Annotated in this window: 54 protein-coding genes (2 of these 54 cut by a window edge); 34 read left to right on the forward strand and 20 right to left on the reverse strand. The window is 63.9% G+C overall.

Features of this window, described 5'->3' with window-relative positions; translation table 11 throughout:
- The 5 genes from ACOZBP_RS14380 to ACOZBP_RS14400 form a co-directional block, all read left to right on the forward strand.
- A protein-coding gene (locus ACOZBP_RS14380; protein WP_422677001.1) for a capsid assembly protein crosses the window boundary here: on the forward strand, window positions 1-186 show its final stretch. It extends 666 nt beyond the left edge of the window; 186 of the gene's 852 nt are visible here — the last part of the coding sequence; the start codon falls outside the window, past its left edge; its stop codon occupies window positions 184-186.
- Window positions 187-437: 251 nt separating this feature from the next.
- Window positions 438-1,394 carry a hypothetical protein gene (locus ACOZBP_RS14385; protein WP_422677002.1) on the forward strand — a complete coding sequence of 319 codons (957 nt, stop codon included), beginning with the start codon at window positions 438-440 and terminating at the stop codon, window positions 1,392-1,394.
- A 177-nt stretch (window positions 1,395-1,571) separates the two neighbouring features.
- Entirely contained in the window at window positions 1,572-1,916 is a 345-nt protein-coding gene (locus ACOZBP_RS14390) for an HNH endonuclease (RefSeq protein ID WP_422677003.1), read from the forward strand.
- Window positions 1,888-2,499, forward strand: a complete 612-nt coding sequence (locus tag ACOZBP_RS14395; RefSeq protein WP_422677004.1) for a hypothetical protein — start codon at window positions 1,888-1,890, stop codon at window positions 2,497-2,499. The genes ACOZBP_RS14390 and ACOZBP_RS14395 overlap by 29 nt, the downstream gene beginning before the upstream one ends.
- On the forward strand, window positions 2,496-4,703 hold the full coding sequence (locus ACOZBP_RS14400) for a hypothetical protein (RefSeq protein ID WP_422677005.1): 2,208 nt from the start codon (window positions 2,496-2,498) through the stop codon (window positions 4,701-4,703). The genes ACOZBP_RS14395 and ACOZBP_RS14400 overlap by 4 nt, the downstream gene beginning before the upstream one ends.
- A gap of 13 nt (window positions 4,704-4,716) precedes the next feature.
- On the opposite strand, the gene ACOZBP_RS14405 is transcribed toward ACOZBP_RS14400, so the two are convergent.
- Window positions 4,717-5,148: a surface-adhesin E family protein gene (locus ACOZBP_RS14405; RefSeq protein ID WP_422677006.1), complete on the reverse strand. Its 432-nt coding sequence runs from the start codon at window positions 5,146-5,148 to the stop codon at window positions 4,717-4,719.
- Between the two features lie 53 nt (window positions 5,149-5,201).
- Between ACOZBP_RS14405 and ACOZBP_RS14410 the strand changes: the two genes are divergently transcribed.
- The 11 genes from ACOZBP_RS14410 (at window position 5,202) to terL (ending at window position 21,058) form a co-directional block, all read left to right on the forward strand.
- Window positions 5,202-5,720, forward strand: coding sequence for a hypothetical protein (locus ACOZBP_RS14410; protein ID WP_422677007.1), 519 nt, complete (start codon window positions 5,202-5,204; stop codon window positions 5,718-5,720).
- A 13-nt stretch (window positions 5,721-5,733) separates the two neighbouring features.
- On the forward strand, window positions 5,734-6,195 hold the full coding sequence (locus ACOZBP_RS14415; RefSeq protein ID WP_422677008.1) for a virion core protein, T7 gp14 family: 462 nt from the start codon (window positions 5,734-5,736) through the stop codon (window positions 6,193-6,195).
- Window positions 6,196-8,382 carry a M23 family metallopeptidase gene (locus tag ACOZBP_RS14420; protein WP_422677009.1) on the forward strand — a complete coding sequence of 729 codons (2,187 nt, stop codon included), beginning with the start codon at window positions 6,196-6,198 and terminating at the stop codon, window positions 8,380-8,382.
- Complete coding sequence (locus tag ACOZBP_RS14425) at window positions 8,382-12,293, forward strand: hypothetical protein (RefSeq protein ID WP_422677010.1); 3,912 nt, start codon at window positions 8,382-8,384, stop codon at window positions 12,291-12,293. Before ACOZBP_RS14420 ends, ACOZBP_RS14425 begins: the two co-directional genes overlap by 1 nt.
- Before the next feature lie 81 nt (window positions 12,294-12,374).
- Window positions 12,375-14,927, forward strand: a complete 2,553-nt coding sequence (locus ACOZBP_RS14430; RefSeq protein WP_422677011.1) for a phage tail fiber protein — start codon at window positions 12,375-12,377, stop codon at window positions 14,925-14,927.
- Window positions 14,928-14,996: 69 nt separating this feature from the next.
- Complete coding sequence (locus ACOZBP_RS14435; protein WP_422677012.1) at window positions 14,997-15,218, forward strand: hypothetical protein; 222 nt, start codon at window positions 14,997-14,999, stop codon at window positions 15,216-15,218.
- A gap of 6 nt (window positions 15,219-15,224) precedes the next feature.
- Window positions 15,225-18,239 carry a tail fiber domain-containing protein gene (locus ACOZBP_RS14440; protein WP_422677013.1) on the forward strand — a complete coding sequence of 1,005 codons (3,015 nt, stop codon included), beginning with the start codon at window positions 15,225-15,227 and terminating at the stop codon, window positions 18,237-18,239.
- Window positions 18,239-18,703: a hypothetical protein gene (locus tag ACOZBP_RS14445; protein ID WP_422677014.1), complete on the forward strand. Its 465-nt coding sequence runs from the start codon at window positions 18,239-18,241 to the stop codon at window positions 18,701-18,703. Before ACOZBP_RS14440 ends, ACOZBP_RS14445 begins: the two co-directional genes overlap by 1 nt.
- Window positions 18,704-18,728: 25 nt before the next feature.
- The gene (locus ACOZBP_RS14450) at window positions 18,729-18,956 is read left to right on the forward strand and encodes a hypothetical protein (protein WP_422677015.1); all 228 of its coding nucleotides are present in this window, start codon (window positions 18,729-18,731) and stop codon (window positions 18,954-18,956) included.
- Entirely contained in the window at window positions 18,953-19,231 is a 279-nt protein-coding gene (locus ACOZBP_RS14455; RefSeq protein ID WP_422677016.1) for a hypothetical protein, read from the forward strand. Before ACOZBP_RS14450 ends, ACOZBP_RS14455 begins: the two co-directional genes overlap by 4 nt.
- A 102-nt stretch (window positions 19,232-19,333) precedes the next feature.
- Window positions 19,334-21,058, forward strand: a complete 1,725-nt coding sequence (terL, locus tag ACOZBP_RS14460) for a phage terminase large subunit (RefSeq protein WP_422677017.1) — start codon at window positions 19,334-19,336, stop codon at window positions 21,056-21,058.
- Here the strand turns inward: terL and ACOZBP_RS14465 are convergent.
- Both ACOZBP_RS14465 and ACOZBP_RS14470 read right to left on the reverse strand, forming a co-directional pair.
- Window positions 21,055-22,923 carry a DNA cytosine methyltransferase gene (locus tag ACOZBP_RS14465; RefSeq protein WP_422677018.1) on the reverse strand — a complete coding sequence of 623 codons (1,869 nt, stop codon included), beginning with the start codon at window positions 22,921-22,923 and terminating at the stop codon, window positions 21,055-21,057. The two genes, terL and ACOZBP_RS14465, sit on opposite strands and share 4 nt — an antisense overlap.
- Window positions 22,924-23,139: 216 nt before the next feature.
- Window positions 23,140-23,550 carry a hypothetical protein gene (locus ACOZBP_RS14470; RefSeq protein ID WP_422677019.1) on the reverse strand — a complete coding sequence of 137 codons (411 nt, stop codon included), beginning with the start codon at window positions 23,548-23,550 and terminating at the stop codon, window positions 23,140-23,142.
- 94 nt (window positions 23,551-23,644) lie between these two features.
- Here ACOZBP_RS14470 and ACOZBP_RS14475 point away from each other — a divergent pair, with 94 nt between their 5' ends.
- The gene (locus ACOZBP_RS14475; protein WP_422677020.1) at window positions 23,645-24,199 is read left to right on the forward strand and encodes a hypothetical protein; all 555 of its coding nucleotides are present in this window, start codon (window positions 23,645-23,647) and stop codon (window positions 24,197-24,199) included.
- Window positions 24,196-25,038 carry a DUF5677 domain-containing protein gene (locus ACOZBP_RS14480; RefSeq protein WP_422677021.1) on the forward strand — a complete coding sequence of 281 codons (843 nt, stop codon included), beginning with the start codon at window positions 24,196-24,198 and terminating at the stop codon, window positions 25,036-25,038. The genes ACOZBP_RS14475 and ACOZBP_RS14480 overlap by 4 nt, the downstream gene beginning before the upstream one ends.
- 27 nt (window positions 25,039-25,065) lie before the next feature.
- On the opposite strand, the gene ACOZBP_RS14485 is transcribed toward ACOZBP_RS14480, so the two are convergent.
- Entirely contained in the window at window positions 25,066-25,446 is a 381-nt protein-coding gene (locus tag ACOZBP_RS14485; protein ID WP_422677022.1) for a hypothetical protein, read from the reverse strand.
- A gap of 464 nt (window positions 25,447-25,910) precedes the next feature.
- On the opposite strand from ACOZBP_RS14485, the gene ACOZBP_RS14490 reads away from it, so the two are divergent.
- The 14 genes from ACOZBP_RS14490 to ACOZBP_RS14555 all read left to right on the forward strand — a co-directional run bounded on the left by ACOZBP_RS14490 (window position 25,911) and on the right by ACOZBP_RS14555 (window position 34,475).
- Entirely contained in the window at window positions 25,911-26,096 is a 186-nt protein-coding gene (locus ACOZBP_RS14490) for a hypothetical protein (RefSeq protein ID WP_422677023.1), read from the forward strand.
- 36 nt (window positions 26,097-26,132) lie between these two features.
- Window positions 26,133-27,731, forward strand: a complete 1,599-nt coding sequence (locus tag ACOZBP_RS14495; protein WP_422677024.1) for an ArdC family protein — start codon at window positions 26,133-26,135, stop codon at window positions 27,729-27,731.
- 872 nt (window positions 27,732-28,603) lie between these two features.
- Window positions 28,604-29,935, forward strand: a complete 1,332-nt coding sequence (locus ACOZBP_RS14500; protein ID WP_422677025.1) for a hypothetical protein — start codon at window positions 28,604-28,606, stop codon at window positions 29,933-29,935.
- A gap of 382 nt (window positions 29,936-30,317) precedes the next feature.
- Complete coding sequence (locus ACOZBP_RS14505) at window positions 30,318-30,821, forward strand: NUMOD4 motif-containing HNH endonuclease (RefSeq protein WP_422677026.1); 504 nt, start codon at window positions 30,318-30,320, stop codon at window positions 30,819-30,821.
- Complete coding sequence (locus ACOZBP_RS14510) at window positions 30,821-31,102, forward strand: hypothetical protein (protein ID WP_422677027.1); 282 nt, start codon at window positions 30,821-30,823, stop codon at window positions 31,100-31,102. Before ACOZBP_RS14505 ends, ACOZBP_RS14510 begins: the two co-directional genes overlap by 1 nt.
- Window positions 31,099-31,311 (forward strand): hypothetical protein, encoded by a 213-nt coding sequence (locus ACOZBP_RS14515; protein WP_422677028.1) that lies wholly within the window; start codon window positions 31,099-31,101, stop codon window positions 31,309-31,311. The genes ACOZBP_RS14510 and ACOZBP_RS14515 overlap by 4 nt, the downstream gene beginning before the upstream one ends.
- Window positions 31,275-31,865, forward strand: a complete 591-nt coding sequence (locus ACOZBP_RS14520; protein ID WP_422677029.1) for a hypothetical protein — start codon at window positions 31,275-31,277, stop codon at window positions 31,863-31,865. Before ACOZBP_RS14515 ends, ACOZBP_RS14520 begins: the two co-directional genes overlap by 37 nt.
- On the forward strand, window positions 31,862-32,176 hold the full coding sequence (locus ACOZBP_RS14525; RefSeq protein ID WP_422677030.1) for a hypothetical protein: 315 nt from the start codon (window positions 31,862-31,864) through the stop codon (window positions 32,174-32,176). The genes ACOZBP_RS14520 and ACOZBP_RS14525 overlap by 4 nt, the downstream gene beginning before the upstream one ends.
- The gene (locus ACOZBP_RS14530; RefSeq protein WP_422677031.1) at window positions 32,173-32,385 is read left to right on the forward strand and encodes a hypothetical protein; all 213 of its coding nucleotides are present in this window, start codon (window positions 32,173-32,175) and stop codon (window positions 32,383-32,385) included. The genes ACOZBP_RS14525 and ACOZBP_RS14530 overlap by 4 nt, the downstream gene beginning before the upstream one ends.
- Window positions 32,385-32,657 carry a hypothetical protein gene (locus ACOZBP_RS14535; RefSeq protein ID WP_422677032.1) on the forward strand — a complete coding sequence of 91 codons (273 nt, stop codon included), beginning with the start codon at window positions 32,385-32,387 and terminating at the stop codon, window positions 32,655-32,657. The genes ACOZBP_RS14530 and ACOZBP_RS14535 overlap by 1 nt, the downstream gene beginning before the upstream one ends.
- Window positions 32,654-32,881, forward strand: coding sequence for a hypothetical protein (locus ACOZBP_RS14540; protein ID WP_422677033.1), 228 nt, complete (start codon window positions 32,654-32,656; stop codon window positions 32,879-32,881). The genes ACOZBP_RS14535 and ACOZBP_RS14540 overlap by 4 nt, the downstream gene beginning before the upstream one ends.
- A 54-nt stretch (window positions 32,882-32,935) precedes the next feature.
- Window positions 32,936-33,109, forward strand: a complete 174-nt coding sequence (locus tag ACOZBP_RS14545) for a hypothetical protein (protein ID WP_422677034.1) — start codon at window positions 32,936-32,938, stop codon at window positions 33,107-33,109.
- The gene (locus ACOZBP_RS14550) at window positions 33,106-33,579 is read left to right on the forward strand and encodes a hypothetical protein (RefSeq protein WP_422677035.1); all 474 of its coding nucleotides are present in this window, start codon (window positions 33,106-33,108) and stop codon (window positions 33,577-33,579) included. The genes ACOZBP_RS14545 and ACOZBP_RS14550 overlap by 4 nt, the downstream gene beginning before the upstream one ends.
- Window positions 33,576-34,475: a tyrosine-type recombinase/integrase gene (locus tag ACOZBP_RS14555; protein ID WP_422677036.1), complete on the forward strand. Its 900-nt coding sequence runs from the start codon at window positions 33,576-33,578 to the stop codon at window positions 34,473-34,475. Before ACOZBP_RS14550 ends, ACOZBP_RS14555 begins: the two co-directional genes overlap by 4 nt.
- Here ACOZBP_RS14555 and ACOZBP_RS14560 read toward each other — a convergent pair.
- The 12 genes from ACOZBP_RS14560 to ACOZBP_RS14615 all read right to left on the reverse strand — a co-directional run bounded on the left by ACOZBP_RS14560 (window position 34,472) and on the right by ACOZBP_RS14615 (window position 46,768).
- Window positions 34,472-36,088, reverse strand: coding sequence for a recombinase family protein (locus ACOZBP_RS14560; RefSeq protein WP_422677037.1), 1,617 nt, complete (start codon window positions 36,086-36,088; stop codon window positions 34,472-34,474). The two genes, ACOZBP_RS14555 and ACOZBP_RS14560, sit on opposite strands and share 4 nt — an antisense overlap.
- A complete protein-coding gene (locus ACOZBP_RS14565) occupies window positions 36,085-36,471 on the reverse strand; it encodes a DUF72 domain-containing protein (protein WP_422677038.1) in 387 nt (128 codons plus the stop codon). The genes ACOZBP_RS14560 and ACOZBP_RS14565 overlap by 4 nt, the downstream gene beginning before the upstream one ends.
- Window positions 36,472-36,561: 90 nt before the next feature.
- Entirely contained in the window at window positions 36,562-38,136 is a 1,575-nt protein-coding gene (locus tag ACOZBP_RS14570; RefSeq protein ID WP_422677039.1) for an ATP-binding protein, read from the reverse strand.
- Between the two features lie 81 nt (window positions 38,137-38,217).
- The gene (locus ACOZBP_RS14575) at window positions 38,218-39,579 is read right to left on the reverse strand and encodes a glutamate--cysteine ligase (RefSeq protein ID WP_422677040.1); all 1,362 of its coding nucleotides are present in this window, start codon (window positions 39,577-39,579) and stop codon (window positions 38,218-38,220) included.
- Between the two features lie 68 nt (window positions 39,580-39,647).
- The gene (locus ACOZBP_RS14580) at window positions 39,648-40,367 is read right to left on the reverse strand and encodes a 16S rRNA (uracil(1498)-N(3))-methyltransferase (protein ID WP_422677041.1); all 720 of its coding nucleotides are present in this window, start codon (window positions 40,365-40,367) and stop codon (window positions 39,648-39,650) included.
- The gene (locus ACOZBP_RS14585) at window positions 40,364-40,624 is read right to left on the reverse strand and encodes a Txe/YoeB family addiction module toxin (RefSeq protein ID WP_422677042.1); all 261 of its coding nucleotides are present in this window, start codon (window positions 40,622-40,624) and stop codon (window positions 40,364-40,366) included. The genes ACOZBP_RS14580 and ACOZBP_RS14585 overlap by 4 nt, the downstream gene beginning before the upstream one ends.
- Window positions 40,621-40,875 carry a type II toxin-antitoxin system Phd/YefM family antitoxin gene (locus ACOZBP_RS14590; protein ID WP_422677043.1) on the reverse strand — a complete coding sequence of 85 codons (255 nt, stop codon included), beginning with the start codon at window positions 40,873-40,875 and terminating at the stop codon, window positions 40,621-40,623. The genes ACOZBP_RS14585 and ACOZBP_RS14590 overlap by 4 nt, the downstream gene beginning before the upstream one ends.
- Window positions 40,876-40,917: 42 nt before the next feature.
- Entirely contained in the window at window positions 40,918-42,081 is a 1,164-nt protein-coding gene (locus ACOZBP_RS14595; RefSeq protein ID WP_422677044.1) for an acyl-CoA dehydrogenase family protein, read from the reverse strand.
- A gap of 132 nt (window positions 42,082-42,213) precedes the next feature.
- Complete coding sequence (locus ACOZBP_RS14600) at window positions 42,214-43,995, reverse strand: acyl-CoA dehydrogenase C-terminal domain-containing protein (protein WP_422677045.1); 1,782 nt, start codon at window positions 43,993-43,995, stop codon at window positions 42,214-42,216.
- Window positions 43,996-43,997: 2 nt separating this feature from the next.
- Window positions 43,998-44,483, reverse strand: coding sequence for a MerR family transcriptional regulator (locus tag ACOZBP_RS14605; protein ID WP_422677046.1), 486 nt, complete (start codon window positions 44,481-44,483; stop codon window positions 43,998-44,000).
- A 149-nt stretch (window positions 44,484-44,632) separates the two neighbouring features.
- A complete protein-coding gene (locus ACOZBP_RS14610) occupies window positions 44,633-45,043 on the reverse strand; it encodes a DoxX family protein (RefSeq protein WP_422677047.1) in 411 nt (136 codons plus the stop codon).
- Window positions 45,044-45,310: 267 nt separating this feature from the next.
- Entirely contained in the window at window positions 45,311-46,768 is a 1,458-nt protein-coding gene (locus ACOZBP_RS14615) for a protein adenylyltransferase SelO (RefSeq protein WP_422677048.1), read from the reverse strand.
- A gap of 209 nt (window positions 46,769-46,977) precedes the next feature.
- Between ACOZBP_RS14615 and nhaA the strand changes: the two genes are divergently transcribed.
- Complete coding sequence (gene nhaA / locus ACOZBP_RS14620) at window positions 46,978-48,189, forward strand: Na+/H+ antiporter NhaA (protein ID WP_422677049.1); 1,212 nt, start codon at window positions 46,978-46,980, stop codon at window positions 48,187-48,189.
- A gap of 231 nt (window positions 48,190-48,420) precedes the next feature.
- Window positions 48,421-51,021 carry a TonB-dependent receptor gene (locus ACOZBP_RS14625; protein WP_422677050.1) on the forward strand — a complete coding sequence of 867 codons (2,601 nt, stop codon included), beginning with the start codon at window positions 48,421-48,423 and terminating at the stop codon, window positions 51,019-51,021.
- 181 nt (window positions 51,022-51,202) lie between these two features.
- Here the strand turns inward: ACOZBP_RS14625 and ACOZBP_RS14630 are convergent, their stop codons facing one another.
- The 4 genes from ACOZBP_RS14630 to mnmD form a co-directional block, all read right to left on the reverse strand.
- A complete protein-coding gene (locus ACOZBP_RS14630) occupies window positions 51,203-54,310 on the reverse strand; it encodes an efflux RND transporter permease subunit (protein WP_422677051.1) in 3,108 nt (1,035 codons plus the stop codon).
- A 9-nt stretch (window positions 54,311-54,319) separates the two neighbouring features.
- Window positions 54,320-55,477 carry an efflux RND transporter periplasmic adaptor subunit gene (locus tag ACOZBP_RS14635; protein ID WP_422677052.1) on the reverse strand — a complete coding sequence of 386 codons (1,158 nt, stop codon included), beginning with the start codon at window positions 55,475-55,477 and terminating at the stop codon, window positions 54,320-54,322.
- A 169-nt stretch (window positions 55,478-55,646) separates the two neighbouring features.
- Entirely contained in the window at window positions 55,647-56,054 is a 408-nt protein-coding gene (locus tag ACOZBP_RS14640; RefSeq protein WP_422677053.1) for a hypothetical protein, read from the reverse strand.
- Between the two features lie 60 nt (window positions 56,055-56,114).
- Window positions 56,115-56,908: the end of a tRNA (5-methylaminomethyl-2-thiouridine)(34)-methyltransferase MnmD gene (gene mnmD / locus ACOZBP_RS14645; RefSeq protein ID WP_422677054.1), read on the reverse strand. It continues 1,033 nt past the right edge of the window; only the last 794 of its 1,827 coding nucleotides appear in the window; its start codon lies off the right edge, out of view; the stop codon is at window positions 56,115-56,117.

The following is a 56,908-nucleotide window of genomic DNA, read 5'->3' on the forward strand; positions in this document are numbered from 1 at the left end:
GCGGCGCACCCGTCCGAAGGCTCGTTCGTCGAGTCGATGCCGGGCGCCGCAACCGGCGACATCTTCCGCTCAAAGGCGGAAATGGTCGCCGCGATGAAGACCGACCGATACCAGACCGACCGTGCCTATGTGGCCGAGGTCGCGGAGAAGGCGGCACGTTCGAAAGCAGCGGGAACGCTGCTCTAAAGCACCCCTAAGACCACGCCCGCCTACCTCCGCAGAGGTTCGCTTGGCGAGGCCGCACAGTTCCCAGCGCCAACAGGGAACTGACCGCCCACGGGCGGGCGGCCGGTGAAAGCCCGGCCTGACTCTTTCTCCCAAATTCAAAGCGGATTGATCCGGCTGCGATGAGGCCGGTTCCGACCGCACAACCTCGCCGCCAGCGGACTCCGATTGATCGACGGGAGCCAAAAACTCTCTCTCAATCAAGGAGCCTAATGGCTAACTCCACCCCCTCGAACCCGATGTTCAAAGCTGGCGGCACCGCTGGCACGATGGAACTCGCACTCGACCTCTTCGGCGGCGAAATCCAAGCTGCATACGAACGCGCCACCGTCATGCGTGACAAGCAGCGCATGTTCGCGCTGACCAACGGCAAGTCGCTGCGCTTCCCGCGCGTCGGCCGCGCCACCGCGACCTACCACACGCCCGGCACTGAAATCGTCGGCAAGCAGATCGACCACGATGAGATCGTCCTGTCGTCCGACGACAAGCTGATCTCGGACGTGTTCGTCGCCGACATCCACGAAGTGCTGAATCACTACGACGTGCGCGGCGAATACGTCCGCCAACTGGCTGAAGCTCTGGCCGTCCAGTTCGACCAGAACTCGCAGCGCGCCGTCATCAAGGCTGCTCGCACCAACGACCTGCTCGGCGGCCCGGTCGCCACGCCGGTCACTGACGCGGCTCTGCTCACCGATGTCGCCAAGCTGTTCGCCGCCTTCTCCAAGGCCAAGCAGACGCTCGACGAAGCCAACGTGCGCGTTGATACGGTCGATATCTACGGTCTGCTCAAGACCGCCCAATGGTATCTGCTGGCGCAGTCGGACAAGAACCTGAACCGCGACTTCAACGGCGGCGACGCTTCGATCCGCAAGCACACGCTCGAAACCATCGACGGCATCAAGATCATCAAGTCGAACATCTCGCCGTTCGGCACCAACGACGCGGCCAACAACGCGATCCCGGCTCGCTATCGCCTGAACATGGCGACGACTGTGGGCGCCGTTTGGACCAAGGACGCTATCGCGACCGCCGAAGTCCAAGGTCTGGCCGTCCAGACCGAAGATCAGGTCCGCAAGCAAGGCACCCTCATCCTCGCCCGTCAGATGACCGGCACCGATGTGTTCCGTGCCTCGGATGCGGTCGAACTCCGCACCGGCGCACCGGCCTAACCACGACAGTAAGGGTCGTCCTCGCTATGAGGGCGGCCCTTATTTTTTAGGACCATGAACTGTCGAGACTGCTCGACCAAGCTCGTCGTTCCCGACACTTGGTCGCCAAGTCTCGCCGCTCGACCTAACCGCATCTGTCGGTCCTGCCACTCGGCAAAGGCCCGGAAGCGATACGCCTTGAACAAGGAACGTGTCGCAACCATGCAGCGTGAATGGGCGAAGCGGAATCCTGATCGCGTCAACTCATACAAGGGTTTTCGACGCCAACGGATGCGAGACCTCCCGCCCGGTGCGGATCGCGATGCGATCCGTGCCTTTTATCGGCTGGCGAAGCTGCTGGAGAAACACAATCCCGGCACTCGATATCACGTCGATCACATCATTCCGCTGAGCAAAGGCGGGCTTCATCACCAAGACAACCTTCAGGTGATGCGGGCCGACTTTAATCTGAGGAAAGCAAACAAAATCCTGAGTTCCGAAGGAGGCAGCGCCCATGCTGGCAGCGCCCATGACGGAACTTGAGGCCGTCAACGACATGCTGATCGGCATCGGCCAGCTTCCCGTCAACGCCATCATTCCCGAGATCGTCGATCAATCCATCGCGCTCGGCGAACTGAACAAGGTCGTCCGCGAAGTTTGCCTCTACGGCTTCAAGTTCAACACCGATGAGGATCACGTCCTCACCCCCGACGTGGATGGCTTCATCGCCGTCCCCACCGGCGCCCTCGACATCGACCCGATGGACAAGGCGCAGGACATCGTTGTCCGCAAACACCCGAACAAAGGCTTCGGCCTGTGGGACGCGGCCAACCTGACGTGGACGATTACGGCGCCGATCAAGGTCCGCATCAAATGGTCCTTTACCTTCGACGCCCTGCCGGAAGCCGCGCGCGGCTATGCCGTCATCGCCGCTGGCCGGAAGTTCCAAGCCCGCGTCGTCGGCGATCCGACCGCTGACCGCTTCGGCGAAGAGGATCAGCGCCGCGCATGGCTGACGCTCCAGCGCCAGCAGTCCGCGTCGGCCGACACCAACCTGTTTCGCGCCAACAAGACGCTGGCCGCGCAGGTCCACCGGCGAGGCCGGGTCTGGAGGCGCGCTAAGTGAGCCTCGTGACCCGTTCGCTGCCGTCCCTTCACGGGGGCGTCTCGCAGCAATCGCCGCTGGTCCGCTCGCCCGATCAACTCGAAAGCCAAACCAACGGCTGGCCGTCCATCGCCTTCGGCCTGTCCAAGCGCGCGCCGACCGAAGTCGTCGCCCGCCTCATGGAGACCGCGCCGACCAACGCGCACGTCCACACCATCAACCGCGACACGACCGAACAGTATGTAGCCATCGTTGCAGACGGTCAGATCAAGGTGTTCGACAGCCAGACCGGCCAGCAGATTCCCGTCGCCGCGCCCGGCGGCTGGGACTATCTGACCGGCATCGCCGACTACAGCGAAGACATCAGCGCCTTCACGGTCGCGGACTACACCTTCATCAGCAATCGCAAGAAGGTCTGCGCCATGGCCCCGCTGGGCGCCGACACGCAGCCTGACGAAGCCTACCAAATCTGGCTGAACCGCCGCATCGGCACAGACGCCAATGGCGATCCCTATGGACCCGGCGCCCGATACCAATATCCGCCGAACCCGGCTGGCGGCGTCATCACCGGCACGGTCCAGCGCTTCGACAAGCTCCCGCCGGTCAAGGAAGGCGACACGCCACCTGCCGAGGGCGCGATCTACCGCGTTCAAGGCGATGAGACGGGCGGCTTCATGTCCTACTACGTCGTCCGTCGCGGCGGCGTCTGGGAGGAATGCGTCAAGCCCGGCCTCGTCAACGCCATCGACTACCGGACCATGCCCCACGCCCTCGTGCGCGAGGCTGACGGCACCTTCACCTTCGCGCCCTTCTCGTGGGCGCCGCGCCGTGTCGGCGATACCGACATCAACCCGAACCCCGGCTTCATCGGTCGCCCGATCCGTAAGGTGTTCTTCTACCAGAACCGATTGGCGTTCCTCTACGATGAGAACTGCGTCCTTTCGGGCGTCGGCGACTTCGGCAACTTCTGGCGCATGAGCCAGACCGACTATCTCGATAGCGACGTGATCGACGTAGGCGCCACCTCGACCCGCGTGTCTCCCTTGCTGGACGCCACCGCGCACAACGAAGGCATCCTGCTCACCAGCGATCAGACCCAATTCAGCCTGACCAACGGCGAACTCGGCCTGACCGCCGCATCCATCGCGATCCGCCCCACCACGAACTACACCGTGAACATCAAGGCTGGCCTCGCGCCGCTCGGCTCCGAAATCTACTTCGCCGTCGAGAACAGCGGCTGGGCCAAGATCATGGAATACACCCGGCTCGCCGGAGCGGACGCCACGACCGCCGCCGATGTCACCGCGCATTGCGCCCAATACATCCCGGCTGGCGTCCACGCCCTGATCCCGGCCGACGACCTGTCGGCGATCTTTGCGCTGACGCATGGGGCGCCCCACCGCATCTATTGCTACAACTTCTATTGGGCCTCGTCCGACGAGAAGGTTCAGTCGGCATGGCATGAGTGGGACTTGGGAGAAGGCGCGACCGTCGTTTCCGGCGCCTATCTCGGGGGCAGTCTGTTCCTGACGGTGAAGCGCAACGACGGTCTGTGGCTGGAGAAGATCAACCTTCAGCAAGCGGCATCGCCCGCCGAAACGGTGAATCAAATCCATCTGGATCGACGCGCGACCGTGACCGGCCAGTTCGTCAGCACGTCCAACCAGACGCGCTTCGTCCTGCCGTATCGCCCCAACAAGGATCGCTTCCAAATGGTGCGCGGCTCCGGCTTCACGGCTCGACCCGAGACGCTGATCGACCCGTCCACCTACGTCTGGGAAACGGACAACATCGTCCTCGTCCCCGGTCTGGAGACGGCCGGTCCCGTGGTGATCGGCGAGGGCTACGTTTTCTCGTTCGAGTTCTCGACGCAGTTCATGCGGACGCAGAGGGGCGAGGCCATTACGACGGGCCGAACCACCCTGCGAACCTTCTCGCTGTCGTTCAGCAACACGGCCTACTTCAAGACATCGGTCGCGCCCTACGGCGTGAACCCGAATGTGCAAGAAGTGCTGCCCGCCAAGACGGCGCAGTTCACGAGCAAGACCCTCGGAGCGCAGCATTTCCGGCTGAACACCCCGAGCTACAGCACGGGGACGCATCGCTTTCAGGTCTATGGCCAGAACGTCACGACCCGCATCAGGGTCATCAACGACACCTACGCCGCCTCGACCTTCATCGGCGCGGAGTGGGAAGCGAACTACTACAACAGAGCGAGGGCCTAATCAGCCCTCGTGCTCACCGCGTCCGATAGTCTGTGAGCAACACGGATGGCGACGACCAACCTTGCATGTCATCCATATTCGTCCCGAAGCAAACCGCATCAAACGCCTCCCACCCAAGCGTGTCTGGAACGACGGCTTGGGTTGGGCGCCTACTGTGGCTGGAATGGATAGACTCGCCGTTCGCGCGGTAGGCCACAAACGACAGTGGGGTGACGGTCGAAGCCGAACAGTCAAACTCTCTCCGCGAGAGGCTGTAATCGACGCCCTCTTCAGGTTCGGCCCTGAGCAGGGCCACCCACGCGACCTTCTTCCCGACCACGCTGCGAATACTATCTGCCTCGATAGCAATAGCATCATGGTCGTCCGCATAAACAAGACGCCAATCCCCAGCCGCGACAGGCGTCGCAAGCGCCGCGATTGCGCTTCCAACCAACATCATTCGCATGTGCCGTCCCCCTTTTGCCGCTCACTGGCATCAGCAGCGGCCCCACGCAACCTATGATCCATTTTCACGACCTCGCCGACGCATCGGGCGAGCAGATTCACGACTGGCTTGAGGCCATCGCGAACAACATGCGCCCCGCCGATCTCGACGAGCTACGGGCGACCAACCCGCTCCTGACCATCGGCGACCCTGACCCGCTTCTCGTCCTCACGATGTCGGTCATGAACAGCGCCGATGCGTGGGTCATCACCGACGATGACGAGGCGATCTGTGTCTATGGCGTGGGGCCGTCAGATGATCCGTCATCGGGGATCGTGTGGATGCTCGGAACGCCGGGCATGGAAAGGCCGAGAGCGAGGATCGCAATCGGCAAGGCGACTTATGGCGTCGTCGCCCGCTGGCACGAGCGCTGGCCCCGCCTCTTCAATTACGTCGATGCGCGCAACGGCATGAGCCTTCTGTGGCTCTTTCGGGCCGGGTTTGAGATCGAGGAAGTCGAACTCCACCACGGCCGAGAACGCCGCCCATTCTACCTACTCAGCAGCATTCAGGAGGGACCAATCCATCTGTGATCCCGTGACAATCATGACGACCATCGCAGTCGTCGGCGCGGCTACCGAAACCATCGGCCAAATGCAGTCCGCCAAGGCGCAGCAGAAAGCCATCGACGCCCAGCTTGCCACTCAGCAGCAGGAAATCCGCGTCGCGGAAGTCGCCGAACTCAACGAACGCCAGCGCGTCGCGCGCAAAGAGCAGGCCCGCATCAAGGTCGCCGCTGGCGAAGCCGGTCTAAATATCGGTGGAAGCGTCGAAGCCCTGCTCAAGGACAGCCTCTTCCAAAATCAACTGGCCAGCGAGCGCACCCGCCTGAACGCGGAGTCCCAGCAGCGCGCAGCCGTAGCCGAGGCCAACAGCATGTCTTCCCGCATCCAGTCCCCGACGATCCTCGGAGCCGGTCTCCGCATCGCGAGCGCAGGCGCCCAAGGCTACTACGGCGGCAAGAGCCTCCAGATTCAGCAAGCCAATGCCGCGAAGGGGCCTCAGTAAATGGTCGATCTTTCCAGACAATCCATCCGGCGCCAGTCGCAGGAGCGCATCACCAACAACCGTGACGCCATCCTGCCGACCCGGCGCGAAGACCGCGTTGACCCGGTTCGCATCGCCTCGTCGATGCGCGACGCCCAGCGCGGCGACAACCTCGACGAACTGCGTCGCTTCTTCGGCATGGCCGAGGACACGGCCAACGCCTACTTTCGCCACGACATCGCCGAGACGGCCGAACGAGCGAAGACGGAATACGCCGAAGGCACGACCGACGCTCTGGCCGGTGTCGATCTCGATCCCGAGAAGGCCAAGGCGACCGCCTATCAGCGCGCCTATTTCAGCGTCACCGCGTCAGCCCGCCAGACCAAGTTCGAGACCGAAACGGCGCAAGGGCTGGACGATCTGATCAACGACGGCGCGACCGTCGAAGACATCGAGACCTACATGAGCGAGCGAGCCAGCGGCTTCATCGGAGAGGTCAGCGACCTGTTCGAAAGCCCGGAGGTTCGCTTCGAAGTTGGCCAACGCCTCCAGCGCTGGTCCAACGAAGTCAGCGGCCGAGCATCGAGCGTCCTGCAAGAACGCACTGACCGCGAACTCTTGAGCATGACCGCTGGCGAGGTTCAGGCGGCGCTTGGACGTGGTGAGGGCATCGACCTTCTGGCCACCGTGGACCGCCTCAAGGAAGCCGGTCTGGATGGCGTCGCCGTGCAAGACGAAGTGGTCAACTCAGTCGTGGCCTACGCCCAGCAGACCGGCGATCTATCCGGCCTTTACTCGCTTCTCGACACCCGTCGCCCGGAAGACGTGGCGGCTGAGATCGAAGACGCACGAGCAACGGCAAATGCGGTCGCTGGACTGGAGCCTATCGACGGCTCGCCGCTCCCGGCAGTCGAGGAATCCGCAGCCGTTCCGGCGGCGTCCGTTCCGGCGCCCACCTACATCATGCCGCTGGAAGGTCGCGTCACCTCGGGCTTCGGCATCCGTCGCGCTCCGCTTCGCGGCGCCTCCACCGATCACGGCGGCATCGACATCGCGGTTCCGGTTGGAACGCCTGTGGTGGCTCCGGCCGATGGCGTCGTGGAGTTCGCGGGCAACCGTGGACGTGGCGGCAAGACCGTCATCATCCGTCACGAAGACGGTCGAACGACCGGCTTCGCCCACCTCGATAGCATCGACGTGAAAGCTGGCGACCGGGTGACGCGAGGCACGGCGTTCGCCGCTTCTGGCAACACCGGCAACTCAACCGGCCCACATCTTCACTTCTCGGCTCGCGACAAGGACGGTCGCCGGATCGACCCGCGCTCCATCATCGACCAACCGGCGCAAACCGCAGCCGTCGCGGCGACCCCCGGCGTGGAAATGGCGGACGCACAGGCTACCGCCGAACGCCGCGACCGCGCGCCGGGCGCATCGGTCCTGACCCCGGCCCAACAATTGCGCGTTCTCAATGCGATTGAAGGCGTCGAGGCCGACACCGAACGCCGCACCGAAAAGGCTCGCGTCGAGGCCAAGGACGACCTGACCCTCGACCTCTACAACCGCTCGCTACGCGGCGAGAACGTGGACGAGGCGATCCAGACAGCAGCGGCCAGCGGCATCCTCGAACCGGGTGAAGCCATGACCATGCGGGGCGCCTTCCGCAGCCTCCGCAACGACATTGAGAACGGTGAAGAGAACGAGGATTTGGTCCTGAACTACGCCTCGCGCTTTGCCGTGGCCGAACCGAACTACGCCGCCATCGGCGCCCAAGCTGACCGCGACTACAACGCGGGACTCTTCGGGACCGGCCGCAATGCGACCCGTGCCTATCTGGCGGTCAAGGAGCGTGTGGCCTCCGGCTCACGCGCATCATCTTCGGTCCCGCCGGAGGAACGTCGCGCCGCCGTGGTCGCTCGATCCTACGTCGGAACGTCCATCGGTCAGATCGTCGGCGAGGGCGCACCGCCCGCACGTCGCCGCCTCGGCGCAGAAGCCATGATCGAATGGGAGCGCCGCGTCGCCGCTGGCAAAGCCCCGATGGTCGCGGCCGACGAGGTGATCGCCGAATACACTCCCCGTCTCCAAGTTCGACCGCAGCAGGTCGCCGCCACCGGCGGCCCAACCCGCGCGCCCGGCACGACCAACACCACGGCTCGCACCGGCGTCACCCGCGTCGATAGGAACGGCAACATCATCCAAGGAGACTAATGGGAACCATCCGTTTCACCGGCCCTGACGGGCACCAGTTCGAGTTCGAAGAAGGAACCCCCGAACACGTCCGTCGCGCCTTCATTCAACGCCACTACGGCACGTCACCGGATCAGAACCGCAGCCGCCAATCGGCGGCTGTTTCCCTTTCCAATCCGCGCGACAAACGCTCCCTTGGCGAGCGCTTCGCCGACGTGTGGTCCAACACCGTCAACACGAACCTCTTTGCAGAGGGATGGCGGGCCGGTGCGGATGACACCGCCGACTACATCGAACTGAACCAACAGGGCCGTCACCGCGAGGCGATGCAGGTCAGCGACCGTTTCACCCTGAACCCGGTCCGTCTGATCTCGCGCCTCGTGCACAGCCCCGGTGTCCTGATCGACATGACCAATGACACCTCGGGAGTTCGCAACTACGCCGACGACATGGTGACGCGCGAGCGCGCTCGCCGTCAGGAGTTCGCCCGCGAGTCCAAGGAAGACCCGTTCTGGGAAGCTGAAGGTGGGATCGTCGGGAAGACTCTTCACGGCGCGGCTGCGCTGGCTGGCACCCTTACAGGCTCGGCAATCGACCCGACCAGCTACGTCACCGGCGGCACGACCATCGGCGCCAAGGTCGGCGTTCAGGCCCTTGTCGCTGGCGGCACGGACCTTCTGGCCCAAGCGGATGCGACCGGCCTGACGCAGGATCGCTACGATGTCATGCAGACCGTGATGTCGGCCGCCGCTGGCGCCGCATTCACCGGCGCCCTTGAAGGCGTCGGCTCCATGGTTCGCGGTCGCGGCCAAGCCCGCGCTCGGATCGATGCGGACCTCCGTTCCAACCCGGTCGATCTCCCCCAAACCTTCCGCGACGAACTGGATACCGTGGACGCCCTGACGCTCCCGGCGCTGACGCGCGACGACTGGACCTTCCGCCCGACCCAACAGGGTCCGGTGTCGGCCCTCCCGGCGCGTGTCGAACAGCCCCGCGCTCAAGGCCCTCGCATGGATGGTCCCGAAGTCGAGGCCGGTCCCGAGATCAAGGCCGAATGGACCAAGGGTATGTCGCCCGAACGGCTCAAGGCCGTCACCGATCACCTCGACCGCCTCCGGGGCTACATCAAGCCCGATCAGGTCGAACGCTTCGTCAAATGGGCGGGACGCCAAGGCGCCAATATCGGCGACGATCCGTCGCCGCACTGGAACATGGAGGTCTTTGACTTCGACAAGCTGGCCAACGAGCCGGAGAAGTTCGAGGAAATCGTCGGCGTGATGGCCGACATCTTCAAGCCGCTATACGACGCCGCCGGAGACGCCAAGCAGACATGGAAGTCGGTCGCGGATCGTCAGCAGACGTTCGGGATCACCGTGTCGGACGCCGTGAAGGCCCATGCCGACATCACCGGCGATCAGGGTATCGCCGCCAAAATCCACGCGCTGGAAACGATCAGCATCCAGCACACTGACCATCTGATGACGAAGATGGCGGACCTTGAGAAAGGTCTGTCCAGCGGCGTGTTTGACGCCAACATGGTTCGGGACGTGGCGGCCCAGCTACAGGCGACCGTCATGTTCGACGCCATGGCGGCCGGTGCGAAATCCGAAGTCGCCCGCGCGCTCAACATCATGAAGATGGCGAAGCAGCGCAGCCGGATCGTCAACGACCTGCAAGGCCAAATGGACCTGATGGCTGACGCCCTCGGCACCGGCGATCTCGACGCCGCGAAAATGGCCGAAGCGCTTAAGCGCCTCCGCGAAGCCTACGGCGACGGCGGTGCGCGCGCCCTGAAAGACGAACTCCGCAAGGGTCGTCAGATGGGGTTCAGCGACTACCTGTCCTACTACCTCGTCGCCGGGTATCTCACGACGCCCGCAACCGCCGTCCGCAACGCGGTCGGCTCGGTGCTTCACGCCACCATGACGGTGGGCGAACGATACATCGCTGCTGGGATCACCAGTCCGCTTCGCCGCGCATTGGGCGGCAATCGCACCTCGGCCGAAGGCGTCACCTTCCGCGAGGCCAACGCCTACCTCTTCGGCATCCATCAATCCTTCGTCGATGCGACCAAGGCCGGGTTCCGCGCCTTCGTCCATGCGGCGCCGCAGACCGACATCGAAACAACGGTCGGCCGCTACGCCATGGCCCAGCCGTTCGAGTTCAACGCGGCCCGCCGCGAAAAATGGAAACAGGGCGGCATCGGCGTCATCCCCGACATGGCCATGACCGGCCTGTTCGGAACGCTCCGCACCCTCGGTATTCGACCCTCCCTCGGGATGGACGAGTTCACGAAGGTCATGACCCGCCGGATGCAGATCAACGCTCTCGCCTCTCGCGAGGCGTCCTATCGTGCGGCTCGACTGCGCGGCAAGGATGCGGATCGCGTCTTCGCCAAGACCCTCGACGCGGTGACGACCCGGCCCACGGCCGAAGCCTTCGCCCGCGCCAAACAGGCGTTCGAGGAAACCGGCGAGACCTACGACCCGGCCAAGTCCTATCTCGGCGACACCCGCCTTGAGGATGCGGCCGACGTGCTGGCCGCCGTGGACATCCGCGAAATGGCCAACGACTACGCCCGTCTCATGGCTTTCCAGAAGACCGGCCCCGCCGTCGAGGCTTTCGAGAAGGCGATGAAATACATCCCCATCGTGAAGGCGCTTTACGTCCCGTTCTTCCGCACCCCGATCAACCTCGTTCGGGCTGGCATGGTGGACCGGAACCCGGCGCTGGCGTGGATCACGAAAGAGAACCGCGCGGCCTTCGCCAACTACTTCAACGCCCTCGACGGTCAGGAGAAAGCTCTGTCCCGAGGCGGCGCGGAAGCCGACATCGTTATGGCCCGGATGGTCAGCGGCATGGCCCTCATGGGGACCGCCGCGCTCCTGTTCGCCAACGGCGACATCGTTGGGAAGCGCAGCCCGGCCGAAGAACAGGACGGCGTTAAGTCGTATTCGATCCGCCTCGGCGGGCGCTGGTATCAATACAGCACCTTGTCGCCGGTGGCCGAAATGCTCGGCATCACGGCGGACCTGTATCAGACCATGCGTGACCGCGATCTCGCGGACGACCAAGCTTCGGCTCTGGTCGGCGGCGTCATGGGCGCCATCATGAACAACATCGTCAACAAGGCGGCGCTGCAAGGCGTCGGCGACTTCTTTGACCTGCTGGACCCGTCGTTCTCGACGACGGAATCCTCGCGCGGCACCGCCGTCACCAAGGCGGCGTTCAAGAAGATGGGCGACTCCCTCGTCCCGGCCATCGTCCGCAACGCGGCGCAGACCCAAGACCCGGTGATGCGCGAGGCTTCCGAGTTCATCGAATACTTCACCCGCAACATCCCCTTCCTGTCCGACAATCTCCCCGAGCGTCGCGATTGGTTGGGCCTTCCCGTCGTCCGCAAGGATCGGGATGGCGGCTGGATCGAGGGGCTTGTTCAGCCGATGCGGATCAGCGAGCGCGAAGACGACATGGTGCGTCTGGAAATCTCGGCCCTGTCACAGGGCGACCCCGATCTGGTCCTCGCGACCCGACCGGCCGCGCGCTTCAACAGCCAGAAGATCACGCCGAAGGAACACGCCCGCGTCCTGACCATCCAAGGTCAGGAGTATCGTGATCCGATGACCGGCCTGAACATGCACGAGGCGCTGTCGGAACTCGTCCACAGTGGCGACTACGCCAACATGAGCGACCCCCAGCGCGCCCAGCAGATCAAAGATACCGTCTCCCGGTTCCGGCGACTGGCGAACGCTTCGATCAAGCGCGGCGATTTCCCCGACCTCGCACCCATGCTCGACCGCACCGGCGCCGCCGAGGCGAAGGAGCAAGGCGAGGCTAAGGGCTGGGAGCCTTACCGCATCGAGAACAAGGCCCGGAACTACGGCGTCTCAGACGATGCGCTGGCGACGATCATGACGTTCGGCGCCGACTAAACACCAACCATAATCCAGCCCGGATAGCCCGGTCGCTCATCGAGTGGCCGGGCCTTTCGTCGTGGGCGAACGAAAGGATCAATGAGCTACCAAACCCGCGTCACCTACGTCGTGACGGGCGGCCAGCGCGAGTTCGACCTCGCCATCCCCTACATCGACAAGACCCACATCAAGGTCACGCTGAACGGGTCGTTCACGGCCTTCGAATGGATCAGCGACAGCCGCATTCGGCTGACCTACCTGCCCGTCGAGAACAGCATCCTCAAGGTCAGGCGCGAGACGCCGATCTCCGCTGCGCTCGTGGAATTCCAGAACGGCGCCACCCTCACGAAAGAGGAACTGAACACCGCCGTTCGCCAACTTCTCTACCGTCTGCAAGAGCAAGACGACTTCCTCAACGACAATCTCGACCGCGCCATCGTGCGCCTCGGAGATCACCTCGGCGTCGTCACCACGCCTGAAGCGATCATGGACGAATTGCTCCGCACGTCGGAGCTTGGCGACGATCTCCTGAACCGCTTTCGGGATGCGCTGGCCAGCATCGACCTGTCGGCCGAGCGCATCCTTGAACAGTCGTTCGCCCTCGCCGATCAAGCGTTCAAAACAGACACCCTCGACACCATCATCGCCAACACAACGGCGCGCACGGAAGGTCTCGAACTTCGGGTCCAGACGATCACCGATCTCGTGGACTCGCTGGCCAACCTTGAGGACGGCACCGGCCTCGCCACGATCATCCAGAACGAGGCCGATCAGCGTGTCGTGGGCGATACTGCGCTCGCGTCCACCCTCGCCCTGATCGGCGCGAAGAATGGCGCTAACAACGCCTTCGTCCTGAACCTCGACACTACCCGCGTCGGACCTACCGAAAGCCTTGGCCAGCGCCTTACGGCGATTACCGCCAAGGCGAACGACAACGCCGCCAAAATCCTCACGGAAGCGACGACGCGCGCCGACGCGATCTCGGCACAGGCGGATCGGATCGACCTGCTCGTCACCCGCGCCAACGGGTTCGACGCCAGCATCACGATAGAGCAAACGGCGCGCTCGAACGCGGACTCGGCGTTGGCCCAAACCATCGCGCTTTTGGGCGCGAAGAACGCCAACAACACCGCCTTTATCCTCGACCTGTCGAAAGTTCTCGTCACCCCTTCGGAATCGTTCTCGCAACGTCTGAACCAGTTGGTTGCGACGGCCGGAACGAACGCTCAAGCGCTCGTCACCAGTGAGGCGACAACTCGCGCCACGGCCGACCAATCTTTGGGTCAGCGCATTGATAGCGTCGGAGCGAAGACCGACGACAACACCGCCGCCATCGCCGCCGAAGTTACGGCACGCACGACCGCTGTGTCAGCCGAAGCGGCATCGCGTCAGGCGCTCGCGACCAAGATCGCGGGCGACATCGCGGCGGCGGTCCTAAACGAAGCGAACGCTCGCGCGGCAGCGGATCAGGCAGAGGCGCAAGCTCGCCAGTCATTGGCGACACAGGTGGGTCAGAACTCGTCCGCAATCCAGAATGAAGCCACGGCGCGCTCGACCTTGGCTGGAGCCATCGCCCAGCAGTTCGCCGTCCTCGGAGCCTTTCGAAATGGCCAGTCCGCATTCGTCCTCGACCTCAACAAGGTCGAAGTCGGGCCGGGCTGGACACTCGGATCGCGCCTCTCGGGGATCGACACGTCCATCGGCAACGTCTCGGCGTCCGTGGTCTCGGAACAGACCGCTCGGGCCAGCGCTGACAACGCCCTCTCCCAAGCGCTCCAGACCGTCCAGAACACGGTCGGGAGTCACACGGCATCAATCACGACCCTCAATCAAGTCACTGATGGTCTGAACGCTCGCTGGACCGTGGCCCTGAACTCGAACGGCCACATCACCGGCATCACCGCGCAGAACAACGGCTACTTCGGTTCGCTCTCGTTCGTCGCCGATGAAGTTGGTTTCGTTGCGCCGGGCGGCGGCACCCCAATCAAGGTCATGTCGGTCGTCTCGAACAAGGTTCGCTTCAACTCGAACGTCGAGATTTTCGGCGACCTTCTCGTCACCGGCACGATCAACAACACCAAGCTTACCGATAACACCGTCACCGGCGTTGAGGTCGCTTACAACGGCGGCACGATCACGCTGAACCACACGACGCCGACCCGCATCCATGGCGTCTGGATCAACGTCGAGAAAGCCAACAGCCCCATCGACGTGGACTTCAACGCCTACGGAACCTTCACCCACAATGCGAGTGGATCGTTCTCGGCCATCGTGCAGCTTGTTCGCTCGCGCGGAGAGACCGGCGGAACCGTAATCCAGACCGTCCAACTGAACGGTAGCGGCATGGCCAACGACACTTGGCAAGGCTCGCTTCCCATGAAGACCCTCGACCGACCGGGTGAGGGCGGCAATTGGCACTACTACGTCCAAATCTACTTCACCTCGGGCATGTCCACTCAGACGGTGACGGCTCGCTACGGCAAGCTGACCGAGATGAAGAACAACACGTCCTCCCTTGGCAGCGGCACCGGCTCCGGTTCGGGCGTCGGTAGCGGCGGATCGAGCGGCGGATCGAGCGGCGGCGGCGATGGTGGCGGTGAAGTTCCGCCCGGCGGCGGCGGCGGCGGCACAGACCAGCCCGTCATCACCTGACGAAGTGACCGGCCTTAACGGGCCGGTCGCTCGTCTAAATACAAGACCTTCAACAACATCAGGAGACGCATGTCCCAGAACCAATCGGCTGCTCAGCAGCACCAGAGCCTTGCACAACAGGAGCAAGCGCTTCTCGCTTCGCTCGGCCACCTCATGTCCCAAGTCGAAACCACGAAGGCCGCGTTGGGGAATGTTCGCGCCGCCATTCAAGGCGCCGAACTCGGCTTCCAGATCGCTAAGGACGCCGAAGCAGCCAAGGCCGAAGACGCCCCGGCTCCCCAAAAGGAGTAAGTCTGGATGAGCGGGCTGACGATCACCAATCTCGCCCAGCAAGTCCAAGACCTTCTTGATAAGACGAAGCAGCAGAACACCAATCTCGCTGCTTGGCTGGGCGGGTCCGCCGATGGCGGACCCAACAATGACGGCCTCTATCCCTTCGTGGATTTGACTGGCCGTGAAATCCTCGTGCCCGCACCGGCCAAACTCGCTGACACCGCTACCGGCCCGGCCGCGCAAGCCGTGGCCGCGATGCTGGCCGCGCAGGCATCTGAACAAGCCGCTGATGGTTCGGCCAATCGCGCCAACGAGCAGCGTGTCTTGGCGGAAGCCGCTCGCGGCGCCGCCGTGGAAGCGCGCAACCTCGCGCAGGAACACCGCAACCACGCTGGCACGAGCGAGGCGAACGCTCGCTATTGGGCTGAACTGGCGCAGTCCAAGGGCGAAGGCTCATCGGAAGATCGCGCCGTCGTCGAGCAGCTTGCCGAAGAGGTGGCGGACAACGCCGCGATAGCGGCTCAAGACGCTGAGGATGCAGCAGCGTCAGCAGCCTTGGCCGCGACGTTCGATCCCAACCTATTCGACAAGAAATCCGACACGCTCGCGTCGTCTCGTCTGGAAGGCATGATCGACCCGGCTCGTATTCCAGTTCTCGTCGGTCAGACGCCAGTCGTTTCGACCGGCGGTATTGCCAACCTCACGGCCAGCCAGCAGAACGACATCGGGGCGGGAACATTGGTTGCGACCATGGACGGCCGCCGCTGGGTTTACAGCGGCTCCGGCGCCAAGAACGTCGAAACCAACTACATAGAGCAAGGCGACGTGACACCCGTATGGTCTGTCATCGCTGACAAGCCTTCGTTCTTTCCGTCGAACATCGCCAATGTCGCCGGGCTGCAATCGGCTTTGGACGGCAAATCCAACGTCGGTCACCGCCACGGGATCGCTGATGTGACGGACCTTCAAGCGGCTCTCGACGCACGGTCCCTTAACGGCCACGCCCATGCGTGGGCGACTATCACTGATCGGCCGACCATCTTCCCAAGCGACATCGCCAATGTCAGCGGCTTACTGGCTGCATTGAGCGACAGGGGCAACCTCGCGGGGGCGAACTCGTGGACTGGCTCGCAGACCTTCAACGGCGGGATCACCGTCAAAGACAGCCTGACCATGACCGGCGCAGACCCGTATCTTCGACGGGACAGCAACTCGGCGGCTTGGGTTTTGGCTGGCGGTCAGGGCTGGACCGACACCGGCGCCGTTATCGTCCTGCACGGCAAAAATCATCCGACGCGACCGGGCGACATGCTGCTCTACGGCGTCGATGGCAGCGCAACATCCAACCTTCATATGGACGGTTGGAAGACCATCACCATGAACCGTCGTCCGACTTTCGCGGGCGCCACTCCGTGGGATAATTCGAATCTCGGAAATCCAGCGGTCAGGAACGGCTATAACGAGTTCCAGTCAGCCCAAGTCTTCGCCAATGGCGGTCGTCAAATCCGCCTCAAAACGAATGCAGGTTCGGCGGTGAACTATGGCCTCCTGCACCACATGGATGCGGACAACTATTACTGGCTGCTGACCAACAAGGACGATGCAGACGGCGAGTTCAACAGCTTGCGCCCGCTACGCATGTCACTGGCGACGGGCGACATCTCCCTTGACCGTCACCTGACGACGCAAAGAGAGCTTCACGCTTACGGAGACACTCACCTCCCGAGCTACACCCGACTCTGGGATCGCGCTGAGACTGGCTACACGGTCCTCGAATATCGCCGACAGGCTTCAGGCGGGGTGATCGGCGCTCATACCTTCGTCAGCGGGTCCAATGACAATCCCGCCTACAGCATTACGGTTTTCAAGAATGGCAATACGAACGACCGTTCCGACCTGATCCTCGACCACAGCGGCAACTTTCGCTGGCGGGACCAGCCTGTGTGGACCGGCCATAACTTCGCGCCCTCCAGCAAGGTTAGCTGGACTGATACGAACATGGAGGGTGGAGCCTACACCGTGGTCCGTCGAAATGGCGACGGCGGCGGCTTCTTTACGGGACGCCTCCACGCTTACTCGCAGACCGCGACAAACGATGTCTGGAACGGCGGCATCGAAATCCAAGAGGTTCAAAGCGTCGCCAACACACAAGGCGGTCACGCCTATGCCCCTGCGCTGACCTTCCATTGGAAGAACGTCGCTGCGCGCTCTCTATACATGGGGGCGGACGCTTGGCTCTATATCGGCACACAGGGCGACAAGGGCAACTTCGGCAATCTCGGCGTTAATCGTCTCTCGTCGGACGGCAACGAACTATGGCTCCAGAAAGCCAAGGTGACCAAGCTTAAAGTGACCGACTTTGGTGCATCCGTCGAAGGCGCGTTGCACGTTCGGGGTAATGACCTTGGCCTGTATGGCGGCTCGCCCACGATGCGCTTCATCGACAGCGATCACCGCTCGGCGATGGTCCACGTCAACAGCAACCGCTTCTATGTCCTACGAGGCTCTGGTGTGGCTGCGGAAGGCTGGGAATCCGTCAACGGCGGCTGGCCGTTGGAGATCAATCTCGACAACGGCGACGTTCACACCTGCGGTCAGTTCTACACTGGGAACAACTGCTGGGTTCGAGTCGTCGGCTCCGGCGGCATCTATTGGGAAGCCTACGGCGGCGGCTGGCACATGAGCGACAGTTCGTGGATCAGGGCCTACGGCGACAAGGGCATCTACACCCCCGGTCAAATCCGGGGCGGCACAGTCGTCGGCGAGTCTGATAAGCGCCTCAAGACAAACATCGCGCCGATCACGGACGCTACCGCCAAGGTGGAAGCACTCTCCGGCGTGACGTTCGATTGGTTGAAGACCGGATCGGCGGGCATGGGCTTCATCGCTCAAGACTTTGAGACCGTCCTCCCGACCCTCGTGACCGAGGACACGGACGGTATGAAGGGTGTCGAATACGGTCCTGTCGTCGCGCTGCTCGTGGAAGCTCTCAAGGAGACCAACGCTCGCGTGGCGGCTCTGGAAAGCGGGAGGGTCTAATGGCCCTCCCCTCTTCCGGCTCGATCAGCATCGACGACATCAAGGCCGAACTCGGCATCACGGGCGAACTGTCCCTGACGGACCAGCGCGTCCGCGATCTCGCGGGCATCCAGTCTGGCTCGATCATGCTCCCCAACGATCTCTGGGGAAAATCAGCCCGAAGCATTCGCATCTACATCAGCGGATACGAGCAAGTTCGAACGGGTTTTGGCGGGGCAAACGAGACCTATCAGGACAGAGTCACGTTTGCTGTTCAGGTCACGCCTCACGCTACGCCCTCGTCCTATCTGTGGGGCAACGACACCTTCGGTGAAAGCGCCACGGCGGTCTTCTTGGGTCCGTCCTATCAATCCAATGGCTGGACCTATCAAGCTCAAGGTCAAGCCTACGTCTCGGTCGTCATTGGCGGCCAAACCTTCGAAGCCGCGCTCGATTTCCAATACACGGCGGGCAGCGACATCTAACTCCCATCAACAATCGAAAGGGCCAATGGACCCCACCAACTCTCAATCCAATCCAGACCCAGCGCTGGTCCTGATCCTCGGTCGGATCGAAGGCCAGCTTGGCACCTACATCAAGTTCATGGAGACCTTGCAGGAGAAGCACGACAGCCTCGAAACGCGCGTTCGCGGGCTGGAGAACGCCAAGTTCTGGCTCATCGGTCTCGGCGCCGCCGCTGGCGGAATCCTCGGCTTTGTCGTGGACCTGCTGAAATGAGCGGGCGCGCTTCTGAAAAGGCGATGGATCAACTCCACGCCGCCGTCGCGCTGCTCCTGTCAAACGAACTGGACCGCGCATCCTTCCGCGCCGAATCCAAACCTGACGATCCCAGCGCTGCGATCTCGCCCCAACTGCTGTCGCAAGCGATCAAGTTCCTCAAGGACAACGGCGTCAGCGCGCCGGTCGGATCGTCGCGCGTCGCCGATCTGGAATCGAAGCTCCGAGACCTCGATCTCGACGACGAGATTCTGAACAACCTGACGCCGCAATAACCCAAGCCCCTCGCTCGCCGACCGCTCGCCTTCACCGGCGGGCGGCTGGGCTGGCGCACCTCTCATCTGAAACTGAAGCCCAAATCCCCGTCGCTGCGCGATGTGCTGCGACAGTCGTTCATCGCCTTCGTCCGCTACGTCTGGAAGTTCGTTCTCGGCCTCCCCAAGCCGACCCGCATCCAAGAGGACATCGCTCGCTATCTGGAGAGCGGCCCGAGCCGCCGCGCTATCGAAGCGCTGCGCGGCATCGGCAAGTCCTTCATCACCTGTTCCTACTCGGTCTGGCGCCTGTGGCTCGATCCGCAGAAGACGGTTCTGATCGTCTCGGCAGGTGAGAGCGGGGCCGCCGACAACGCCAACCTCATCAAGTCGATCATCTTCCACGAGGCCGGTGACGGTCTGTGGGATGAACTGCGTCCGCGCCGCGAACAGCGATCCTCCACGCTGGCGTTCGACGTTGGCCCCGCGCTTTCGAACAAGCAGCCTTCCGTGAAATGCCTCGGCATCACCGGCCAGCTTGCGGGCAACCGCGCCGACATCATCATCGCCGACGACGTTGAGAACCAGCGGAACTCTGCGACCGAGGATCAGCGCGACAAGCTGCGCCACGCCACGTCCGAGTTCGGCAAGATCATCAAGCCGCTCGACACCTCCGAGATCATCTATCTCGGCACCCCGCAGACCGAAGAGTCGATCTACAACGACCTCACAAAACGCGGATACGAAATCCGCATCTGGCCCGCCCGCTATCCCCTCAAGGCGAAGCTGGCAAACTACGGCGACAGCCTCGCACCGATGCTCCGCGCCGACATCGAGAAGTGCGGGACGCTCTGCGATCCGACCGGCCTCTCGCTGCTGGGCGGCGCCCCCACCGATCCTGACCGCTTCACCGACGCCAAGCTGCTCGAAAGCGAAATGGACGGCACGGCGGCCGAGTTCATGTTGCAGATGATGTTGGACACCAGCCTGTCCGACGCCGAGCGCTTCCCTTTGAAGACGAGCGACTTGATCGTCATGAACGTAGACAAGAGCCGGGCGCCCGTCGCGCTGGCCTACGCCTCGTCAGACGACAAGCAGATCAAAGACCCCATGCTCCCGAACGTCGGCTTCACCGGCGACAGGTTCTACGGTCCATGGAACGTCAGTGAGCATTGGGCCGACTACACCGGCGCCGTCATGCACATCGACCCGGCCGGGAGCGGGGCTGACGAGACGGCATTCGTCGTCACCAAGTTCCTCAACGGCAAGGTCTACGTCACCAAGTGGGGCGGCATAGCCGGAGACGGCGGCTCGCCGGAAACCCACGCCAAGCTGGCGGCCATCGCGGCTGAACAGGAAGTCCGTTCGGTCATCGTCGAAGACAACTTCTCGGATGGCATGTTCCGCCGTCTGCTGACGCCTGTCGTCCTCGCCAAGCACACCACCAAATGGCGGTGCAGCGTCGAGGGCGTGAAGGTCTCCGGCATGAAAGAGAAGCGGATCGTCGGGGCGCTGGAGCCGGTCATGAAGCAACATCGTCTCGTGATCGACCGCGAGGTTCTGAAGCTCGATCTGGCCATGCCCGACCGGGTTAAGTCCGGTGTTTTCCAGATGACCCACATGACCGCCCAGCGGGGCGCCTTGAAGCACGACGACCGGATCGACGTGCTGGCCTTGGCCGTGGACTACTGGAAGCAGCACATGGCCGTGGACGAGGCTCAAGCCGAGGCAGAGCATCGCAAGAAGCTGGATCGCGAGTTCGAAAAACGCTTCTTCGAAGGCACGGCCATAAGCCCGCTATTGAACAAAACAAGCCGGGTTCGCGGCGCTGGGCGGCGGATTCATTAGGCCGCGAGCCGACAGTGAGTGACGGTCACACTGTCCATCAAAGCAGCGACGGATGGAGGTGCGAGGGCGTCCTTGATCCGCTCACCCAACCAACGCGCATCCGGCACGGCCACGGCGTTGCCGATCATGCTGTTCCGGCTTCGGTCGGACACGCCCGCGACCTTGGTCCAGTCGTCAGGCAGTCCCATCAAGCGCTCGCGGTCCAAAGGCCCGAGCCGCAGCCATTCGCCGTCGATCATGACCCCGGAAAGGTTGTTTTGACCGCCGTGCGCCTTGAGGGTGAACGCGACATCTTCATCCCACTTCGGGGTCTGATCGCCGTTGAACCACATCAGAGATCGGCCAGCAGCGAGGCGTCGGGTTTCTTCTGCGCGGAGTTCGCGAAGTTGCGCCTGATCGTAGCCCGGACTTCCGCGCTCAAAGATGATCGCGAGGGGATCGGGGCCGTCGAGAGGACACGCCACAAGGAACACACGCTCGCGTCGTTGCGCCAGACCCGCGTATTGGGCGTCGAAGGTCCGCCACGCGACGCGGCGGCGGGGTCCACACACAACACCAGCGTTCGTCCACCGGCGCCCTGCCGCGACGAGCGGCTGATCTTCTCCAACGAGTTCAGCAAGCAAGGCTCCAAAAGTTTCTCCATCATCGACGTTGAGGATGCCCGTGACGTTCTCCAGAACAAACACAGGCGCCGCGATCTCATCCGCGATCTTCACAGCGGTCAGGGTCAGGTTGCCACGAGGGTCCAAAAGGCCCTGCCGTTTGCCATTCCGGCTATGCGACTGGCAGGGCGTAGACGCCCACAGGACATCAACCTGACCGCGCCATTGACGACCGTCGATCAACGTCATGTCTCCGACGTTCGGGACGGTTGGGTAATGGCGGGACAGAACCTTACACTGATCGCGCCCGACCTCGGATACGAATACCGGCTGATAGCCCAGCGACTCCCAAGCCTGACCTACTGATTCGATCCCGCTGCATAGCGTCGCGAAGCGGAGACCGGTGTCGTTCGAGGCCGGGGGCAGCGACGCCCGGAACGCCGCGCGCTTGGCTTCCATGATCCTGTCGTCAATCGACTGAGGCGCCGTTGTCTCGATGCAGACCTCGGAGGCGGCTTCGCGGATGCGCTGGACGGCCGCCTCGTAGAACCTCGGCTCAAGCTCGATCCCGATGAAGCTCCGACCAGCCGCCAGCGCCGCGACGCCCGTGGTCCCCGATCCCATCGTGTTGTCGAGGACCACATCGCCGGGGTTCGAGTAGGTCCGCACGATCCATTCGAACAGTTCGACAGGCTTCTGCGTGTTGTGAACCGGATTGCCGACAGATGCGAAATGCTGGACCGAGCGCGGATAGTTGGTGTGGGTCTGCTCCCATTCCACCGGATGCTCCGGGTCCGCGTAACTATCGTAGAGCGCGCTGATCCCCACCGCCTTGCGCGGCTTCGGCTGATCGAGCGGGACCAAACCTTGCGGGTTGTAGGTCATTGGGCGGCTGGCACGAACGCCGATCCCGCCCTTGGAAAAGACGAGGATGTCTTCATGAGCCGACATCGGACGGTAGGCCGCTTGCATCGGACAAGTCACGCGCGATTTTGCCCAGACCAGACCGTATTTGTAGAGGTCCGGTGCGGCCATCATGTGCCGAGCCGTGAACATCCCGGCCGTCGTCATGACGACAGAACCGGCGGGTTTCAAAATGCGCCGATACTCGGCCCACAGCCTGTCCATCGGCAGCGCTTTGTCCCAACCTGACTTCATCGCGCCGTAAGGAAGATCGGTCGCGATCAGGTCCACCGATCCGTCAGGGATCGAGGCCATCAGGTCGAGGCAGTCGCCCTTCCAAAGGCGGGCAATCAGGGTCAAGTGGGCGTCTCCTAAGCAGCGATAGATGTCTATCAAGCTGCCATAGGTCGCCCGATTGTCGAGCATATTTGCTCATATTTTTCCGCGCTTTAGGCGAAAGGCCGAGCTACGAGGCCACCGCCCTTTCATGATTACACGAGATCGAAATCCGTCAACCAAAACGCCGGAGTTAAGCTTCGACCGGCTCGCGATCTTCGTCGCCGGTGGTCTGGTCCGTCACTTCTTCGCCGGAGCCTTGCGGGCTTTCACTTCGCCCAGCTTCGCAGCCGTCAGAGCCTCGACCTTCTTCGTGAGCGCATCGACGCTCGCATGGAGGATCGCGTTCGAAGCTTTCAGTTGGGCGACCTCGGTCCCCAACGTCTGCTTCCCTTCGATTGTCGAGCAGTAGCCTTCCTCCGGGCGTTCGACTTCCCACCCGATGCGGTTCAGCTTCAGTCGAAGCGTCTCGACATCCTCGGCGAAGGCGCGGCTGGAGACGACATTCTCGATGGTCGTCATGCGTGTGTTCGCCTTGGCGATGTGATCGCCCAACGCCGCGTTGGTCTGCTCGTAATTTTGGTCGAGGTCTTTCACTCGTTGCGCGAGTTTCGGCAGGTCGATGCCGCCGGTCAGAAGTTTCAGGATCATGCTGATATTTAGTCAGCAGCCCCCGCACACCCGCCCCCGGTTGTCGCTGGTATGACAGTCAGATACGTTCCCGCCAAGGTTGGGGGAACACTCGATGTCGTTGTTATTGGCCGCCGTGGCGGCATTCGGTTTGCAGACCGACGCTGTGACGGTGCAGCCGAAGTTCTGGGACGGCACGCTGTCGGCCTGTGAGATCGTCTTCGACAACTACTTCGTTGATAGCAACTACCTCAACGGCACCCCGGTGCACGTCGCCGGGTCGTGGTCTTTGAGCCATTTCTCGGATAGCAACAGCCTATTCGGAGTGCTTAAGGTCGGAGTTATGCCGCAGGACGGTGACGCTATTGGACCGTCTGATGCCTACATCATCAGCGGCTACACCACGAACAAGGTCGATCAGAAATTTGCCATCGACAGCGAGGCCCAAGGGTTCAGGCTGTTCGGCTTCGACTCCACCGGCGAAGCCACGATGATGGCTCTGATGTCGCCGTCAGTCGAAGGGCACTTCAAGGTCGGCTACGTTCTCGGCGAGGGTCGGTCGCCTCAGACATTCGAAGTCGTCATGTCCGACGATCACACCCAGCAATATTCCGACTGCGTGTCCGCTCTGGTCCGAACCATCGAGCAATCTATCGCAGCCCATCAATGACAACGGCTCCGACTGACAATTTCGTCGCCGACGACATGAGCATCGACGGCTTCCTGTCGCCGCTGCTGCACGACTACATTCCGAACATCGTCGCCGCCCATCCAGAGTGGTTTGACTACGCCCGGCGGCTGAACACCGTGGCCATGACGATGTGGAAGGAGCATCCCATCACCACGGCAGGTCAGCTTCCTATGGAGCAAGAGCCGCTTGCGGTGCGCCTTCTGGCGCGGGCGTTGAGCAGCTTCCAAGGCGCGATGCTCATGCTCGAAAGGGGCATGGTGATCGAAGCCGGGACGCTCGCGCGATCCAACTACGAAACCGGGTTCTGGCTCTCGTATCTGCGCGACCATCCCGTGGCCGCGATCAAGCATTTCGAGATCGACGAAATCCACTCGGCTATCGGCCGACACGAAGGATACCTGAAACTCTACGCCGACAATCCCGAGCGGATCGCGTCGGTGAACGCTGCGCTGACGAAGCTCCGGGCGACCAAGAATAAGACCACGGTGAAGAAGCTGGGTATGGAGGCTTTAGCCAAGGCTGGCGACTGTGGGGACTTCTATACCTTCTACCGCGTCCTCTGCGGAACGTCGGCCCATGCGTCAGTGAGATCGACCGACTACTATCTCAAGCTCTTCCCCGATCAGACCCTCGGTCACGAGTTCGGACCGGACATCGACGGGATTCCGCAACAAGCGGCCTTCAACTGTCACGCCATGCTCCTGTGCGCTTTGTCGTTCGCTCACATCACGGAGGCCGGTGACGCACAGGTTCTCCACGGTCTCACCGTAGAGTTCGACAAGCGTAGTCAGGCCATGCCCTTCGGGGCGCTGGACTAACTACCCGCAACGGTCGCAGCGTCGGCTCTAATCGACAAACCGATATGATCCGCTGTCGATGGCGACCGTGAAGTCGGAAGCTCCTGCGCGGCGAGCGGCGGATGTTACGCAGCGGATTGAATCTTCGCCATGAGCCAAACGGCCTTCGATTGTCGTCGGATGGTCGCGGATGATCTCGCCGTCCGCCGTCTTCCCCGTGATGGTGATTTGAAGCTCACCGAAGTCTGCGGCCGGGACATTGGTCCGAGCGCCTCCGCTGACGTTAAAGGTTTGGACCGCAATCTCGTCATCACCTGTGCAGAGCATCGGCGAGACGTAAGCAATGATGTGGAGCGACCGTAACATCTGAACTCTCCCCATCTCGGGAGCGGTCTGAGCGCTGGTGATCAGCAGGGCGGCGGCGAGCATGTGCATCATCAGGCGACGGTCGCACAGCGTTCCGCGACCGTGAAGACCTCGGATAGATTTTGGGTCGCGTATCCGAAGCAGGTATTAGCGTGTGCCGCAACTGCCGACCCCCCCGGTGGGGGTATGCCGCCATGGTCGAGAGGGTCGAGGCCCGCCAGCGCTGGCCCTTCCATGCGATGCGCCGGGGCGCCCTGACTGATTCTCACGCGATGGTCGCGCCTAACGTGCTGATGTTGCGAGAGAACATTCCCACCATAACCGGCAATCGAGGCTGACGACGGATCGTCGGGCCTGACGCTCCAGCGCTTGGGCGGACGATCACGCTCGCGCGCGTGTTTGGCCGTGAGATTTAGACCCTGCCTTTTTGGAGAAAGATGCTTTGACGCGAAGAATGCGCTTGACACCGCTTCGAATAGGGATTCTAAGCAGGGTCATTAGAGGCGCTGACGCAAAGGATAGCTTCAATGACCGCAATCGAACTGAACGCCGCCGCCAAGGGCTTCACGCGGTTTGTCGAACTGACAAGCTCGCAAGTCGATCTGAACGTGTGGATCGCGCCTGAAACTGACTTGGACTCCAGCTTCGTCGGGGTCTGCGACGACACCGGCGAAACCCTCACCGTCCACGGCTGGAACTTCGAAGTCGCCTAACCCCTGAAATATGCTTTGACGCAAAGGATGCTGACAATGACGACTGCCGCCAAAACTGACATCTACCAAACCGTCACCGACTCGGTCATCAACATGCTGGAGGCCGGGGTGAAGCCTTGGGCGCCGCAATGGGAGGCGGGCGCTTGCGGCCTTCCGGCAATCCCAACCCGTGCGAACGGCGAAGCCTATCGCGGCCTGAACGTGGCGCTGCTTTGGGGCGCGGCCGAAATGAAAGGCTATCGTCACCACACTTGGATGACGTTCAAGCAAGCCAAAGAGTTAGGCGGATGCGTCCGCAAGGGCGAGAAATCGACGCCTGTCATCTATTGGGGAAGCTACGCCAAAGAGGGTGACGACGGCGAAGAGGAAACCCGCCTGTTTGCCAAGGGCTATGCGGTTTTCAACGTCGAGCAAATCGACCATCTGCCCGCCCGGTTCTTTGAGGCGCCGCCGGTTGGCGAGACGGCCGAACGCATCAAAGCGGCTGACGCTTGGGCGGTTGGGACTGGCGCCGACATCCGCCACGGCGGCGCTAAGGCGTTCTTCTCGCCCAAATCCGATCACGTCCAAATGCCGCCGCTGGAAGCCTTCTATGAGCCGGAAGCCTATTACGGGACGCTCGCCCATGAACTGACGCATTGGAGCGGCGCCAAGGCCCGGCTTGACCGCCAGTTTGGCAAGCGGTTCGGCGACAAGGCTTATGCCTTTGAGGAACTGATCGCGGAAATGGGCGCGGCCTTCGCCATGGCGCGCTTGGGTATCGCGGCCGAACCGCGCGAGGATCACGCCAGCTATCTGGCGTCATGGCTCAAGGTGCTGAAAGCCGACAAGCGCGCGATCTTCACGGCCGCGAGCAAGGCTCAAGCTGCTTGTGACTTCCTCTTTGACCTCGCCGCTAAGGCCGAAATTAAGCCCGTGGAGCGGCCTTCCGTTCCGGCTGGCGTCATCTGCCTTCCCGACCTGTCTGGCCTACCCAGCGCGCCCGTTGCGGCCGATGTCGAGAATGATGACGACACAGACCCGACGCCTCCCGTTGCGCCTTCGCCCGGTCCCGTTCCGGCTGGCGTTGCGGCCGGGTTCCTGTCGAGGCTCACGGCATTCAAGGGAGGGCGCATCCGCGCCCGTTCCGGCGCCGTCAGGAAGGCCGTTTTCCGGGCCGTGGAGCGGCAAGAGCCTGTCGCGGCTCCAGTGACGCCAGAACCGGCCATCACTGTCACCGTGCGCGAGTTTCAGCCCGCGCCCAAGCCTCCGATGACATTGCTGGAGTTCCTGTCTCGCGCGGGCGGTCTGCGCGACGACGGCGGCGAGCTTCGCGCGATGGATGCTCACCTATGGCACCGCGACAAGCCGTTCCGGCGCCGCCTCGTGGCCGTGACCGGCATGGCGCTGGATTACGCTTGCGATCTCGCTTGGGAACGCGGGTTCTTCGACGACGTGCCCAATCCGGCTTGGGATAGCGACGAGAACGCGCATCCCGTCACGCATGGCCTGATGTTCGAAGCAATCCGGCGCGAACTGGCGGGCAAGCCTCGCTATGCGGACGGCCTCTATGTCGAGCCGGAAGCCGACGACTATTCCGAGCGCTGGGAAGAGGCTTATCCCGAAGAGGCCGCGTTCAGCGCGGTTCCGTTCTGATGTCGCGGCGGATCAAGAGGGCGGCCAATTGGTCGCCCCTCTCGGATGAGGCGCGAGCCTTGTTCGACCGTGATCCGGGCGCTTGGGATTACGTCGAGCTATGGGACGGCGCGGCGGCTCAAGCCTGTGCGTTCGGTGTCGGCAATCGTCCTCCCGATCTCTTCACGATCTCCCACGGCGTTGAGCCTCCCGCATCGTCGCCGGATCGTTCCCAAGGCGATCTCTTCGGCCCGTCCCATTAGGGGCGGGCTTCGCCCTGTCATCAGCGCATTTACTCCACGCTCCCGCGTGACACTTGGGGGCTGATCTTTCCGACGAGGATGGGTTTTGATGACATCCCTATGGATGGATGCCGAAGCCTTGCGGCTCCGGCTGCGTCTGCGAGATCGACGACGGCTTCGCCGGAGCTACGCCTGTCGATCTCTTGCCGCGTGGCTTTGCCTGATTGGTTCACGGGGAGAGCCGGTTTCCCTCGTGATCTCCAGTCCGAAGGGACGCGCCGCCAGTTCGATAGCCGTAGCTCCGGCGAAGGCGTGATCGAACTGGCAAGCCGTCGCGCTTTAGCGCGGCGCAAGTTGTGTCATCAAAACCTTCTTATAAGTAAGTGCGCTGATGACAAGATGACATCGAGTCGTGTCATCAAAACCTTCTATAAGTAAGTGCGCTGATGACAGGCCCGAAATAAATGGACTTAACCTCGCCTGTCGAGGGATAACTAAGTCAACGAGAGGGACGCCGGGAGTAGCTATCCGGCGGAAGGGAAGTCACCACCCGCCCTCTCGCATAGCTTTTGGTGACGGTGATTTGCTTTGGACATTTTGTATTCGGCCGACCAATGCGGGGCCGGTAAAACTACATGGGCGCTGGATCGTATGACGGCGCCGGGGCGCTACGTCTTCGTCGTGGATCGTATGGAGATGGCTCGCCAGCGTCGCGCTGAACTGCTGGCGCTTTGCGAACAGTTGGGGCGGACGCTCCACATCGAGACCATCACGGGCGACGATGACCCCAAGGGCGTCGGCAACGTCGGGCGCCGCATCCAAGAGGCGGGCGCCGAACTCTCGGGCAACCTGCATTGCGTGGTGATCGTCACTCACGCCGGGATGATCCGATGTCGCGACTGGAGCGGCTACGCACTCTGGGATGCGATCATCGTCGATGAAGTCCCGAACATCTTGGATCGCGAGGACCATCCGGGCGGACGCTTCTGGAGCCATGCGCTGGAGAGGTTCTACACCCTCACGCAGACCGGCGTGGACGGGGTGTCTGTTGTCGGGTTCGCTGGCGGATTGTCGCCCCATGAACTGCCCGACGATCTGCGAACCTTTCATCAAAGGGTGATCGCTGGCGAGGCGCATGTCAGCGTGGCCGCATGGTCTGACCTCGACGCGGGGCCGTGGTCATCGTGGCGCTTGTGGGACGTGACCAAGCTGGCCGGATTGTTCGGCGAGATCGTCTTCCTTGCCGACGCCTTCGACCAATCGGAAGCCTATCACCTGATGTCGTTGAACCCTGCCGTCCGCTTCCAGCGGTTTCGGGTTAGGGAGCCGCGCCCTTGGGCCGACAGGCCGGTGACAGTCCGCTACGTCAGCGAGGATCGCGTCGCCGCGTCATCCAGATTCAAGAGCGAGGTTCACGCCGCCGACATGGCGAAGGTCTGGGACTGGCTGGCGCTGGAGACGGACCCGCTGCACCTTTGGACGGTCAACGCCGGAGCGAGGGTCAGCGCAGACATCACGGGCAAGCGGGTCACGCCCAAGCAAGCCGGGTCGAACGCCTATCGGTCTTGGCACAAGGCGTCTGCGATTTACGCGGCCAAGCCATCGCCGATGGAACGGAAGTTCTACGCCATGCTCGGGATTGAGGCTGATGTCATCGTGGCGAGCCGCGAAGCCTACGACCTCAACCAGTTTTTCATGCGGACTTCGCTTCGTGATCCGGCCAGCACGGCGCCGGTCGAACTGCGATGTTTCGACCGGGTTCAAGCCCAGACGTTCGCCGACAAACTGGCCAGCGACTACGGCCTGACGGCTGACCTCGTGCATGACGACATCGGTCTGACGCTGGCGCCGGTGAACCGGGGCGGACGCCCGCCGAAGAATGGAGCGGCGAGGATGTCAGTTGAGGAAAGACGTGAGGCCAATCGTCTGGCTCAACAAAGGCGTCGTCAAAAGAATAATGCAGCGCCAAGCAAGGCCGCGTAGAATACGCGCATATTTGAAGGATTATCTCATGACATATTATCGCCGGGTCAGACTGACTTCCGAAGCCATCAATGATGAACTTTATCAGCTTCGTCTCTGGGAACTTGAACTTCGTGAACGCCTCGCATTGATCGAGGAAAATGACCGCCTCAAGAAGCCTTGCCTTCGTTGTCTCGTGCAACGGAAGGTCGAGGCGGTCATTTAAGTCCGCACACAACTCTCAGGGCTGGGAGTCTAAATACAAGCATCAACCGTTCCGGCGAGAGCAAGTCGCGGGTCGGGTCAATGCTTGAAACGCACTCCATGCCTGAACAGCTTGTTCGTTTCCAGAAAGAGGCCCTGCCGATCTTGCTCATCGGCGGGGCCTTTTTTGGATTAGACAATGGAGACTGAAATCTGGAAGCCGATTCCCGGCTCATCTTATGAGGCGTCAAGCCTCGGGCGCATCCGCAGCCCGCGAGGCAACGTCCTCAAACCTTACGACCACCCTCTGGGCTACCACCTCGTGACCGTGCCGGTGAACGGCCCTGCGATCTCGCGGACGGTTCATAGCTTGGTCGCCGCAGCCTTCCACGGGCCGCGCCCGGAAGGCTTGGATATAGCTCACGGCAACTGCGTGAAGACGGACAACCGCCCGTCGAACCTTCGCTACACCACGCGCTCCGACAACATCCTCGACAGCATCGTCCTCGGGACGACGTTCGGGAACACACGGGCCTATCCCTTCCGCAGCTTGGATGTAGGCGAGACGTTCCAGTCCAACCCGGTCAGCCGAGCCAGCATCCTGCACACCCTGTCGGCCGCCCGTCGCCGCATGGGCCACGCCTACAGCATCCCGAAGGCCGCCAACGACGATGGTTCTTGGACCGTCACGAGGGTGGCGTGATGTCGCCGCTCGAAATGGAACTCGCCACCGCTCGGGTCGCCCTCTTCAACGACAAACACACCGTCTACATAGCGCAGATGATGGGCCATTGCCTGACCTACAAAGGTCAGCCGGTCACGTCGCTACAGGCGTTCGACCAAGCACGCGCCGACTTCGACGCTCGCGTTGCATCGGCCAATGCCCGCCACCGCCGCGACAAGCTGGAGCGCCTTCGCGATTGGGATGCTCAGCGCTCCGAGCTGCTGCACCAACTCTGGGCGATGATCCGGGGGCGCCTGTGAAGGAAGCTCTGATCTATCTCGGCCTCGGGATGCTGACCCTCTTCCTGTCCGTGGTCCAAGCCATCCGTCAGGGACAGGCCGGGCAACCTATCGCCGACGAGAGTGTCGGGCCGGTCCTGACTGCCGCGTTTTTCCTGTGGCCGTTGGTTCTGCCTATTGCGGTGGCCTACCTATGGCTCTGGAAGCCTTCGGTGAAAGCCGGTGTCTGACCGTCCGCCCTGCCACTACAGCGGCAAGCTTTCCTACGCTTCCGAGCGTGACGCGAACCGCGCCCGAACGGCGATCAGCAACGCTCGCCGGAGCGTTCACGGCGGACCCAAACGTCACGCCGGAACCCTCAACACCTTCAAATGCCGGGAGTGCGGAAACTGGCACCTCGGCCGTCCTCGGACGGTTCAAAACACCTATCAACGAAAGGGCGCATGAAATGAACGCCCGTATCTACCCCGATCCGATTACCTACCGTGTGAATGGGACCATGGCCGAGACTGCGCCGATCCTCGCGTGGATTGCAGACCAAGCCCCGTCCGCCCGCGTCGTTTACCCGAACGACGAATACGAGCAGCACTACACGCCGAGCAGCTACATGAGCTTCAAGGTCTGGTTCGAGAATGAAACCGACGAAGTGAACTTCAAGATGTTCCAGTCGGAGGCGTTCGAAGCTGGCGCACAGGAATCCGAGTTCCAGATCAGCGCCAAGCCCGCTCTCATCATCAACGGCGGCGACTTCATCACCGGCTACACGTCGCGAGGTGGCAAATGACAGCCGATCTCAAGACCGTGCTGGTGGACGCTCTGAACGCCTCCGCTATTCGGGGCATCCGCCACCGTGAACTGAACCCTTCGACCATCACCGCCGAAGGATCGGACCACGCCTATTACACCGACTATGACGCTGACCGTCTGGCCACCGCCCTCCGCGACCATTTCCTTGATCGGGAGAAGGTGCGCGCGGCTCTGAAGGTCGTTCTCGACCACCACCATTCGGAAGAGTTCGCCTACTCGCTTCGCGGTCATAACGACCAACTGGTGGACCGTCTGATCGAGTGTCTGGCCGGGAAGGCTTCGGGATGATCGCCCTGACCACACCCATCGTTGATGCGACTATGCTGGCGATTTGGAAGGCGGCAATCTCTGAATGCGGCGGCGCGGCCTCTCATGATCCGCACCGGGTCATCGGCATGTTTGACGATCCTCTCAAGGCCGCGATCTTCCTCGCCACGATCTCGGCCGATCCCGAACGCGCGACCCTCTTCAAACTGTTCTGGCAGGAGGGGGCGTGATGTTCGGCTGTGACCACAACCCACAACGGAAAGCCTACATCGAGAGATACCTCGCGGACCAAGGTCTCGAAAGCGATCTGTCGTTCTATCTCGAATACGCCGAGGACGCTTTTGAGGCGCGGGACAAGTTCGGTCGCCTCGCTGGACCTATCCTCATCGTGCCGAGGCGGACCTCAGACGGCATCGCCCGGAGCGGCGTCATCACGTTCGCCGACGAGCATGACGCCGTGGTCTACCGCATGTTCTACGACGAGTTCGGAGGTGAGGAATGAAGCCCGCCTACACCCCCGAGGAACTGACGCCGCGCCGCCTCGCGATCATGATGGACTTGTTCAAGCGAGCCGATGCCGAGGCCATGAAGACTCGCAACGAGATCAGCCTCGCGCGGACACGGCTGCACGAACTGGAGAACCATCTGGCCAAGATGGAACAGGACGGCGACGACGCGGCGCTGTTCTTGGAAGCCTATTTCCTGACCCATGGCCCACCAGTTTGACAGAAAGAGTCATCGGCGCCATCATTGCGTGAACACATCTGTTAGGACTGATCCATGTCTCTCCAACTCATGGCGCAATGCGCCTTCGTCTTCGTCGTGTTCTGGCTCATCGGCGACTGGAAGTGGCCGGGCAAGCTGATCGGCGCCGCGCTGCGACCGTTCGGGTTCGAGCGCGTCACCGATCTCGAACGGCTGCGTCTGGAGAATGAGCGGAGGTCCAAGCCGTGACCGACACGCTCGATATGTTCATTGAAGCGAAGGCTTATCCGACGCATCCTTTGCGCGCAGTTGCGCCGAAGGAATCAGCCATGCCCTCCCTCAAGACCGAAGCTTGGACGTTCTGCCAGTTCTCGGCGGCTCTCCAGATGCTCGCCTATGAACTTCCGAACCGCATCACGATCCGCCAACTGCTCGTATTCGCCATGATCGCGGAGGCGGTCAGCCTCGGAAACGATGTCACCATCGCCGAAGTCCGGGCCAAGGTCGGCAAGGACAAGAGCGGCGACGATCTGCTCGGCCAGTCCATCGGGCGCAGCTACCAAATCTTCCTCAAGCCCACGAAGAAAGAGCCGGATAATCTCGGTTGGTGCGAGGTCGAAGAGAACGAGGACGACCGGCGCCAGAAGTTCCTGCGCCTGACGCCCGAGGGCGTTGAGGTCGCGTTGCGCCTCGCCCGACACCTGAAAGACAAGCCGTGAAGGTCCGCGAACTTCTCCGCTACTGCGAACTGCACGAGTGGCGCGGGCTGCGAGCCAAGGCGACGCTCCGCACCAACATCAAGCACCTGAACGCGCTGATCGGCGACGAGGACATCGACGCGCTGCACTATACGCGGCTCAAGACGCTCGCCGGTGATCTGGAAACTTACGGCAAGCGCCCCTCGGCGCCCGCGACCGTCAAGCGCAAGCTGGACACCCTGTCCAACGCCCTGACCATCGCGACCAAGATGACCAAGGACGACGGTTCGCCGGTCCTGATCGCCAAGCCCACCTTTCCCACATTCGACATCGACAACATCCAAGAGCGCGTGATCTCGGACGAGGAAGTCGCGGCCCTGTTCGAGGTCATCGCCGCCCGGCGCGAGGCCGAACCGGCGCGGGACTGGACCCGCTACGACGCCTTGATCCGCTTCCTGCTGGCCACCGCCTGTCGCCGGGGCGAAGCGTTGCGGGTCTGGCCGAGCCATATCGAACGGAGGATCGTCGATGGTGTCGCCCGGCACTTCGTGATCTTCGAACGCTACACCACCAAGACCAAGAAACCCCGAATCGTCCCGCTCACGGCCGAGATCGTCGCTATGCTCCCGTCGCTGCGCCTACAGGCGGGCAACGGCCCGCTGTTTCCGTTCGAGCCTTGGACGCTCTGGGCGATGTGGAAAGCCGTTCGCGATGACATGGCAGCGCGCGGCTACGATTTCTCGCTCGTGCGCTACCACACCACCCGCCACACCACTCTGACCAAGGCCATGAAGCGCTATCCAATCGCCATGGTGTCGAAGCTGGCGGGTCATGCCTCGATCCAGATCACGGCGGATCGATACGGCCACCTGTCGGCCGACGATCTGGTCGAAATGGTGGACGGGATCGCCGCTTAAGCCGCGAACTCCAGCGGCCCTCGATACTCGGCCAATTCCTTGCCGGTGATCGTCTCGGCTTCGGGCATCGGTAGATCGAAGGTCATCATGTCCTCACCGATCCAGCGGAACTTGTCGCCCATGCCGATGTAGATTCCCCCATCGGCTGGCATCACGAAATCGAGCAGGTCGTTGAGCATGGCGTTGGCCTTGGCGCGGGCCATGTAGACCTCCGCGTCGGGCGCCTCGCCTTCGACCACCTTCAACCACTCGATGGTGTTGCGGATCGCCTCGTCGCCCCGTGTCTTGGTCCGCCGCTCAATCGACATGCGGAGGTCAGCCGCCTCCTGTTCGAGGGCGGTCAACTCCACGCGACGCTCCTTGAGGCGTTCCGCGACGCCCGGAACTCTCTCTTCAAGCTGATCGAGCAGCGTTTCCATGCGACGCTTCACGTCATCGATCTGGGCGAGTTTGACCGTCAGCGCCGCAGCGTCGGGAGCCGACTGGTTTTCGTTCATCCTCGCTCGCATGAGGAAGAACATCAGGCGTTCTTCCACTTCGGTCGCGAGGTATCGGGTGGCGTTGTCACAGCGGTGCTTGCGGCTCTGGTGATAGCAGCGGAAGTGCCGCACCGCCGACGAGTTCGCCCGCGAACCAAGGATGAGGGTTCCGCCGCACGACTCGCACCGACCTAAGCCGATCAGCAGATTGGCGAATGTCTTGCCCCGACGACCTTTGCCCCCGCCGCGCTTGTTGCGCCGGGCGATCATGTCCTGAGCCTTGTAGAAAGTCGCGTCCTCAATGACGCGCGGGTAGTAGTCCTCGATCACGTCGCCATCGGCCTCACGACCCATACGCTGGCCCGGCCGGTTTGTGGTGAGCGTCGGTTGATAGTAGCCGCAGACGGACGGCGAGCGCAGGATCGTCAGGACGTAGCCCTGATGCCAGCCATCCGACCCTTTGACGAACGGCGCTACCTTGTCGGCGTTGAGGCGGCTGGCGATAGCCGTGATCCCCAAACCCTCGTTGCACTCTTCAAAGATGCGGCGAACGATCTCGGCCCGCTCCCCAATCAACTTGAACCGCTTGGTCCGGTCGTCGAACTTGGTCCACGCCGGGCCGCGCCGGGACAGAACTTCGCCTGTCTCGCGCGCCCTCTTTTTCTTGTCGGCCCACGCCTCGCGGAGTTTCTGAGCGCGCGCCTTGTTCTCGTTGTGCGCCCGACTCATGACGATGACCGCGCGCATGATGTCCATGGCGTCCGATCCGGCATGATACTCGTGACCATCGGTCAGGGTGACGACCCTGATCCCCGCCAAGGTGATGCTGGTGAGCAGGTTGACCGCCACCATTTCGGTTTCGCGAGAGAGGCGGTCGAAGCTTTCAACGAGAAGGTAGGAGCCGGGCGCGATGTCGCCTTGCTCGATCCGTTTCAGGAAGCTGGAGAGCGCGCCTCGGACACGGTGTTCGCCTTTGTAGGCGCTGACGCCCAAGTCCCGCGTCGTGGTGTCCAGTTCGACATCCGGTCGCGTCGCCGCCCAATCCTTGGCTGCCTGTAGCTGACGCCGCAGCGAGTCTCCCTCGCGCTGGGCCGCGCTGGAAAAGCGTAGGTAGGAATAGGCTTTGACCGTCATGAGAGACCATATAGCCGAGGCTGTTTAATAGTCTCCCAAAGTATGAACTGCCAGTTGATCGGCCCCAGCTTGTCGCCCAGCAGGGTCAGCCCCTGCGACAGGAATCGGTCGAAGCTCTCAGCCCCCTCGGACAGGATCTTGCGGTTGGTGCAGTAACGGCTGGCCTTGACCGCAAAGACGAAGTCGTCGGGCGTCTCGTCGCGCCACTTCATCCAGCTGTCGGGCTTGAAGGTGGAATAATAGGTGCCGTTGATCTCGATCGAGGTCAGGGCCCGGCTGGCGAACTCCAGCTCGCGTTTCTGCGTCAGTCCCTCGGGATAGAAGACGCCGCGCCAGGGCTCGAAGGTCCAACCGCCGACGCCTATCCTGATCTCACCGGTCATGATGTCCTCCTGCGCTGTCTCTGATCGCAGGGAACGACTGTCGTGGAAAGCCTATTCCCTGTGGAACGGCGGCGGCCAAGCTCGGGGCTCTCAGGCGGGGACCAGCATGGCCAGGGCGGTGAGCAGATCGCGGGCGGTGACGGGCTTGGCCAGATGCAGGTCAGCGCCGGCCGCGCGGGCGTCGTCGCGATGCTCGGCCATGGCGTTGGCGCTCAGCATCAGGATCGGCGTGCGGGCGATCGTCGGGCGAGCCGCCTCGATCGTCCGCAGGGCGCGGGTGGCCGACAGTCCGTCCATTCCCGGCATCTGCATGTCCATCAGCACCACGTCGAAGGACCGGGTTTCAAAAGCGGCCACGGCCTGGGCCCCATCGTCCACGATCACCAGGTCGGTGACATGGTCGGCCAGGATCAATTGGACCAGGCGCTGGTTGATCGGATGGTCTTCGGCCAGCAGAACCCGAAGCCGGCGCGACAAGCTCGGCGCGATGGAAACCTCGTTCCGCGTGGCGACCTCCGACCGGGGCAGGGGCAGTTCGACCCGGAACCGGCTGCCGACGCCAGGCGTGGATGCGCCCTCGATCCGGCCTCCCATCATCTCGGTCAGGGATCGGCAGATCGACAGGCCCAGGCCCGTGCCGCCGAAGCGCCGGGTGATGCTGCTGTCGGCCTGACTGAAGCGCTGGAACAGTTGCGCGGCGTGGTCGGCGGCGAAGCCTACGCCGGTGTCCTCGATTTCGAACGAAAGCAGGGTCGGCGCGCCGTCGTCCTCGCTCAGGGCGAAGCGGACGGAGACCGAGCCCTCAGCGGTGAACTTGACGGCGTTGGACACCAGGTTGCCCAGAATCTGGCCGATGCGGACGCTGTCGCCGATAAAGGCCCCGTTCACATGGGGCGGGCGCTCGATGTGGAAGGCCAGGCCCTTGGCCTCGGCCCTTATCCGCAGGGTTTCCAGCGTCGCGGCCACGGCTTCGTCCAGTTCGAAGGGCCGCAGTTCCAGCTCCAGCCTGCCCGCCTCGATCCGCGACACGTCCAGCATGTCCGACACCAGCCGCTCCAGCGTCACGCCGGACGTGGCGATCAAGCCGACCATCTCGGCCTGATCCGGCGACAGCGGCGTACGGGACAGGGCGTCGACAATCCCGATCACCCCGTTCAGCGGGGTGCGGATTTCGTGGCTCATGTTGGCCAGGAAGTCGGACTTGGCGCGGTTGGCGGCTTCGGCGGCGGCCTTGGCTTCGACCAGGGCCTGTTCGGCGGCGATCTTGGCGGTCACGTCGCGGGCCACGGCGTAGATGCGGTCGCCAAACCTCTGGGCGCGCCATTCCAGGGTGACGTAGTGGCCGTCGCGGTGGCGATAGCGGTTGATGTGGCCCTTGACCGGGGCGTCGGGGCGTCGGGTCTCCACCTCGACCACGCTGCCCAGCGTGTCTGGCAGATCGTCGGGATGGACCAGGGTCAGTATGGCCAGGCCGACCAGATCGTCGGGATCGTAACCCAGGGTCGCCGCCCAGGATGCGCTGACCCGCACGATCGATCCGTCCAGATCGCGGATGACGAGAAGGTCCAGCGACACGTCGAAGAAGGTCGTCAGATCGGCCGTCATGTCGCGCGCCGGAAGCGGCTGTCCCGTCTTGGCTGGGGCGGCGGCAGGGGCGAATGTCATGAGCGATCCTTGTGAACAGGCCTCGTTTCTAAAGGGGGCCGGTTAAGGTCGCATTGCCGGGCCGTGACAGCGGCTGGATCTCTAGTAGGCGAAGTCGCGATAGATGCGGCTGACGTCGCCCTTCCACTCGCCGTGATAGAGTTCCAGCAGGCGGTCGGCGGGGGTCACGCCGCTGTCGGCGATGTCTTCCAGTTCCGACAGGTAGCCGCGCTCGTCGACCATGCCGCCGCTGAACCGGGCGCGGTTCTTCAAGCCCTGCTTGGCGATGTCCACCAGGTCGACGGCGATGTCGCGGACGCTGCGGCCCGCCACCTCGGCCTTCAGGCCCAGGCGGGTCACGTCGCGGCGCAGGCGCTCGTGGTCGGCGATGTCCCAGTCCTTGCACAGGTCCCAGGCCGCCGCCAGCGACGGCGCGTCGTACAGGACGCCGGCCCACAGGGCGGGCAGGGCGCAGATGCGGCTCCACGGCCCGCCGTCGGCGCCGCGCATCTCCAGATACTGTTTCAGGCGCACTTCGGGGAAGAGGGTGGTCAGGTGGTCGGCCCAGTCCTTCTCCGTGGCGCGCTCGCCGGGCAGGGCGTCCAGACCCTCGGTCATGAAGGTGCGGAACGACTGGCCGGACAGGTCGACATAGGTCTCGCCGCGCTTGGCGAAATACATCGGCGTGTCCAGGGCATAGTCGGCGTAGCGTTCATAGCCGAAGCCGTCGGCGAAGACGAAGTCCAGCATGCCCGTGCGATCGGGATCGGTGTCGGTCCAGACGTTGGCGCGCGCCGACAGGAAGCCGGTCGGCTTGCCTTCGATAAAGGGCGAACAGGCGAACAGGGCCGTGGCGATGGGCTGAAGCGCCAGCGAGGTGCGGAACTTCATCACCATGTCGGCTTCGGAATCGAAGTCGAGATTGGCCTGGATGGTGCAGGTGCGCAGCATCATATCGAGGCCCAGCGAACCCTTCTTGGGCATGTAGGCGCGCATGATGCCGTAACGGCCCTTGGGCATGACGGGGATGTCCTCGCGTCGCCACAGGGGGTCGAACCCGGCGCCGAGGAAGCCGAGGTTCAGCTGGTCCGCGACCTGCTTGACCTCCATCAGGTGCTGGCCGGTTTCCGAACAGATGTCGTGGATGGTCTGCAGCGGGGCACCCGACAGCTCGAACTGACCGCCCGGCTCCAGGCTGATCGAGGCGGCGTAGCCTTCGCTGTTCTTGCGCTCCAGGGCGATGACATGGCCGGCTTCCTCGACCGGAGACCAGCCGAAGCGCTGCAGGCCCGTCAGCATGGCCAGGATGCCGTTGTCGCCCTCATAGGCGGGGCGGCGCAGGGTGGACTTGTCGAAGCCGAACTTCTCGTGCTCGGCGCCGATGCGCCACTGGTCCTTGGGCTTCTCGCCCTTCGACATGGCGTGGATCAGTTGATCTCTGGAAAGCGGCGCCGTGTCGGACATCTGTAACCCCTGCTGTCGCGGCTAGATGGGCGAGGATACGGCCTCGCTCAAGAGGGGGCTCGCAACTTCTATCTTTCCCAGTCACCCGCCGCGGCCTGCCAAAGGGTCATGGCGGCGATGGCGGCGGTGTCGGCGCGCAGGATACGCGGGCCCAGGGAGACGGCGGTGGTGAAGGGCAGGGCCCGCAGACGCTCGCCTTCCTCGGGCGAGAAACCGCCCTCGGGACCGATCAGGATGGCCCATTTATCCCCGCCCGCCGCCGTCAGGGCCGGCACGGCGGGCGCGCCGCCGGTCTCGTCGCAGAACATCAGGCGGCGTGAAGCGTCCCAGCCGTCCAGCAGGGCGTCCAGCTTGACCGGATCATCGACCAGGGGCACGTCCAGCCGTCCGGTCTGTTCGGCCGCTTCCTCGGCGATGGCGTCCAGCCGGTCCAGCCGCAGGCGGTCGGCGTTGGTGCGATGGGTCAGGGCCAGCCGCACGCGGCTTGCCCCCAGCTCGGTCGCCTTCTCGACGATGGTTTCGATCCGCGCCTTCTTCACCACGGCGACGATCAGTTCCAGATCAGGGCCGCGGGTCTGTTCACGCACCTGTTCCTCGGCGCGCAGGACGACGCCCTTCTTCAGCACCTCGGCGACGCAGGCGCGCCACTCGCCATGGCGGCCGTTGAAGACCAGCAGGTCGTCGCCCGCCTTCAGCCGCATCACCTGGGTCAGGTAGCGCGACTGGTCGAGGGTGGGCGCGACTGCGAGGCCGGCGGCGAGGTCGCCCTGAACATGCAAACGGATCATCGGTCGTAATGGTATCGGCACTGAGCAATCAGCAAGGTGTCTTCCGTGGCTCGATAGACGAGCCGGTGTTCCTGGTCGATCCGGCGGGACCACCATCCTGAAAACTCACCCTTCAAGGGTTCCGGCTTGCCTGTGCCTGCGAAGGGCGTGCGCAGGCATTCCCGGATCAGGGTGTTGATCTTTTTGAGCTGCTTTCGATCCATGGATTGCCAATGGAGATAATCCTCCCAGCCCTCCTCCTGAAACGTCAGCTTCATTCAATCAGGTCGCGTGCCTGGCCGCCGCCAGCGTCCAGTTCGGCGACGGCTTTGCGCAGGCGTTCCGCATTGGCCGGGCTGCGCAGCAGGTATTCCGTCTCCTGCCAGGAGGCGAAATCCTCAAGCGACATCAGCACGGCCGCCGGCTTGCCGCCTTCGCGGGTGATGATGGTGTAGTCGTGATCCGCCGTCACCCGGTCGATGGTCGCGGCCAGGTTCTTGCGGAGTTCGGTGACGGACATGGCGTTCATGGCGACAATGTACGGATTTCCGTACGTTGTCGCAAGGGGCGGTTACAGCGTGCGCGCGATCAGCAGCTTCATGATCTCGTTCGTCCCGCCGTAGATGCGCTGGACGCGGGCGTCCTTGTAGAGCTGGGCGATGGGATACTCGTTCATGTAGCCGTAGCCGCCGAAGAGCTGCAGCATCTCGTCGATGGTCTCGCCCTGGATGTCGGTGACCCAGTATTTGGCCATGGAGGCCGTGGCGGCGTCCAACTGGCCCTTGAGGTGCAGGCCGATGCAGTGGTCGACGAAGACCTTGGCGACCGTCAGCTTGGTTTTGACCTCGGCGAGCTTGAACTGGGTGTTCTGGAAGTCGATCACTCGTTTCCCAAACGCCTTGCGCTGCTTGACGTAGTCCAGTGTCGCCTCAAGGCCCCGTTCGGCGGCGGCCACGCCCTGGACGGCGATGTTCAGGCGTTCCTGCGGCAGCTGCTGCATCAGCTGGACGAAGCCCTGGCCCTCGCCGCCGCCGATGATGTTCTCGAGCGGCACCTTGACGTCGTTGAAGAAGAGCTCGGAGGTGTCGTTGGCCTCCATGCCGATCTTGTGCAGGTTGCGGCCGCGTTCGAAGCCCTCGGCCCCGTCCGTCTCGAGCACGATCAGGCTGGTGCCCTTGGCGCCCTCGGCCGGGTCGGTCTTGGCGACGACGATGATGAAGTTGGCCAGCTGGCCATTGGTGATGAAGGTCTTGGAGCCGTTCAGGACATAGTGGTCGCCGTGCGGCACGGCGGTGGTCTTGACGCCCTGCAGGTCGGAGCCGGCGCCCGGCTCGGTCATGGCGATGGCGCCGACCAGTTCGCCCGAGGCCAGACGCGGCAGCCAGCGCGCCTTCTGCTCCTCGGTGCCGTAGTGCCAGATGTAGGGCATGACGATGGCGTTGTGCAGGCTGATGCCGAAGTGGTCCACGCCCTTCCAGCCCAGCTGGCGCATCAGCACGACCTCATGACGATAGTCGCCTCCGAAGCCGCCGTCTTCCTCGGGCAAGCTCAGGCCCAGCAGGCCGGCGTCGCCCGCGTCCTTCCACAGCTGTCGCGGCACCGACGAGTCGGCGATCCATTGCTGGAACTTCTCGGGCGGGGCGTGCTCGTCGATCCATTTGCCGACGCTGTCGGAGAAGAGGACGATCTCCTCGTCCTGCATGAAGTCGGGTTCGGGGACGTTGAGCACGTTCATGAGCGGTTCTTCCCTGTCATCCCGGCCGTAGCGCAGCGGAGAGCCGGGACCGCCGCAGAAATCGACCGTTGTTGTTTTGAGCGGCCCCGGATCACGGCTTTCGCCGTGTCCGGGGTGACGTCTATGCGAGGCTTAGAAGGCCTCGGCGGGCATCTGCATCAGCACCTCGGCGCCGGTCTTCATCTTGGTCAGATGAGCCTGGGCGTCGGGCAGGATGCGCTCGACGAAGTAGCGGCCGGTCTGCAGCTTGGTGACGTAGTAGGGATCGGCGTCGCCGGCGGCGATCTTGGCCTGGGCCGACTTGGCCATCTGCGCCCACATATAGGCCAGGGCGGTCAGGCCGAAGATGTGCAGGTAGTCGGTCGAGGCGGCCCCGGCGTTGTCCGGGTTGGCCATGCCGTTCTGCATCAGCCACATGGTGCCGTCCTGCAGCTTCTTCTTGGTGTCGGCCAGGCCGTCGACGAAGGGCTTGATGGCCTCGTCGTCGCCGTTCTCGGCCACGAAGGCGTCGATGTCGGCGAACCAGCTCATGATGGCGCGGCCGCCGTTGGACGGCAGCTTGCGGCCCACCAGGTCCAGGGCCTGAATGCCGTTGGTGCCCTCATAGATCATGGTGATGCGCGCATCGCGCAGATACTGCGAGGCGGGGAAGTGCTCGGTATAGCCCGAGCCGCCGTGGACCTGCATGGCCAGCGAGGCGACGTGGAAGCCCTTGTCGGTCAGATAGGCTTTCAGCACGGGCGTGATCAGACCCATGTAGTCCTTGGCCTTGGTCGCCGTGGCCTCGTCCGAGGACTTCTGCAGGTCGGCTTGCAGGGCGGTCCACAGGATGAAGGCGCGCCCGCCTTCGACGAAGGCCTTGGACTCCAGCAGCATCCGGCGCACGTCGGGGTGAACCATGATCGGGTCGGCCGGGCCGTCCGGGTTCTTGGGCCCGGTCAGGGCGCGGCCCTGCAGGCGATCGTTGGCGAACTCGACGGCGGCCTGATAGGCGGCGTCGCCGATGGCCAGACCTTGCAGGCCGGTGCCGAGGCGGGCCTCGTTCATGACTACGAACATGTTGTTCATGCCGCGGCCTTCTTCGCCGATCAGCCAGCCCTTGGCGTTCTCATAGGCCATGACGCAGGTGGCGTTGCCATGGATGCCCATCTTGTGCTCGAGGCCGGCGCACTGGACGCCGTTGCGCTCGCCGATGGAGCCGTCTTCGTTCACCAGGAACTTCGGCACCACGAAGAGCGACAGGCCCTTGATGCCCGGAACCGCGCCTTCGACGCGGGCCAGGACGGTGTGGATGATGTTGTCGGCGAAGTCGTGCTCGCCCGCCGAGATCCAGATCTTCTGGCCGGTGATCGAATAGGAGCCGTCACCGTTCGGCACGGCCTTGGTGCGGACCATGCCCAGGTCGGTGCCGCATTGCGGCTCGGTCAGGTTCATGGTGCCGGTCCATTCGCCGGTCGCCATCTTGGGGAGGTATTTCTGCTTCAGTTCGGCCGAGGCGGAGGCCTCGATGCCGTGATAGGCGCCGCCCGTCAGGCCCGGATACATGGAGAAGGCCGCCGAGGCCGCCGCCGTGAACTGGCCGACCGCCATGGAGACGATAGACGGCAGGCCCTGGCCGCCGTACTCCGTGCCGAAGGCCAGGCTGGTCCAGCCGGCCTCGACCATCTGATGATAGGCCTCCTTCCAGCCCTTGGGCGTGGTGACGACGTCGCCTTCGATGGTGCAGCCTTCCTGATCGCCCGGACGGTTGATCGGGGCGATGACTTCCTCGGCGAACTTGCCGCCTTCCTCGATGATCTGGTCGATCAGGTCGCGCGACAGGTCGGCGTCGGCGAAGTGGTTGGCGTAGCGTTCGACCTCCAGCACGTCGTGCAGGACGAAGGACAGGTCGCGGACGGGCGCCTTGTAGGCCATGTTTAAGCTCTCGCTTTGAAAGGCTGGAAATGGGTGTCGGGGTTGAGCCGTTCGCTCAGCAGGCTGGCGTATTCGTCCGCCCCCGGCAGAAGGTCGGGGCGGTGTTCGCCCAGCTTGGACTCCATCCAGGCGCAGGCGTCTTCCGCCGTCTGGATGGCGCCCTCGATGTCTTCGAGTTGCTGTTTCAGCGCTTCGACCTGGGCGCGGTGACGACGCAGGGCCACGGCCATCTGATGGACGTTGTGATCCTTGCGGTCATACAGATCCAGCATCTCCTGGATCTCCTGCAGGGTGAAGCCGATCCGGCGACCCCGCAGGATCAGCTTCAGCCGGGCGCGGTCGCGGCTGTCATAGACCCGCGTCTGTCCCTTGCGGGCCGGGGTCAGCAGACCCTTGTCCTCATAGAAGCGCAGGGCGCGCGCGGTCGCCCCGAACTCGCGGCACAGGTGCCGGATGGAATAGGTGCGGTGATCGTCAGCGGTCGCCATCCGTCACACATAACTTGACGCGGACGTAAAGGGAAGCTTCTCGCTCGCCCCCTCGACAAGTTGTGAACGGCAGGGCCTCAAACGCAAATCGGCCGCGGAGAGCTTGCGCGCGCCGCGGCCGATCCGGGGAGGAAACTTGTGTCAGGCGCCTAGTGGCGACGGAACCAGAGCACCGGCGCCGTGATGGCGATCAGGAAGAGGTTGGTCAGGGCCAGGCCGATATCCAACTCCATGGCGTGCAGGATCAGCATGATGCTTTGCAGCGCCAGCAGGCCGACGCTGGCCGTCAGCAGCAGGGGACGGCCGACGCGCCAGGACACCAGCGGGGCCAGAACCATCAGGGCCAGCACGATCTCGACCACGCCCAGGCCGCGCACGAAGTTGACGCTGGCCATGGCGGGCCAGTGCATCAGCACGGTCAGGTTCTCCATCGACTCCGTCAGCTTGGCGTAGCCGGCCGCGACGAAGAACATCGCGATCCAGCCCTGGAAGGTCCAGAGCGTCAGGTTCAGGTAGTCGGATTTTGCGCGGGAGCGGGGCGTCAAGGTCGTCGAGGTCATGGCCGAAACCGGAGGTTTAATTAGTAACAGTTGCTAGATCAGATCGCCGAAGCCGACAGTCAAGGAAATGTAACAATCTGTGAACGGGGGTAGGCGCGACCTGCGGCGACGGCGTGGCTGAAACCACAATTCCCGGTAACCCGACGCGGATCGTCAAACGGCAATAGGCCGCTCGAAACGGGCTGTCAACGCCCGATGACATCAGTTGATGACATAGGCTGAAAGTGTAGCAAATACCGCTCAGCTTGGGGATGAATCCGGGCTGTTTTAAAGCGCCCAGGCGCTCCGGGCCGCGTCCAGGCGGGCCAGCTTGGCGTGCAGAGGGCCCCAGTCGTCCCCCTGTTCGATGGCTGACCAGAGGGCCTCGACCTCGTCGATCAGCATCTCTTCGGGTTCGGCGACGGCGAACATCGGAAGCTCCAGCCGCTCGGGCCGGTCGGGCTCATGCTCCAGCAGGGCGAAGCGGAAGGCGTCGAAGGCCTCGCCCTGATAGGTCTTGCCGCGCACGCCGCCCAGGGCGCGTGCCGAGGAGCTGAAGCCGCCGAACCAGTCGAAGAACAGCGGCTCCCAGCGCAGGGCCTCGCCCTTGTCACGCAGCAGGGCCAGGGTTGCGTCCAGCAGCCGCTGATCGGCCGCCTCGCTCAGGCTCTTGACGCCCAGCCGGTTCAAAAAGGCGGCGCGCAGGTGGCGGATATAGGCGGGCCCAAAGCCGTTCAGCGCCTCGGTCAGGGCGGCGACCTGCGGCTCGGCGATCAGCTTCAGGCATCCAGCCAACTGGGTCAGATTCCAGAACACCGCCTCGGGCTGACGCGCAAAGGCATAGAGGCCCTCGCTGTCGAAATAGGCGGCGGTGAAACCGGGTTCGTAGTGGGGCAGGAAACGCCAAGGGCCGTAGTCGAAGCTCTCGCCCGTGACGTTCAGATTGTCGGTGTTCAGCACGCCGTGGACGAAACCTGCGGATATCCACTTCGCCATCAGCCGCGCCGAGGCCTCGACCACGGCGGCGAGGAAGCCGGGGGCGTCGCCCGGCGCGACCGTCGGATGATAGAGGCTGCGGGCGTGTTCCAGCAGGGTCTCGATCTGATCCTTGCGGCCGTAATAGGCGGCGCGCTGGAAGGTCCCGAACCGGATATGGCTGTGCGACAGCCGCACCATGACCGCCGAACGGGTAGGCGACGGCTCGTCGTGACGGTCCAGCGCCTCGCCGGTCTCGACCAGCGACAGGATGCGGCAGGTCGGAACGCCCAGGCTTTCCAGCATGGCGGCGGCCAGAACCTCGCGCACGCCGCCCTTCAGCGTCAGCCGCCCGTCGGCGTGCCGCGACCAGGGGGTTTGACCTGAGCCCTTGGTGCCGAGGTCGAGAAGTCGAACACTCTTGTTTTCCCTATCGCCTCCCCCACGGAGGGAGACTGCTTGAGGGGTTTCTCTAAGCTGCGCCGCCAGAAACCCGCGCCCGTCGCCGATGTCGGGGTTGTAGGTGCGGAACTGATGGCCGTGATAGCGCATGGCGATCGGGCCGGGCTGGCCGGGCAGGGGAGCGAACCGCCCGAAATGGGCCAGCCATTCGTCGTCGCTCAGCGTCTCCAGCCCCACGCTTGCCGCTGCCCGGTCGTTGCGCACGCGCAGGATCGTCTGGGGAAAGTCCGCCGCCTGCACCGGATCGCCGTAGTCGGGGCCAAGGTCGATGAAGCGCGGATCGGGGCGATAGGCGGGGGAGACGGGCATGGGGGCCAGATGCGCGCTCGCCTCGTCTTTCGCAACCGCGAAGCCGGGGTTGAACCTGCGGCTGGGTAGGGTATTTTCATCGACAGAGATCAGGTCCCGCCTCGCTGATGTGCGACGGGGCCAGGCTGGCGCTCCATCCGATGCGAATCCAGTCCGGCGTCCGTCGATAACCTGACGCCACGACAGTCCTTTTGATTTCGGAGACCGCCGTGGCTACAAAATTAACTCTCGCCTTCCTCAAGACCGAGGCCGGCTCAGGCGCCGCCCTGGGCCTGGCCGCCGTCGCGGCCCTGATCGTCGCCAACTCGCCATGGGCCGGCGACTATTTCGCCTGGCTGAAGAGCGTGCATGTGCTTCAGGTCGGCCCCCTGCGGCTGGAGGAGACGATCTCCAACTGGATCAAGGAAGGCCTGATGGCGGTCTTCTTCCTCGTGGTCGGGCTGGAGATCAAATACGAGGTCCTCAAGGGCGAACTGAGCAACCCGAAGAAGCTGGCCCTGCCCATCATCGCCGCCGTGGGCGGGATGGCGGTTCCGGGCGTCATCTATCTGGCGGTGGCGGGCCTGCTGGGCGGGCCGTCGCAAGGCTGGCCCATACCGCTGGCCACCGACATCGCCTTCGCCCTGGCCGTCTTCGCGGTGGTGGGCAAGGGGCTGCCCAGTTCGCTGCGGGTCTTCCTGCTGACCCTGGCCATCGTCGATGATCTGGGCGCCATCGCCCTGATCGCCGTCCTGTTCAGCCAGGGCGTACAGTGGCTGCCGCTGCTGGGCGTGGCCGGACTGCTGGCCGCTTTCGCGTTTCTGGGGCGCCGACGCATGGCCGGGCCCTTCTGGGTGCTGGGCTTTGCGGCGGTCTGGTATCTGACGGTCCTGTCGGGCCTGTCGACGTCGCTGACGGCGGTGGCCTTCGCCATGATCGTGCCGGTCGAGCCGCGCCGTGAGACCTCGCAGAGCCCGCTGAAGGAGGCCATGCACGATCTGCACCCTTACGTCGCCTTCCTGGTCCTGCCGCTGTTCGCCTTCGCCAAGGCCGGCGTCTCGTTCGCGGGCCTTTCGCTGGAGCAGGCCTTCGCCCCCCTGGTCATCGCCGTGGCCCTGGGTCTCTTCATCGGCAAGCAGGTCGGGGTCTTCGGGGCCGCCTGGCTGGCCGCCAAACTGAGGATCGGCGACAAGCCCTCGGGCGCCAGCTGGCTGCAGCTCTACGGCGTCAGCCTGCTGTGCGGCATCGGTTTCACCATGAGTCTGTTCATCGGCGTGCTGGCCTTCCCCGGGGCGGTGGATTCGCCCGAGCAGATCGAGGTCAAGTTGGGCGTAATAGGCGGATCCCTGCTTTCAGCACTGGCGGCGGCTGTGATTCTGCACCTCGCCGCGCGACATCAGAAGCAAAGGGAAGAGATGTCGTCTGCCCCGATGTTGAAGTAAACGCTGATAATATTGACCTTGCGTCATCGAATTTTGTCGCTTTCACGCCACATATAGAGCGACGTGGGCTGAAATCGCCGTTCGCAGCTTGGCGGCTTCTTGTCGCTGTCCCGGCGCTGGCTTACGCCTGTCAATGGAGAATTCACGCCGTTCAATGAGCGTGGATCGACAGGGACAGGAATCGCCACGGTCGCCGCGGGCGGCCGGGCCACAGAGCCGGGGAGCCGCTTCATGCGTTTCAACACTATCCTTCGCTGCACCGCGTCGGCCGCCGTCGTCGGCGCCGTCGCCTTCGGTTTCGCCGGCGCCGCCTCGGCCCAGGACGGGCCGACCACGGTCGACGACATCATCGTCACCGCCCAGAAACGCGAACAGAACCTGCAGGACGTGCCGATCGTGGTCACGACCCTGTCGCAGGAAGCGCTGAACGGCGCCGGGGTTCGCGACATCAAGGATCTGCAGATCCTGACGCCGGGCATGACCGTCACCTCGACCCAGTCGGAAGCCTCGACCACCGCCCGTATCCGCGGCGTCGGCACGGTCGGCGACAACCCCGGCCTGGAAAGCTCGGTCGGCGTGGTCATCGACGGCGTCTATCGCTCGCGCAACGGCGTCGGCTTCGGCGACCTGGGCGAACTGAGCCGCATCGAGGTTCTGAAGGGGCCGCAGGGCACCCTGTTCGGCAAGAACACCTCGGCCGGCGTGATCAACATCATCTCCGAGGCGCCCTCCTTCACTCCCGGCTTCAACGCCGAGGCCACCTACGGCAACTTCAACGCCTGGGGGATCGCCGGCTCGGTCACCGGTCCGATCACCGACCAGATCGCCGGTCGCCTCTATGTCGCCAAGCGCGAGCGTGACGGCTTCTATGACGTTGTGACCGGCGCCGGACCGCGCACCGAGACCGACGATCAGAACCAGAACTTCTGGACCGCGCGCGGCCAGTTGCTGATCCTGCCGTCGGATGAGGTGTCGATCCGCCTGATCGCCGACTATTCCAAGCGCGACGAGTACTGCTGCGTCTCCACCCAGATCCGAACCGGTCCGACCTATGGGGCCGTGGTGGCCGTGGGCGGCCAGCAGACGCCCCCCGCCGCCGGTTTCGGTCCTCTGCCCTTCTCGCGCACGGCCTACGCCAACCGCAGCACGGCGCAGCAGATGGAAGACATGGGCTTCTCGGCTGAAGCCAATATCGACATCCCCTCGTGGGACGCGACCCTGACCTCGATCACTTCCTGGCGGAACTGGGAGGGGATCAACGGCATGGACCTCGACTACAACACCGCCGACACCCTCTACCGCAAGGATGACGGCAACTACGGCTTCGAGCTGGAGAACCTGACCCAGGAGTTCCGCCTGGCCGGTTCCAATGAACGTCTGGACTGGCTGTTCGGTGCCTTCTTCACCAAGGAGGACATCAGCCGGGCCGACAGCTACTGGTACGGGGCCGCCTACACCCCCTTCCTGTCCTTGCTGCTGTCGTCGCAGTTGAACGCCGCCAACCCGGCACTGCCGGTCAGCCCGAACGTCATCGGCTGCTTCAGCCGTCCGGGCCAGTCCGCCGCAGGTCTCGGCGGCTGCCTCGCCACCGGCGGGATGAGCCCTTCGGGTCCGACCGCCGCGACCGGTCCGGGCTTCGGCCTCGGCGAAGGCGTCCGCGACCACTACAGCCAGAGCACCGAATCCTTCGCCTTCTTCACCAACAACACCGTGCATCTGACCGACAAGTTCGATCTGACGCTCGGCCTGCGCTACACGCAGGATCACAAGCGCCTGCTGGGGGTCCAGGACAATGTCGGGACGAACGGCGCCGCCTGCGGCGGGACCCTGGCCAATGCTGCGGCCATCCAGGGCGTGTTCGGCACGACGGTCGGTCCGCGCCTGATCGGCAACATCTGTCTGCCTTGGGCCAACCCTCTCTATGACAATCGCCGTCTGTCGGAAGAGAACACGGGCGGCGAGTTTACCGGCACGATCAAGGCCAGCTATCGCCTCAACGACAGCGTCATGGCCTACGGGTCCTACGCCCACGGCTACAAGTCGTTCGGCTATAATCTGGACCGGGTGCAGAACGGGATCACGCCGACGGCCTCGCTCTACTTCCCGGCTGAAACCGTCGACAGCTATGAGCTGGGCCTGAAGAACACCCTGTTCGACCGCACCGTCCTGCTGAACATCACCTACTTCCATCAGACGTTCGACGACTTCCAGCTCAACACCTTCCTGGGCACGGCCTTTGTGGTCGAATCCATTCCCGAGCTGAAGTCGCAGGGCTTCGACGCCGACTTCGTCTGGTTCACCCCGATCGAGGGCCTGTCGTTCACCAGCGGCCTGACCTACACCGACACCAAGTACGGCGACTTCACCGCGGCCGACATGACCAACCCCGGCAACTTCCCGCAGCTGTCCCTGCTGCCGGGGGCGCGGGCGTCCTTCGCCCCGGAATGGTCGGCGACGGGCTCGGTGGCCTTCAACCGTTCGATCGGGGCGGGCCTGAAGGTCGGCTTCAACCTGTCGGCCAAGTATTCGACGGAATACAACACCGGCTCGGACCTGCTGCCCTACAAGATGCAGGACGCCTTCACCCTGGTGAACGGCCGCGTCACCCTGGGTGCCGAAGACGACCGCTGGAACCTGGACCTCTGGGCCCAGAACCTGACGGACGAGGAATACAAGCAGGTGGCCATCAACGCGCCGCTGCAAGGCTCCGCCTTCCAGACGACGATTCAGCCGAACGGGACCTTCTACAACCCGGCGCTGGACACCCAGACCTACAACGCCTTCCTGGGCCAGCCGCGCACCTATGGCGCCACCCTGCGCGTCAAATACTGATCGACCTTCGCCTTTAAGGGCGAAAAGAGAAGGCGGTCCGGAGCCATCCGGGCCGCCTTTTTCTTTGGTCGAATGTCAATCGCCAAGAGATCGGGCGGTTAGGCGGCCGAGACGGCGGCGGCCACGAAAAAGCCCCCGGAGATCGCTCCCCGGGGGCCAGGATATGAAGGCTTGCGCTGTTCTAGTCGGGAAGGGCGGCGGGTTCGGCGGGACGGCTGCCGTCGGCCAGCTTGCGTTGCCCTGCAAACATCCGGCCGAGTTGGCGACGGCCGAAACCGGCGATGTCGTCGACGATGGTGAAGATGGCCGGAATGTAGAGCAGCGACAGGAAGGTCGAGGAGATCAGACCGCCCAGCACGGCGATGGCCATGGGGGAACGGAACTCGACGTCGGCGCCGATGCCCATGGCGATGGGCACCATGCCGGCCCCCATGGCGAAGGTGGTCATCAGGATGGGGCGCGCCCGCTTGTGGGCGGCGTCCATGATGGCCTCGCGACGGCTCATGCCGCCCTCCTTCTCGGCGATGATGATGTAGTCCACCAGCAGGATGGAGTTCTTGGCCGCGATCCCCATCAGCATCAGCACCCCGATCAGGGCCGACATCGAGAAGCTCTTGCCGCCGATCACCAGGCCGATGAAGGCGCCGCCGATGGCCAGGGGCAGGGCGGCCATGATGGTGACCGGATAGGCGAAGCTTTTGAACAGCAGGGTCAGAACCGCATACATCAGCAGGATGCCGGAGATGAAGGCGATCCCGAAGCCGACCAGCATTTCCTGGATGAACTCGGCGTCGCCAGCCGGCACCTGACGCACGCCGGCAGGCAGGTTCTTGACCGAGGGCAGGCGATTGACGGCCTGACCTGCCGCGCCCGTGGTGATGCCGTCCAGCTCGGCCGTGATCGAGGCGATGCGCGAGCGATCCTGACGACTGACGGTGGCCGGACCGGCGCCGAACTCGATGTCGGCCACGGCGCTGAGCGGCACCGAGGCGCCGGAGGCGGTCGGGACGCGCAGGTTTTCCAGCACGTTCAGGTCTTCGCGGGCGGCTTCGGTCAGTTGCAGCCGGATCGGAATCTGGCGGTCGCCCAGGTTGTACTTGGGCAGGTTCTGCTCGATGTCGCCGATAGTGGCGACGCGCACGGCCTGCGAGATCGAACCGGCTGAGACGCCCAGCAGGGCGGCCTCGTCCGGGCGCGGGCTGACCAGGATTTCCGGACGGGCGATGGCGGCGGTGTTGACCACATTGGCCAGACCCGGCACGCCGCGCATCTCTTCCTCGACCTTGCGGGCTGCGGCTTCCAGGGCCACGGGATCGTCGCCGAGGATGGAGAAGGTGTAGCTGGTGCCGTCGCTGGGTCCGCCGCCCTGCTGGGCGATGCCGGCCCTGATGCGCGCGCCCGGGATCTGTTTCATTTCATCGACCAGGACCCGCGCAAAGGCTTGCTGGCTGAGCGCGCGCTCGCCCTTGGGAACCAGATCGGCATAGACGTTGGCCTGACCCACGTCCTGACCGCCGATGGCGGCGTAGACGGAGGTGACTTCTGGCCGAGCGTTGAGCTTCTGCGTCACCTGCTGCACCACGGCGTCGGTCTGGCGCAGGGTCGAACCCGGCGGCAGTTCGATCTGGAAGGCGGCGCGGCTCTCGTCGCCGGGCGACATGAACTCGAACGACATCTTGGAGACGACCGACAGGCCGACCGAGCCGACCAGGAAGAGCGCGCCCATGACGAACACCTTCCAGCGGTTGCCCAGGCACCAGTGCAGGGCGCGCAGATAGCCCTTCATCCAGAAGGGGTCCTTGTCCTCGTGCTTGGTGTGCTTCAGCAGATAGGCCGCCATCAGCGGTGTCAGCGTCCGCGCCACCACCAGCGAGAAGAAGACGCTGATGCAGGCGGCCAGGGCGAAGGCCTTGAAGAACTGGCCGATGATGCCGGGCATGAAGCCGACCGGCGCGAAGACGGCGATGATGGTGCCGGTCGTCGCCACGACGGCCAGACCGATCTCGTCCGCAGCCTCGAAGGCGGCGTCATAGGGTGGTTTGCCGTCGCGCATGTGGCGGACGATGTTCTCGATCTCGACGATGGCGTCATCGACCAGGATGCCGATGGTCAGGGACAGGGCCAGCAGGGTCACGACATTCAGCGACTGATCCATCGGCCCGAGCAGGGCGAAGGTCGGGATCAGCGACATCGGCATGGCCGTGGCCGCGATCAGGGTCGCGCGCCAGTCGCGCAGGAAGATGAAGACGACGATGACCGCGAGCACGGCGCCCAGCAGCAGGGCTTCCAGCGAGGCCAGATAGCTTTCCTCGATATACTGGACGCTGGAGGTGACCTGTTCGATGGTCAGTTCCGGGTGGGCTTCATCGATCTTGGCGACTTCCTCGCGGACCTTTTCCGCGACCTTGACCTCGCTGGCCTCACGCGAGCGCAGGAAGTTGAAGGTGACCGCTTCCTGCCCGTTGTAGCGGGCCAGACGGCGCGGTTCGCCCCACTTGTCGACGACGGCGCCCAGGTCGCCCAGGCGGACGCTCTTGCCGCCGCCCAAGGGGATGAGGGTCGCGCGGAGCTGGTCGACCGAGCCGGCGGCGCCCAGGGTTCGGACGGCGCGTTCCGATCCGGCCACGGTGACGCGGCCGCCGGGCAGGTTGTTGTTGACGTTGTTCAGGGCCTGGCTGACCTCGGCGGCGGTGACGCCGTAGGCGGACAGGCGCTGGGGGTCCAGTTCGACCCGGATTTCGCGATCGACGCCGCCTGAACGGTTGACCTCGCCGACGCCGCCCAGCGCCAGCAGGGCCCGGCTCATTTCGTTGTCGATGAACCAGCTGATCTGTTCCGGCGTCATCGTGGGCGAGCGCACGACATAGGTGATCAGGGCGTCGCCGGTGATGTCGATGCGCTGAACCGTCGGTTCCTGCATGTCCTGAGGCAGCGAGCCGCGCACGCCGCTCATGGCGTTGCGGACGTCGTTGGTGGCGCGCTCCGTGTCGGTGCCCAGCTCGAACTCTATGGTGGTCGAGGACACGCCGTCGGTGACGTTGGAATAGATGTGGCGCACGCCCGACAGACCCGCGATCGAGTCCTCGATGACCCGGGTGACCTGGACTTCCATTTCGGCGGGCGCCGCGCCGGGGCGGGCGGCGCTGACGGCGACGATGGGGAAGTCGATGTCGGGGTTGTTGTTGATCCGCATCCCCATGAAACCGGTCACGCCGCCGAGGGTCAGCAGCACGAACAGCAGGATGATGGGAATGGGATTCTTGATGGCCCAGGAGGAGATGTTGTTCATGGCCGGGCCTTACTTCGCGGCCGGCCTGACCGCCGCAGGTGCGGCGGCGGAGGAGGCGGCGGGCGCGGCGGCGATGGTCACCTTGTCACCCTCGTTCAGGAAGCCGGCGCCCTGGACCACGACACGGACGCCGGGCTCGATCCCGCTGACCGAGGTCTGGTCGTCCTGACGCGACAGCACCGTCACGGGCCGGAAATGGGCGGCGGACTGGGCGTCCAGCACGAAGACGCCAGACTTGTTGTTGCGATAGAGAACCGCGCCGGTCGGCACGACGGTCGTCGGCTGGGCCCCGGCGGTGATGGAGGCGCGAGCGAACATGCCTGGCTTGAGGCCGCTGCCCGGCGACAGGCTGATGCGGGCCAGGCCGAGGCGGGTCTCGGCGTCGACCTCAGGCGTGACGATGCGGATCGTACCGCTGGTGGCGACGCCTTCGGTCGAGGTGATGGTGGCGGTCTGGCCGGCGCGCAGTGCGGGCAGGTCGGTCTCCGGCACCTGGGCGTCCAGCTCCAGACGGCCGTCGCGGACCATGCGGAACAGCTGGGTCCCGGCTTCCACGATCTGACCGCGCGTGACGTTGCGGCTGATGATCAGGCCCGAAACCGGCGCCTTGATCTCGCTCTGGGCCAGGCGGGTGCGCGTCTCGGACAAGGCGGCGCGGGCGGAGGCGAGATTGGCCTGGGAGGCGCGCTGGTTCGCCAGGGCGGTGTCCAGCGAGGCCTGGCTGAGGAAGCCGCGTTCCTTCAACTCCTGGGCGCGACCCAGGGCGGCGTCGTCGCGGGCGGCGTTGGCCTCGGCGGTCTGCACGCCGGCCTGCTGCTGGCGCAGCTGGGCCTGCAACAGGGCGTCGTTCAGCTTGACCAGGACCTGGCCCTGGCGAACGTAGGACCCTTCGTCGACAAAGACGCCGACGGCCGTCAGGCCCCCAGTCTCGGCGCCGACCGGCACCTCTTCCCATGCTGACACCGTGCCCGAGGCGACGATGACGCGCGGGAGAGCCTGTTCGATCGCCGTGGCGGCGCTGACGGTCTGACGCGACACGCCCGCAGCCTTGTTCCCGGCCTTGGACTTGTCGTCCCCATGGCTGCCGCAGGCGGAAAGCGTCAGGGCCGCGGCTGCAGCCAGAAGCAGGGCCGGGACGGCGCTCGGGAAAGGCAGGGAATTCGCCACGTGCGGAGATCCTTGAAAGGGTCGGTGCAGGGAGGGCGCGAACCTTCTGTCCGGCGCCGGACACGAGTTGGATAGCCAGGCTTCTTAGCGTTTCAGCGAGGCGTTCTCAAACCTAGCCTGCCAGCATTACCGCGAAGTAATACGGTCGAATTTTCTTCCCGGATGGCCGTCAGGGGCGGTCGCGTTCCGGCAAGGCGGCGATCTCGGCGTCGCTCAGGCGCTTGACGACGCGGACACGGCACGGCGTGACCGGGGGCGTCGTTCCGGACGGCACGATCATGGTCCAGTCGCCCGTACACATCCGGCTCAAACCGTCCTGGGGCAGGAAGGCCAGGCCCATGGCGTTCTCAAGGTCGCGGCAATAGCCAGCCGCTTGCAACTGGAACACGCTCTTGCCCGAGCCGCGCAGGTAGATGGTGTCGTTGCGGACCCGGAAACTCGAGACTTGATCCTGGAAGAGGCATTGTCGCGCCGAACTGGCGCCCTCTGCCGGCGGGCTCGAGGTTGTCGGCGCGCATCCCGAAAGGACGGCGACGCCAGCTGCGATGAGGGCGAGGGGGGAGAAGAGGCGCGACATTGAGGGCTCCGTGCAGGCTCTGCGGCGCAGCTTATCTCCGGGATAATGAACCGCGCCTGTCTAAGAGATGGAAGCCGATGTTGGTTGCGGCGCGAAACGCAGGGCGTCCAGCCTTTGCGCAAAGACCATGGGAAGCGGCGACGGCTGGTCCAGGATGAGAGCCGCCAGATGGTCGCCAAGCAGGGGAGCCACGCAGAAGCCGCGCGATCCCAGACCGGTCAAGACGTAGAGGCCGGTCTGGCTCAGGCGGCCGGCCAAGGGCAGGCGATCGGGCGTGGTGGCGCGCACGGCTGTGCGACTCTGCGACGGTCCGGCAGCCTCGACACGGGCGGCCAGACACGGCAGCGCGGACGTCAGGGTGTCGCGGTTGCGGGCAGAAGCCTGATCGTCCGGCGTGACGTCGGTCTTGCCCCGGTCGTGGGTGGCGCCGAACAGCAGGCCGCTGCCTGTGGGCACGGCATATCCGCCCCAGGCCACAGGCGAGGTCGTCGGTCCGTCGATCCAGTCAGCCTGGCCTGAGACAGGCGACAGCGCCAGTTCGCGGTGCAACGTCGCGGCGCCCCAGCCGGCGGTCACAACGACGACGTCGGCCTCCAGCAGGTCTCGACCCGAAGCATGGCCCAGGCGCCAGCCTCCCCCCTCTCGCGGCTGGATCGAGGCGACGCTGGCGGTCACACGTTCAGCGCCGACCAGCCAGGATTCCAGCACCGCCGCGGGACGCAGGGCCAGCGCCCCGCCCATGTGCAGGGCGCCGGCCATGACCGGCTCGTCCAGATGGCGCGAGGCGGTCTCGCGGTCGAGCCGGCTCATGGCGCCCGCAGGCCAGAGGGTCTGGCCGGCGATCTTGTCGAAGC

The sequence above is a fragment of the Brevundimonas sp. NPDC058933 genome, from assembly GCF_049315965.1.
In the GTDB taxonomy this organism is placed as follows: domain Bacteria; phylum Pseudomonadota; class Alphaproteobacteria; order Caulobacterales; family Caulobacteraceae; genus Brevundimonas.

Excerpts from the sequence above, each read along its gene's own strand:
- ACOZBP_RS14385 (WP_422677002.1), top strand. The coding sequence starts at position 438 with ATGGCTAACTCCACCCCCTCGAACCCGATGTTCAAAGCTGGCGGCACC.
- ACOZBP_RS14395 (WP_422677004.1), top strand. The coding sequence starts at position 1,888 with ATGCTGGCAGCGCCCATGACGGAACTTGAGGCCGTCAACGACATGCTG.
- ACOZBP_RS14405 (WP_422677006.1), bottom strand. The coding sequence starts at position 5,148 with ATGCGAATGATGTTGGTTGGAAGCGCAATCGCGGCGCTTGCGACGCCT.
- ACOZBP_RS14410 (WP_422677007.1), top strand. The coding sequence starts at position 5,202 with ATGATCCATTTTCACGACCTCGCCGACGCATCGGGCGAGCAGATTCAC.
- ACOZBP_RS14415 (WP_422677008.1), top strand. The coding sequence starts at position 5,734 with ATGACGACCATCGCAGTCGTCGGCGCGGCTACCGAAACCATCGGCCAA.
- ACOZBP_RS14420 (WP_422677009.1), top strand. The coding sequence starts at position 6,196 with ATGGTCGATCTTTCCAGACAATCCATCCGGCGCCAGTCGCAGGAGCGC.
- ACOZBP_RS14425 (WP_422677010.1), top strand. The coding sequence starts at position 8,382 with ATGGGAACCATCCGTTTCACCGGCCCTGACGGGCACCAGTTCGAGTTC.
- ACOZBP_RS14430 (WP_422677011.1), top strand. The coding sequence starts at position 12,375 with ATGAGCTACCAAACCCGCGTCACCTACGTCGTGACGGGCGGCCAGCGC.
- ACOZBP_RS14435 (WP_422677012.1), top strand. The coding sequence starts at position 14,997 with ATGTCCCAGAACCAATCGGCTGCTCAGCAGCACCAGAGCCTTGCACAA.
- ACOZBP_RS14440 (WP_422677013.1), top strand. The coding sequence starts at position 15,225 with ATGAGCGGGCTGACGATCACCAATCTCGCCCAGCAAGTCCAAGACCTT.
- ACOZBP_RS14445 (WP_422677014.1), top strand. The coding sequence starts at position 18,239 with ATGGCCCTCCCCTCTTCCGGCTCGATCAGCATCGACGACATCAAGGCC.
- ACOZBP_RS14450 (WP_422677015.1), top strand. The coding sequence starts at position 18,729 with ATGGACCCCACCAACTCTCAATCCAATCCAGACCCAGCGCTGGTCCTG.
- ACOZBP_RS14455 (WP_422677016.1), top strand. The coding sequence starts at position 18,953 with ATGAGCGGGCGCGCTTCTGAAAAGGCGATGGATCAACTCCACGCCGCC.
- ACOZBP_RS14470 (WP_422677019.1), bottom strand. The coding sequence starts at position 23,550 with ATGATCCTGAAACTTCTGACCGGCGGCATCGACCTGCCGAAACTCGCG.
- ACOZBP_RS14475 (WP_422677020.1), top strand. The coding sequence starts at position 23,645 with ATGTCGTTGTTATTGGCCGCCGTGGCGGCATTCGGTTTGCAGACCGAC.
- ACOZBP_RS14480 (WP_422677021.1), top strand. The coding sequence starts at position 24,196 with ATGACAACGGCTCCGACTGACAATTTCGTCGCCGACGACATGAGCATC.
- ACOZBP_RS14485 (WP_422677022.1), bottom strand. The coding sequence starts at position 25,446 with ATGCTCGCCGCCGCCCTGCTGATCACCAGCGCTCAGACCGCTCCCGAG.
- ACOZBP_RS14490 (WP_422677023.1), top strand. The coding sequence starts at position 25,911 with ATGACCGCAATCGAACTGAACGCCGCCGCCAAGGGCTTCACGCGGTTT.
- ACOZBP_RS14495 (WP_422677024.1), top strand. The coding sequence starts at position 26,133 with ATGACGACTGCCGCCAAAACTGACATCTACCAAACCGTCACCGACTCG.
- ACOZBP_RS14500 (WP_422677025.1), top strand. The coding sequence starts at position 28,604 with ATGACGGCGCCGGGGCGCTACGTCTTCGTCGTGGATCGTATGGAGATG.
- ACOZBP_RS14505 (WP_422677026.1), top strand. The coding sequence starts at position 30,318 with ATGGAGACTGAAATCTGGAAGCCGATTCCCGGCTCATCTTATGAGGCG.
- ACOZBP_RS14510 (WP_422677027.1), top strand. The coding sequence starts at position 30,821 with ATGTCGCCGCTCGAAATGGAACTCGCCACCGCTCGGGTCGCCCTCTTC.
- ACOZBP_RS14520 (WP_422677029.1), top strand. The coding sequence starts at position 31,275 with ATGGCTCTGGAAGCCTTCGGTGAAAGCCGGTGTCTGACCGTCCGCCCT.
- ACOZBP_RS14525 (WP_422677030.1), top strand. The coding sequence starts at position 31,862 with ATGACAGCCGATCTCAAGACCGTGCTGGTGGACGCTCTGAACGCCTCC.
- ACOZBP_RS14530 (WP_422677031.1), top strand. The coding sequence starts at position 32,173 with ATGATCGCCCTGACCACACCCATCGTTGATGCGACTATGCTGGCGATT.
- ACOZBP_RS14535 (WP_422677032.1), top strand. The coding sequence starts at position 32,385 with ATGTTCGGCTGTGACCACAACCCACAACGGAAAGCCTACATCGAGAGA.
- ACOZBP_RS14540 (WP_422677033.1), top strand. The coding sequence starts at position 32,654 with ATGAAGCCCGCCTACACCCCCGAGGAACTGACGCCGCGCCGCCTCGCG.
- ACOZBP_RS14545 (WP_422677034.1), top strand. The coding sequence starts at position 32,936 with ATGTCTCTCCAACTCATGGCGCAATGCGCCTTCGTCTTCGTCGTGTTC.
- ACOZBP_RS14560 (WP_422677037.1), bottom strand. The coding sequence starts at position 36,088 with ATGACGGTCAAAGCCTATTCCTACCTACGCTTTTCCAGCGCGGCCCAG.
- ACOZBP_RS14565 (WP_422677038.1), bottom strand. The coding sequence starts at position 36,471 with ATGACCGGTGAGATCAGGATAGGCGTCGGCGGTTGGACCTTCGAGCCC.
- ACOZBP_RS14570 (WP_422677039.1), bottom strand. The coding sequence starts at position 38,136 with ATGACATTCGCCCCTGCCGCCGCCCCAGCCAAGACGGGACAGCCGCTT.
- ACOZBP_RS14575 (WP_422677040.1), bottom strand. The coding sequence starts at position 39,579 with ATGTCCGACACGGCGCCGCTTTCCAGAGATCAACTGATCCACGCCATG.
- ACOZBP_RS14580 (WP_422677041.1), bottom strand. The coding sequence starts at position 40,367 with ATGATCCGTTTGCATGTTCAGGGCGACCTCGCCGCCGGCCTCGCAGTC.
- ACOZBP_RS14585 (WP_422677042.1), bottom strand. The coding sequence starts at position 40,624 with ATGAAGCTGACGTTTCAGGAGGAGGGCTGGGAGGATTATCTCCATTGG.
- ACOZBP_RS14590 (WP_422677043.1), bottom strand. The coding sequence starts at position 40,875 with ATGAACGCCATGTCCGTCACCGAACTCCGCAAGAACCTGGCCGCGACC.
- ACOZBP_RS14595 (WP_422677044.1), bottom strand. The coding sequence starts at position 42,081 with ATGAACGTGCTCAACGTCCCCGAACCCGACTTCATGCAGGACGAGGAG.
- ACOZBP_RS14600 (WP_422677045.1), bottom strand. The coding sequence starts at position 43,995 with ATGGCCTACAAGGCGCCCGTCCGCGACCTGTCCTTCGTCCTGCACGAC.
- ACOZBP_RS14605 (WP_422677046.1), bottom strand. The coding sequence starts at position 44,483 with ATGGCGACCGCTGACGATCACCGCACCTATTCCATCCGGCACCTGTGC.
- ACOZBP_RS14610 (WP_422677047.1), bottom strand. The coding sequence starts at position 45,043 with ATGACCTCGACGACCTTGACGCCCCGCTCCCGCGCAAAATCCGACTAC.
- ACOZBP_RS14615 (WP_422677048.1), bottom strand. The coding sequence starts at position 46,768 with ATGCCCGTCTCCCCCGCCTATCGCCCCGATCCGCGCTTCATCGACCTT.
- ACOZBP_RS14625 (WP_422677050.1), top strand. The coding sequence starts at position 48,421 with ATGCGTTTCAACACTATCCTTCGCTGCACCGCGTCGGCCGCCGTCGTC.
- ACOZBP_RS14630 (WP_422677051.1), bottom strand. The coding sequence starts at position 54,310 with ATGAACAACATCTCCTCCTGGGCCATCAAGAATCCCATTCCCATCATC.
- ACOZBP_RS14640 (WP_422677053.1), bottom strand. The coding sequence starts at position 56,054 with ATGTCGCGCCTCTTCTCCCCCCTCGCCCTCATCGCAGCTGGCGTCGCC.